This is a genomic window from Alteromonas sp. RW2A1, assembly GCF_001886475.1.
In the GTDB taxonomy this organism is placed as follows: Bacteria; Pseudomonadota; Gammaproteobacteria; order Enterobacterales; family Alteromonadaceae; genus Alteromonas; species Alteromonas hispanica.
This window is the reverse complement of the sequence record NZ_CP018031.1, coordinates 1,306,272-1,363,942: the sequence shown is the minus strand read 5'-3', so window position 1 is coordinate 1,363,942 and position 57,671 is coordinate 1,306,272. Positions and strand designations below refer to the sequence as shown.

The 57,671-nt window shown below is 43.4% G+C and carries 47 protein-coding genes and 1 pseudogene (1 of these 48 only partly in view); 29 read left to right on the top strand and 19 right to left on the bottom strand.

The annotated features are described in order from the left end of the window. Positions 1-431: 431 nt before the first annotated feature. The 4 genes and pseudogenes from putP to BM528_RS06105 all read left to right on the top strand — a co-directional run bounded on the left by putP (position 432) and on the right by BM528_RS06105 (position 5,431). A complete protein-coding gene (gene putP, locus BM528_RS06120; protein WP_071979125.1) occupies positions 432-1,931 on the top strand; it encodes a sodium/proline symporter PutP in 1,500 nt (499 codons plus the stop codon). Positions 1,932-1,946: 15 nt separating this feature from the next. Continuing rightward, positions 1,947-3,056 carry a glutamate 5-kinase gene (proB, locus tag BM528_RS06115; protein WP_071979124.1) on the top strand — a complete coding sequence of 370 codons (1,110 nt, stop codon included), beginning with the start codon at positions 1,947-1,949 and terminating at the stop codon, positions 3,054-3,056. Then, complete coding sequence (locus BM528_RS06110) at positions 3,053-4,300, top strand: glutamate-5-semialdehyde dehydrogenase (protein WP_071979123.1); 1,248 nt, start codon at positions 3,053-3,055, stop codon at positions 4,298-4,300. The genes proB and BM528_RS06110 overlap by 4 nt, the downstream gene beginning before the upstream one ends. Before the next feature lie 184 nt (positions 4,301-4,484). Next, a pseudogene (locus tag BM528_RS06105) lies at positions 4,485-5,431 on the top strand (mechanosensitive ion channel family protein). Here BM528_RS06105 and BM528_RS06100 read toward each other — a convergent pair. After that, on the bottom strand, positions 5,428-5,979 hold the full coding sequence (locus BM528_RS06100; protein WP_071979122.1) for an HNH endonuclease: 552 nt from the start codon (positions 5,977-5,979) through the stop codon (positions 5,428-5,430). The pseudogene BM528_RS06105 and the gene BM528_RS06100 sit on opposite strands and share 4 nt — an antisense overlap. Positions 5,980-6,277: 298 nt before the next feature. Here BM528_RS06100 and pnp point away from each other — a divergent pair, with 298 nt between their 5' ends. From pnp to BM528_RS06080, 4 genes are all read left to right on the top strand, one after another. Continuing rightward, positions 6,278-8,389 carry a polyribonucleotide nucleotidyltransferase gene (gene pnp, locus BM528_RS06095; protein ID WP_071979121.1) on the top strand — a complete coding sequence of 704 codons (2,112 nt, stop codon included), beginning with the start codon at positions 6,278-6,280 and terminating at the stop codon, positions 8,387-8,389. A 148-nt stretch (positions 8,390-8,537) separates the two neighbouring features. After that, the gene (locus BM528_RS06090; protein WP_071979120.1) at positions 8,538-8,831 is read left to right on the top strand and encodes a DUF1244 domain-containing protein; all 294 of its coding nucleotides are present in this window, start codon (positions 8,538-8,540) and stop codon (positions 8,829-8,831) included. A gap of 360 nt (positions 8,832-9,191) precedes the next feature. Continuing rightward, positions 9,192-10,526: an MATE family efflux transporter gene (locus tag BM528_RS06085; protein ID WP_071979119.1), complete on the top strand. Its 1,335-nt coding sequence runs from the start codon at positions 9,192-9,194 to the stop codon at positions 10,524-10,526. A gap of 243 nt (positions 10,527-10,769) precedes the next feature. Continuing rightward, positions 10,770-13,514 carry a M16 family metallopeptidase gene (locus BM528_RS06080; protein WP_071979118.1) on the top strand — a complete coding sequence of 915 codons (2,745 nt, stop codon included), beginning with the start codon at positions 10,770-10,772 and terminating at the stop codon, positions 13,512-13,514. Between the two features lie 251 nt (positions 13,515-13,765). Here the strand turns inward: BM528_RS06080 and BM528_RS06075 are convergent, their stop codons facing one another. After that, positions 13,766-14,659 carry an AraC family transcriptional regulator gene (locus tag BM528_RS06075; protein ID WP_071979117.1) on the bottom strand — a complete coding sequence of 298 codons (894 nt, stop codon included), beginning with the start codon at positions 14,657-14,659 and terminating at the stop codon, positions 13,766-13,768. 181 nt (positions 14,660-14,840) lie between these two features. On the opposite strand from BM528_RS06075, the gene exaC reads away from it, so the two are divergent. Beyond that, positions 14,841-16,361, top strand: coding sequence for an acetaldehyde dehydrogenase ExaC (exaC, locus tag BM528_RS06070; protein WP_071979116.1), 1,521 nt, complete (start codon positions 14,841-14,843; stop codon positions 16,359-16,361). A gap of 336 nt (positions 16,362-16,697) precedes the next feature. Here the strand turns inward: exaC and BM528_RS06065 are convergent, their stop codons facing one another. From BM528_RS06065 to rne, 4 genes are all read right to left on the bottom strand, one after another. Then, the gene (locus BM528_RS06065; protein WP_071979115.1) at positions 16,698-17,378 is read right to left on the bottom strand and encodes a response regulator transcription factor; all 681 of its coding nucleotides are present in this window, start codon (positions 17,376-17,378) and stop codon (positions 16,698-16,700) included. Continuing rightward, the gene (locus BM528_RS06060) at positions 17,378-19,006 is read right to left on the bottom strand and encodes a sensor histidine kinase (RefSeq protein WP_083595222.1); all 1,629 of its coding nucleotides are present in this window, start codon (positions 19,004-19,006) and stop codon (positions 17,378-17,380) included. The genes BM528_RS06065 and BM528_RS06060 overlap by 1 nt, the downstream gene beginning before the upstream one ends. 281 nt (positions 19,007-19,287) lie before the next feature. Then, positions 19,288-20,361 carry a phosphotransferase gene (locus BM528_RS06055; RefSeq protein WP_071979114.1) on the bottom strand — a complete coding sequence of 358 codons (1,074 nt, stop codon included), beginning with the start codon at positions 20,359-20,361 and terminating at the stop codon, positions 19,288-19,290. 209 nt (positions 20,362-20,570) lie between these two features. After that, on the bottom strand, positions 20,571-23,975 hold the full coding sequence (gene rne, locus BM528_RS06050; RefSeq protein WP_198033597.1) for a ribonuclease E: 3,405 nt from the start codon (positions 23,973-23,975) through the stop codon (positions 20,571-20,573). 789 nt (positions 23,976-24,764) lie between these two features. Between rne and rluC the strand changes: the two genes are divergently transcribed. Together rluC and BM528_RS06040 are read left to right on the top strand one after the other, a co-directional pair. Next, positions 24,765-25,706, top strand: coding sequence for a 23S rRNA pseudouridine(955/2504/2580) synthase RluC (gene rluC / locus BM528_RS06045; RefSeq protein ID WP_071979113.1), 942 nt, complete (start codon positions 24,765-24,767; stop codon positions 25,704-25,706). Between the two features lie 67 nt (positions 25,707-25,773). Further along, complete coding sequence (locus BM528_RS06040) at positions 25,774-26,460, top strand: HAD family hydrolase (protein WP_071979112.1); 687 nt, start codon at positions 25,774-25,776, stop codon at positions 26,458-26,460. A 37-nt stretch (positions 26,461-26,497) separates the two neighbouring features. Here the strand turns inward: BM528_RS06040 and BM528_RS06035 are convergent, their stop codons facing one another. Continuing rightward, positions 26,498-27,145, bottom strand: coding sequence for a Maf family protein (locus BM528_RS06035; protein ID WP_071979111.1), 648 nt, complete (start codon positions 27,143-27,145; stop codon positions 26,498-26,500). A gap of 269 nt (positions 27,146-27,414) precedes the next feature. On the opposite strand from BM528_RS06035, the gene yceD reads away from it, so the two are divergent. The 14 genes from yceD to BM528_RS05965 all read left to right on the top strand — a co-directional run bounded on the left by yceD (position 27,415) and on the right by BM528_RS05965 (position 38,829). Further along, positions 27,415-27,948 (top strand): 23S rRNA accumulation protein YceD, encoded by a 534-nt coding sequence (gene yceD, locus BM528_RS06030; RefSeq protein WP_071979110.1) that lies wholly within the window; start codon positions 27,415-27,417, stop codon positions 27,946-27,948. 3 nt (positions 27,949-27,951) lie between these two features. After that, positions 27,952-28,122 carry a 50S ribosomal protein L32 gene (gene rpmF / locus BM528_RS06025; protein ID WP_071979109.1) on the top strand — a complete coding sequence of 57 codons (171 nt, stop codon included), beginning with the start codon at positions 27,952-27,954 and terminating at the stop codon, positions 28,120-28,122. Between the two features lie 15 nt (positions 28,123-28,137). Continuing rightward, positions 28,138-29,163, top strand: a complete 1,026-nt coding sequence (gene plsX, locus BM528_RS06020; RefSeq protein ID WP_071979108.1) for a phosphate acyltransferase PlsX — start codon at positions 28,138-28,140, stop codon at positions 29,161-29,163. Further along, complete coding sequence (locus BM528_RS06015; protein ID WP_071979107.1) at positions 29,160-30,125, top strand: beta-ketoacyl-ACP synthase III; 966 nt, start codon at positions 29,160-29,162, stop codon at positions 30,123-30,125. Before plsX ends, BM528_RS06015 begins: the two co-directional genes overlap by 4 nt. A gap of 102 nt (positions 30,126-30,227) precedes the next feature. Beyond that, positions 30,228-31,157 carry an ACP S-malonyltransferase gene (gene fabD / locus BM528_RS06010; protein WP_071979106.1) on the top strand — a complete coding sequence of 310 codons (930 nt, stop codon included), beginning with the start codon at positions 30,228-30,230 and terminating at the stop codon, positions 31,155-31,157. Between the two features lie 9 nt (positions 31,158-31,166). Continuing rightward, positions 31,167-31,907: a 3-oxoacyl-ACP reductase FabG gene (fabG, locus tag BM528_RS06005; protein ID WP_071979105.1), complete on the top strand. Its 741-nt coding sequence runs from the start codon at positions 31,167-31,169 to the stop codon at positions 31,905-31,907. Positions 31,908-32,106: 199 nt separating this feature from the next. Then, positions 32,107-32,346 (top strand): acyl carrier protein, encoded by a 240-nt coding sequence (gene acpP / locus BM528_RS06000; RefSeq protein ID WP_032095800.1) that lies wholly within the window; start codon positions 32,107-32,109, stop codon positions 32,344-32,346. Between the two features lie 81 nt (positions 32,347-32,427). After that, positions 32,428-33,666: a beta-ketoacyl-ACP synthase II gene (gene fabF / locus BM528_RS05995; protein ID WP_071979104.1), complete on the top strand. Its 1,239-nt coding sequence runs from the start codon at positions 32,428-32,430 to the stop codon at positions 33,664-33,666. A gap of 131 nt (positions 33,667-33,797) precedes the next feature. Further along, positions 33,798-34,718 (top strand): aminodeoxychorismate lyase, encoded by a 921-nt coding sequence (gene pabC, locus BM528_RS05990; RefSeq protein ID WP_083595221.1) that lies wholly within the window; start codon positions 33,798-33,800, stop codon positions 34,716-34,718. After that, entirely contained in the window at positions 34,718-35,791 is a 1,074-nt protein-coding gene (gene mltG, locus BM528_RS05985) for an endolytic transglycosylase MltG (protein WP_071979102.1), read from the top strand. The genes pabC and mltG overlap by 1 nt, the downstream gene beginning before the upstream one ends. 61 nt (positions 35,792-35,852) lie before the next feature. After that, on the top strand, positions 35,853-36,476 hold the full coding sequence (gene tmk, locus BM528_RS05980; RefSeq protein WP_071979101.1) for a dTMP kinase: 624 nt from the start codon (positions 35,853-35,855) through the stop codon (positions 36,474-36,476). Positions 36,477-36,479: 3 nt separating this feature from the next. Beyond that, a complete protein-coding gene (locus BM528_RS05975) occupies positions 36,480-37,361 on the top strand; it encodes a DNA polymerase III subunit delta' (RefSeq protein WP_071979100.1) in 882 nt (293 codons plus the stop codon). Positions 37,362-37,482: 121 nt separating this feature from the next. Continuing rightward, positions 37,483-38,262 (top strand): TatD family hydrolase, encoded by a 780-nt coding sequence (locus tag BM528_RS05970; RefSeq protein WP_071979099.1) that lies wholly within the window; start codon positions 37,483-37,485, stop codon positions 38,260-38,262. A gap of 9 nt (positions 38,263-38,271) precedes the next feature. Continuing rightward, complete coding sequence (locus tag BM528_RS05965; protein WP_071979098.1) at positions 38,272-38,829, top strand: pyridoxamine 5'-phosphate oxidase family protein; 558 nt, start codon at positions 38,272-38,274, stop codon at positions 38,827-38,829. Positions 38,830-38,948: 119 nt separating this feature from the next. Here the strand turns inward: BM528_RS05965 and BM528_RS05960 are convergent, their stop codons facing one another. Together BM528_RS05960 and BM528_RS05955 are read right to left on the bottom strand one after the other, a co-directional pair. Next, positions 38,949-39,584, bottom strand: coding sequence for an SDR family oxidoreductase (locus tag BM528_RS05960; protein WP_071979097.1), 636 nt, complete (start codon positions 39,582-39,584; stop codon positions 38,949-38,951). Positions 39,585-39,686: 102 nt separating this feature from the next. Next, positions 39,687-42,635 (bottom strand): ligand-binding sensor domain-containing diguanylate cyclase, encoded by a 2,949-nt coding sequence (locus tag BM528_RS05955; protein ID WP_071981186.1) that lies wholly within the window; start codon positions 42,633-42,635, stop codon positions 39,687-39,689. Between the two features lie 214 nt (positions 42,636-42,849). Between BM528_RS05955 and BM528_RS05950 the strand changes: the two genes are divergently transcribed. Both BM528_RS05950 and BM528_RS05945 read left to right on the top strand, forming a co-directional pair. Beyond that, a complete protein-coding gene (locus BM528_RS05950) occupies positions 42,850-43,758 on the top strand; it encodes a substrate-binding periplasmic protein (protein WP_083595220.1) in 909 nt (302 codons plus the stop codon). A gap of 35 nt (positions 43,759-43,793) precedes the next feature. Next, positions 43,794-44,159, top strand: a complete 366-nt coding sequence (locus BM528_RS05945) for a DUF4870 domain-containing protein (protein ID WP_071979095.1) — start codon at positions 43,794-43,796, stop codon at positions 44,157-44,159. A gap of 62 nt (positions 44,160-44,221) precedes the next feature. On the opposite strand, the gene BM528_RS18945 is transcribed toward BM528_RS05945, so the two are convergent. From BM528_RS18945 to BM528_RS05905, 8 genes are all read right to left on the bottom strand, one after another. Then, positions 44,222-44,350, bottom strand: a complete 129-nt coding sequence (locus BM528_RS18945; protein ID WP_269529746.1) for a hypothetical protein — start codon at positions 44,348-44,350, stop codon at positions 44,222-44,224. Beyond that, positions 44,326-44,802, bottom strand: coding sequence for a YchJ family protein (locus BM528_RS05940; protein WP_071979094.1), 477 nt, complete (start codon positions 44,800-44,802; stop codon positions 44,326-44,328). Before BM528_RS05940 ends, BM528_RS18945 begins: the two co-directional genes overlap by 25 nt. A gap of 126 nt (positions 44,803-44,928) precedes the next feature. Further along, the gene (locus BM528_RS05935) at positions 44,929-45,366 is read right to left on the bottom strand and encodes a deoxyguanosinetriphosphate triphosphohydrolase (protein WP_071979093.1); all 438 of its coding nucleotides are present in this window, start codon (positions 45,364-45,366) and stop codon (positions 44,929-44,931) included. Between the two features lie 648 nt (positions 45,367-46,014). Further along, positions 46,015-46,686: a sulfite oxidase heme-binding subunit YedZ gene (locus BM528_RS05925; protein WP_071981184.1), complete on the bottom strand. Its 672-nt coding sequence runs from the start codon at positions 46,684-46,686 to the stop codon at positions 46,015-46,017. An 8-nt stretch (positions 46,687-46,694) separates the two neighbouring features. Then, on the bottom strand, positions 46,695-47,702 hold the full coding sequence (msrP, locus tag BM528_RS05920) for a protein-methionine-sulfoxide reductase catalytic subunit MsrP (RefSeq protein WP_071979092.1): 1,008 nt from the start codon (positions 47,700-47,702) through the stop codon (positions 46,695-46,697). Positions 47,703-48,378: 676 nt separating this feature from the next. Beyond that, the gene (locus BM528_RS05915; protein ID WP_083595219.1) at positions 48,379-49,722 is read right to left on the bottom strand and encodes an anti-phage deoxyguanosine triphosphatase; all 1,344 of its coding nucleotides are present in this window, start codon (positions 49,720-49,722) and stop codon (positions 48,379-48,381) included. A gap of 19 nt (positions 49,723-49,741) precedes the next feature. Further along, a complete protein-coding gene (yfbR, locus tag BM528_RS05910; RefSeq protein WP_071979091.1) occupies positions 49,742-50,341 on the bottom strand; it encodes a 5'-deoxynucleotidase in 600 nt (199 codons plus the stop codon). A gap of 1 nt (position 50,342) precedes the next feature. Continuing rightward, complete coding sequence (locus BM528_RS05905; RefSeq protein WP_071979090.1) at positions 50,343-51,563, bottom strand: pyridoxal phosphate-dependent aminotransferase; 1,221 nt, start codon at positions 51,561-51,563, stop codon at positions 50,343-50,345. A gap of 269 nt (positions 51,564-51,832) precedes the next feature. On the opposite strand from BM528_RS05905, the gene BM528_RS05900 reads away from it, so the two are divergent. Beyond that, the gene (locus BM528_RS05900) at positions 51,833-52,627 is read left to right on the top strand and encodes a DUF2189 domain-containing protein (RefSeq protein ID WP_071979089.1); all 795 of its coding nucleotides are present in this window, start codon (positions 51,833-51,835) and stop codon (positions 52,625-52,627) included. 363 nt (positions 52,628-52,990) lie between these two features. Next, entirely contained in the window at positions 52,991-53,311 is a 321-nt protein-coding gene (locus tag BM528_RS05895; RefSeq protein ID WP_083595218.1) for a DUF3718 domain-containing protein, read from the top strand. A 92-nt stretch (positions 53,312-53,403) separates the two neighbouring features. Here BM528_RS05895 and BM528_RS05890 read toward each other — a convergent pair whose 3' ends face one another. Further along, the gene (locus BM528_RS05890; protein ID WP_071979088.1) at positions 53,404-56,499 is read right to left on the bottom strand and encodes an efflux RND transporter permease subunit; all 3,096 of its coding nucleotides are present in this window, start codon (positions 56,497-56,499) and stop codon (positions 53,404-53,406) included. Next, positions 56,496-57,671: the end of an efflux RND transporter permease subunit gene (locus BM528_RS05885; protein WP_071979087.1), read on the bottom strand. 2,217 nt of this gene lie beyond the right edge of the window; the window shows 1,176 of its 3,393 coding nt (coding positions 2,218-3,393); its start codon lies off the right edge, out of view — the gene reads right to left on this strand; it ends in the stop codon at positions 56,496-56,498. The genes BM528_RS05890 and BM528_RS05885 overlap by 4 nt, the downstream gene beginning before the upstream one ends.

Sequence of the window (57,671 nt, the reverse complement as noted above, 5' to 3'; positions counted from 1 at the left end):
AGTACCCAGGTTTAGTTAAATACGCCGTAATTTGATATTGTTTCATGAAAATTTATAAAAAGTTAACCTTCTGATATTTAAGGTTTAAGTGTTTAAACTTCTGGTGTTGTTGCTTGTGAAACATCATTGGTGTGAAAGTCATGACAAATTGCTCTGAAATTAAGTTGTGCATAATTTGCGCTTGATATTTTCTCGCAAATCTATATATTGTTTGAACTCTAATGATTATTGCTCGATGCAATTGATGGGGTTTGGTCATAATTCCAAAAGCCTACAAGTCGATTGGCACAGTGCTCGCTCCATTGACGAAGCGTTAACGAAGCCAAGGTTAACGAAGCCAAGGTTAACGAAGAATGTGCAGTTTAAGCTATCAAGTTGTTAAATCGTCAAATTATTAGATTTTCGAGGCAGCAGAGGATTTTTCGCAATACATGGCATTTGAAAGTTACATATCGCTGGCAGTGTATTTTATTGCAATGCTAGGTATAGGCGTGTTTGCCTATCGCCAATCTACAAGCGATATTTCAGGTTATATCCTTGGTGGACGTCAAGTAAGTCCCCACGTAACAGCGCTTTCAGCCGGCGCTTCAGACATGTCCGGTTGGATGCTCATGGGTTTGCCTGGAGCTATGTACATATCAGGCTTCGATGCAGTTTATATAGCGATCGGTCTTTTGACCGGGGCGCTTTTAAACTATATTTTCGTTGCACCTAAGTTACGCGTATACACCGAGGTAGCAGATGACTCGCTTACGGTTCCAGAGTTTTTTGCTAAGCGCTTTAATTCGCCAAAGTCGAGTTTGCGCATTGTTTCGGCAACAATCATCGTACTGTTTTTCACCCTGTATACATCCGCTGGTTTAGTAGCAGGCGGCAAGCTTTTTGAGAGTGCATTTTCTCTCGATTACCAAGTTGGTTTGTTCATAACTCTTGGCGTAGTGGTGTCATACACTTTGTTAGGCGGTTTTTTGGCAGTTAGCCTAACCGACTTTGTTCAAGGTAGTATTATGTTTCTAGCGTTAGTGCTAGTTCCTGTTGTGGCCTTCAGTCAATTTGATAGCGCGTCGCAAATGACGAGCGCAGCGTATGAATCTGTACCGAATTTTTCCGACTCTTTGGAAGCGTTAACATTGGTCGGCTTGCTATCGAGTCTTGGATGGGGGCTTGGTTATTTTGGTCAACCTCACATCATTGTTAGATTTATGGCAATTAGATCGGTGAAAGCCATCTCCACGGCTCGAACAATTGGCATGTCGTGGATGACAGTAACTATCATAGGCTCTTTGGGTACAGGACTTGTAGGTGTTGCCTATGCAAACCAGTTTGGTCTTCGTGTAGATGCTCCGGAAACTATTTTTATTATTTTCTCGCAAATTTTGTTTCACCCATACATTAGCGGGTTTTTGATGGCGGCTATACTCGCTGCGATCATGAGTACAATTTCGTCACAACTACTGGTTTCTGCGAGTTCGCTGACCGAAGATATTTATCGAGTCATTACAAAGAAAGAAGTGTCTGATAAACAAACAGTCACAATTGGACGTTATGGTGTAGCAGGGGTTGCTGTAGTGGCTCTGATTTTGGCCCTAGATTCATCAAACACTATTTTGTCATTAGTGAGTAACGCATGGGCAGGATTTGGTGCTGCTTTTGGTCCTTTAGTGCTGTTTTGTCTGTATAAAAAGGACCTAACTGCGAAGGCTGCGCTTGCCGGTATGGTTTCGGGGGCAGTGACAGTACTGTTCTGGATATACGCGCCTATACTTGAAGGTGGTCAGGCATTGAGCAGCGTCATTTACGAAATTATTCCAGGGTTTGCAATAAGTGCAATTACTCTGTGGGCGGTAACTAGATGGGGCGAAAATCCGTCACCGAATGTAGAAGCTACATTTGAACAAGCCGGCCAAGAATTAGCGAATCAACAATCTTAAGGTTAGATATATATTATGAGTCATCCAAATTGGAATCGCGTCGTCATTAAAGTAGGTAGTGCACTTATTGCGCCGAATCAACAGGGGTGTAGTAGCCACTATTTGCTGAGTATCGCACAATTTATAGTTCGCTGTAGAGCGAACGGTACGCAAGTTGTTCTTGTGTCATCAGGGTCAGTTGCCGCAGGGTCACACATGTTCGCAGATCAGGAAAAGACCAACATTGCGGTGAAAAAAGCGATGGCGGCCGCGGGTCAAACCGAAATGATCGCAACGTGGGATCGACTGTTTGATTTCCCATCGGCACAAATGTTGTTAACACATGCAGACCTTCGCGACAGAGAGCGTTACGTGAGTATTCGTGAAACAATTTTCAGCCTGCTGGACAACAATATTCTGCCGATTGTTAACGAGAACGACACCGTAACTACTGATAAACTCAAAGTAGGCGACAATGATAATTTGTCAGCGATGGTAGCGGCAGCGGCCGATGCCGATGCGCTTATCATTTGTTCTGACATCGATGGGTTGTATGACAAGAACCCGCATGAGCACGACGATGCAAAAATGCTGAAATCGGTGGATACTATCGACGAAAGTATTTATGCCATGGCCGGCGGCGCAGTGAAAGGCGGTGTTGGAACCGGCGGAATGCGCACCAAAATTGAAGCGGCCGAAAAAGCGGTATCTCACGGTATAGATACCTACATTATTAATGGCTTTACCGAACTGTCTTTTAATATGCTGTTAGCAGGTGAAAATCCTGGAACGCATTTCAGACCGTTCAAGAAGCCAATGAAAGAAAACGAGCACTGGATGCGTCATACATCAAATGCGCAGGGCGAAGTGATTATTGAAGGTAATTTCGATGGCACTTTAGGTACCGACAGTGACCAGTTAACGAGTAGCGAAATAATCGGCGTAAAAGGCGAGTTTTCCGTAGGCGATACTATTTTAGTACGCAAGGAAGACGGCACTAAACTGGTGAAGGCCAAGTCGAATTACAGTAGCTGTTTATTGAATTTTATTGCGAATCAGGACAGTGATGAATTTGCCCACGAGTTCGAAGAGAAAACGGGGCCAATTATTTCTGATCAGCACGTAGCAAACCTGGAGAAAGAATGAGTATTATTACTGAGTTAGCACAACAAGCAAAACAAGCTGCACGTAAATTGGCTGTTTTAGACGAAAGCCAAAAAAACGCGGTGTTAACTGACATGGCTGCAGCTATTAGAGCCAACAAAGACAAGATAATTGCGGTTAACGAAAAAGAAGTAGCTCGCGCCAAAGAAAATAACCTTGATGAAGCTATGATCGATCGTCTCATCCTAGATGATGAGCGTATAGAAGCGATGGCAGAGGGAATTGAGGTTATTGTTGAGCTTGACGATCCCGTGGGTAAAGAACGTGTTTTCGGTACTCGACCGAACGGCATCGAAATTAAGAAAATGCGCATCCCACTAGGGGTAGTTTGCATGATTTATGAAGCACGCCCAAATGTAACTGCTGATGCAGGTGCTCTATGCTTCAAATCAGGTAATGCAGTTATTTTGCGTGGTGGTAAAGAAGCGCTAGATACTAGTCTTGCCATTGCAGAGTTAATGCAAGATACACTTGAAAAGCATAATTTGCCGAAGGCATTAGTCACGGTTGTTCCTAACCCTGACCGCGCCCTTATGCAAGAGTTGATGGAACAAAGAGATTATATTGACGTGATCATACCTCGCGGCGGTGAAGGTCTAATCAATTACGTTACCGATAACTCTAAAGTTCCAGTAATTCAGCATTTTAAAGGCGTTTGTCACTTATACGTAGACAGTGATGCTGATTTGGACAATGCACTAGAAATTTTGCTTAATGGTAAAACCCAGAGAACAGGTGTGTGTAATGCACTTGAAGGTTTAGTTGTTCACCAAGCAATTGCTGGCGACTTTTTACCTCGTGTTGCGCAAGCATTTAAAGAGCATAATGTTAAGGTTCACGTTGACAGCAAAGGCAGTGAGTACTTTGAGGGTGCTGACGTTATTGATGAATCTGGGTACGGTGAAGAATACTTAGGTCTTGAAATAGCAATTCGTGTTGTTGATGACTTCGACGGTGCAATCGATCACATAGCGCAGTTTGGTAGTAACCACACCGAAGTTATTTGTACAAAAGACAAAGAAAAAGCGAAATTATTCCAACGCGCAGTTGATGCCAGTGTTGTTATGGTAAACGCTTCTTCACGTTTTTCTGACGGAAGTCAGCTAGGTTTAGGCGCAGAAATAGGTATAGCGACAACAAAACTGCATGCCTATGGCCCAATGGGATTAGAGTCTTTAACCTCAGAAAAGTATTTAGTGAATGGCGAAGGTCAAATTCGCCAATAAGCCAAATATGAGAGCTTTTTTGCTAAGGGTGTTTTTACTAAATAGTTTTCGGTAATAAAAGCTCACAAAAAGCACATAGTGACTGGTCGGCATTGTGCCTGCTCGTTGAGTGCTTCATAATACAAAGCGCTGACATTCGTCAGCGTTTTTTTTTGCTTTCAATAAATTAGCGTGGAGTGACTTGATGGAGAATGTGATGGAACCAGCACAAATATGGCAAACATTCATTGCGTATGCGCATGAATACAAGCTATTGGCTTCTGTCTTACTGCTTATTTCTCTGCATTACACCAAAAAGGGCATGTTGCGCCTTATTAAACTCAGAAGTTCTCGCAAAGGTGAGGATAGACGAAATCAGATCAACATTTTAGAGCAGCTGGGTAATGCGTTAACATCATATTGCTGATGGTGCTTTGGTCTGCTGAAATTCAAACCCTCGCTATATCAATTGCTGCCTTCATGGTGGCCATTGTGCTGGCCACCCGCGAATTTATTCAATGCTTCATGGGCTTTATTTACTATTTGGGTGCTCGGCCTTTTCGGGTGGGCGACTGGATACAGATGAATAACAATATAGGTGAAGTGGTAGAAATGGACTGGGCCAAAACCACCATGTTGGAAGTGGATAGGGAGAGCTTTAACTATACGGGTAAGCACGTATACGTACCTAATAGCCAACTGGTTACTCAAACGGTACGCAACCTCAACTTTATGCGTCGATATCGCTTGCATTCTTTCAGTATTGTTAACGAGCCTACCGTAAACGCCTATAGTCTTTTACCCGCTTTTCACGCGAGAGCGCAGGCTCACTGTGAGTATTTTCGCGATGTCGCAGAACGATACAAGGGTTTAATCGAAAGACATCTCGAGCAAGAATTTATTCGAATCGATCCGGAAATTGAAATCAAAACCAACGAGCTTGCAAAGGTGGTGGTGCAGGTTAACCTTTTTTGTCCTACGGACGAGGCACAAGAACTTGAGCACAAGATGTGTTCAGATTGGTTGAGTCTTTGGTTTAGAGCGTTGAAAGAGGAAAGTCAGATGCTGGCAACGCTTCAAGAGCAAAGTCAAACATCCATGCAGGCCCACAATGCAATAAGTACACAATCGTCTTCAGGTGGCGCACTCTAGCTGCATTTCCATTGCCTATATCGAGTAAAATGACTTTCCAAAAAAGCCATTTGGTCCGATAGAATTTTTCTGTTCATCAAATAAAAACGCTCATATACGTTTGGCCTGAACGGAACAGCAAGTAATGGCATATTTGCCTCTTCGGGGGTCTTTGCTCCTTTTGCGTGATTGCATCGCTGACAGGCAGAGGCCACGTTGGTCCAGCTGTCTTTTCCGCCCCTTGAACGAGGTATAATATGGTCCCGCGTAAGCTGTTTTGGCGAAAACTGCGCACCGCAATAAAGGCACATATAACTATCTCGACGAAAAAGGTATTTATTGGTTAATGCAATTTTTCCACTCATATCATTGACCTTGCCATCGCAAGCGATAATACTCGACAACGACAGCTCACTTTGAATACCTGCGTGATTCCATCCACCTTTAAGCGTTATGGCATCTGTGCCAAGCTCGAACAATACCTTGTCTTGGCAATATAGTTTGGCGGCGTGTTCTATGTCTATCCACTCTTGTGGCATTCCAGCCTTATTCAGTCTTAGCACAAGCATAAATTCCCCTTAACGCACATTTGTTTTATACAGTTGTTTTATATGGTTGTTAGTTTTGACCTTTGCTTTTTTCTATCGTACTCGATTTTGTGACATCAGTTTATTGCATTGTGATGAAAATATAGCCATGTAATCTTTTTTAATCGAGTGATGAAGCTGCGGTGGGAAATGCAGGAGATAAATACATAATAATTTCAATCTTCTCCTTCATTTGGCGATGGCAAAATTCTGTGTTCATCGCTATACTGAGCACCGCAATTAAAAGCGATAAATAAAGATTGGAATTAAAGGACAAATAGTGACTCCTATTACTAAATCATTTCAGTATGGTCAGCATACTGTAACTCTAGAGACGGGCGTAATTGCTCGTCAGGCAACAGCTGCGGTTTTGGCAAGTATGGACGACACGTCTGTATTGGTATCGGTAGTTGGTAAGAAAGAAGCGAACGCAGGTCAAGATTTCTTCCCACTAACGGTAAACTACCAAGAAAAAGCGTATGCTGCGGGTAAAATCCCTGGTGGATTCTTCAAGCGTGAAGGCCGTCCATCTGAAGGTGAAACGTTAATTGCACGTCTTATTGACCGTCCAATTCGTCCACTTTTCCCTGAAGGCTTCAAAAATGAAGTTCAGATTATCATCACTGTAATGTCTGCTAACCCAGATATTCCTACTGACATCATCTCACTTATTGGTACCTCTGCAGCACTAGCCATTTCTGGTATGCCGTTTAACGGTCCAGTCGGTGCAGCTCGTGTGGGATACAGCAATGGTGAATATATTCTTAATACACGTGCTGAAGAGCAAGAATCAAGCGAACTTGACTTGGTTGTTGCTGGTACAGAAGGTGCGGTATTAATGGTTGAATCTGAAGCCAATGTGCTTTCAGAAGACACTATGCTTGGTGCCGTTATGTACGGTCACGAGCAAATGCAAACTGTTGTTAATGCGGTAAATGAATTCGCGGCTGAAGTTGGTACTGAAAAGTGGGACTGGAAACCAGAAGCGGAAAATACATCGCTAAAAGACAAAGTAAAAGCGTTAGCTGAAGCAGAAATGACGGCTGCTTACCAGATTTCTGACAAGCTAGAGCGTAAAGACGCAGTTGTTGCTGCGACAGAAAAAGCGCTTGCAGCCATTGTTGCAGAAGACGAAGAGCAAGACCAAAAAGAAGTACTTGACCTTCTTCACGAGCTTGAGTCTGACGTAGTACGTTCACGTATTCTTTCTGGCGAGCCACGCATCGACGGTCGCGACCCTAAAATGATTCGCGCCATTGATGTGGCTACAGGCATTTTACCGCGTACTCATGGTTCGTCATTGTTTACTCGTGGTGAAACGCAAGCCATCGTTGCAGCAACGCTTGGTACAGAGCGTGATGCACAGATGATTGACGAGCTTCAGGGTAAGCGCGATAGTCGCTTCATGCTTCACTACAACTTCCCTCCATACTGTGTGGGTGAAACTGGTTTTGTTGGTTCGCCAAAGCGTCGCGAAATTGGCCACGGCCGTTTAGCAAAGCGCGGTATTCAAGCAGTTATGCCAAGTGAAGAAGAATTCCCGTACGTAGTACGTGTAGTATCTGAAATCACTGAGTCTAACGGTTCATCATCTATGGCGTCAGTATGTGGTACTTCACTTGCGCTTATGGATGCAGGTGTTCCTATCAAGGCATCTGTTGCTGGTATCGCAATGGGTCTTGTGAAAAGTGATGACAACTTTGTTGTACTCTCAGACATCCTTGGTGACGAAGATCACCTTGGCGATATGGACTTTAAAGTAGCGGGTACTACCGATGGTATTACTGCACTTCAAATGGACATAAAGATTGAAGGTATTACTAAAGAGATCATGCAGATCGCACTTAAGCAGGCTAAAGAAGCACGTTTGCATATCTTAAAAGTGATGGATGAAGCCATTGGCGGACATCGCGAAGAACTAAGTGAATTTGCACCTCGCATCTACACCATGAAGGTAGACCAGGATAAGATCCGTGATGTGATTGGTAAAGGCGGCGCAATGATCCGTCAAATCACTGAAGAGTCTGATACCAACATCGAAATTGAAGATGACGGCACTATCAAAATCTTCGCAACAGAGCGTGCGAAAGCAGAAATCGCTATTGCTAAGATTGAGCAGGTTACTGCCGAAATCGAAGTGGGTAAAACCTATAACGGTAAAATTACCCGCATCGTTGACTTCGGTGCGTTCGTGGAAGTACTTCCAGGTAAAGAAGGTCTTGTACACATTTCACAAATCGCTCACGAGCGTGTGAATAAAGTAACTGACTATCTTAAAGAAGGTGAGATGGTTGATGTTAAGGTTATGGAAATTGATCGCCAAAACCGCGTACGTCTAAGCATTAAAGAACTTCTAGAAAAGCCTGCGCCTAAGTCTGACGACGCAGAGTAATAGTGTGGAAAAAGCGCAAAAACGCTTTCGTACATTCATTAAAGTATGTGCCCATTAAGAAGTAAGAAAGACTGAAAAAGGGAGCCTAGCTCCCTTTTTTGTTTTGGTTGACCCGTCCTAAATAGCGTTAAGGTAAAAAAGGATAAAAATGGATAAGCAAACTCAAACTGAAATAGAAGCTGCCGTATTTCGTCGTTTAGTAGAGCACCTAGACGAAAATAAAGACGTTCAGAATATCGATTTGATGATTTTGGCTGATTTTTGTCGTAACTGTTTAGCTAAATGGTATTCGTCTGCGGCTAGCGAGAAAGGCGTTGATGTAGATTACGAGGCTGCTAGAGAGGTTGTTTACAAAATGCCTTATTCAGAATGGAAAGAAAAACACCAGCTTCCTGCTACAGATGAACAACTAGAGAAGTTAGCCGCTAGACAGCAGAAGTAATGCAGTACGTCACTGCTATTTGCCTCCAATTATACAGGCAGCACCGTCAAGTTTAGGCGTGCTGCCTTTAAACTCTTTTATCGCCTGCTCAAAATTCAGCCTCAATTTCTGCTATGACGTCATCATATTGATATCTTATCTTTACTATATAACTAAACTTAAAACTCCCGCCTGCGTAAAAACGTCCATGAAAGAAATCGCGCTTTGGTAAGTGCTTTTTATTATCGCATTTGCTCCTATAAACGAGCAGATGCGTCTTTATTATTGTTCGATTTTTGTTGTTTTTATGGAGTGTATTTTTCTTTGGGGCTTAAAAATCGGTATGTCACTAGCGTTATCCGACATAGCTGGAGTAGCTAAATGGAAGCAAAGAAGTCAGACCCATCTTTAACCGAAGGCTCAATTGTGGGCCACATGATTCGGTTATCTATACCTGCATCCACAGGCATGATTTTCAATACTCTCTACAACCTTACCGACATTTGGTTTGCGGGCTATCTTTCAGACAATGCGTTGGCCGGGCTGTCTATTGCCTCTAGCGTTTTCTTTTTGCTGCTGTCTATTGGTATAGGCATTCAAACTGGTGCTTCAGCTATGATAGCGCCTGGTGCTGGCCGTGGCGAAACACATGAGGTTAAAGGTTGGCTTGATAATGTCAGTGGTTTAGCGATTGCGTTTAGTGCATTGTCTTGTGTAATTGGCTTCTTTGCTGCTCGCCCTCTAGTGGTTTTACTTGGCGCCGAACCTAATATAGAACCTCTGGCTATGGACTATCTATGGGTAACTTTAGCTGGCTCTCTTGGTTTTACTTTGTCTTTTGGTGCCGCAGGTGCACTCATGGCATTAGGTGATACAAAATCTAACCGCAACGCCTTAATGGTGGGCTTTGTCGCTAATTTCGGGCTCAATCCTCTATTCACGTTTGTATTAGATTTAGGCGTAAGTGGCATTGCCCTCGCAACTGTTGTTATCAAGTTTGCAACCGCATTTTATTTGTTTCGAGTGCTGATGAAACGGTTGAATATCTCTGTGAAACCCACCTTTGATAAAGCACGATGGCGTGATTTATTACGGCAGATACTGCCAGCCAGTTTTAATATGCTCACCATCATTTTGGGCGGGTTTATTACGGTGGCTCTTATAGGGCAGTTCGGTAGTGAGCATGTTGCTGGCTACACTGTAGGACTTCGCCTCGAGCAAGTGTTGCTGTTACCGGCTTTGGGTTTAAACAGTGCAGTTATGGCTATTGCTGGGCAAAACATGGGGTTGAACTATTTCGACAGAGTATCGGAGACTTATCGCAAAGGGCTACTAATAGGTTTGTTTATGGCCTTTGTATCAATACCTGTAATGTATTTTCTTTCGCCCTTGGCCATGAGCTTATTTACTGATGATACAACCATACAAAGCACAGGTATTACTTATTTAAGGATAGACACATTAGCTTTCTATGCTTATGTAATCTTGTTCCAAAGCGTGGCGGTATTGCAGGCGATGCAAAAGCCCATGTTCCCCATGTATTTGGGTATAGCACGCCAACTTGTAGTGCCAGCAGCAATTAACTATACGCTCATTATTGTATTGGACTACCCTATGGTATCGATGTTCTACACTATAGTGGGTGTTGTTATTCTCAGTGCCGTGATTGCCTTTTTCTATACCACAAGAGAAATAAGCCGACTAAGCAGCGCTTAAAAACTAGTTGAAATGTACAGTGGCTTCTTCCGTTTTTTAACGTTTTGTAACGATTCTTATTGCGTCTGATCATTGCGTTAGTGTCATCACAACGCTAACTTAATTGTGGGGAGCTTCTGCTTTCTTAGCATTGAAGAGGAAACGCCTCTAATTAATGGGAGTTAGGTTTCGGTGCTAACGAAAATAGATGACAAAATAGTACAAATATAAATAGAACGTTCATAAAAATAAGGACAATATTTTATGCGGGTGTTTAAAAATTTAACGAGGCGATGTTTTAGCGTTGTAGCCATCACCTTGGTGGGAATGTCACCGGTCGTTGCTGATGACGATATTGATATTAGCTACGAAAAGTTCACCATGGACAACGGCCTTACCGTTATTGTTCATGAAGATCGAAAGGCGCCGGTTGTGGCCGTGGCGGTATGGTATAAGGTTGGTTCGAAAGATGAGCCTGAAGGTAAATCAGGGTTTGCTCATCTTTTCGAGCACCTTATGTTCAATGGCACTGAAAACTATGATGACGAGTGGTTTGGTGCGCTACAAGAAGCCGGTGCTACGGGTCTAAATGGCACCACCAGTTTCGACCGCACTAACTACTTTCAAACCGTTCCGACACCTGCTCTTGACCGTATATTATGGATGGAATCAGACCGCATGGGTCACCTCCTAGGCGCAGTGACGCAAGAGAAACTGGATGAGCAGCGCGGCGTTGTTCAAAATGAGAAACGTCAACGTGGAGACCAGCCCTATGGTGCGTTTTTAGATCATGCCGTTAAAGCACTGTTTCCCAACGAACATCCGTATTCACATAACGTTATCGGCTCTATGGAAGATTTGAACTCCGCTTCACTAGACGATGTGAAGTCGTGGTTCAATAAATACTATGGCCCGAACAACGCGATTTTGGTGCTTAGTGGTGATATTAATGCTGACGAAGCCAAGCCTCTGGTCAATAAGTATTTTGGTGATATTGAACCTGGCCCATCTTTGTCTAAATGGCAATCTTGGATCCCAACGCGTACCGCGAACACCAGAGAAATTATTCAGGACAAAGTACCGCAAACTCGAATCTCACGCCTTTGGGTTTCGCCTGAAAACATGAGCCCAGAAGCCACAGATCTGCTTATTGCAGCAAGTGTGCTAGGTGATGGCAAAAACTCTCGCATGTACAAAGAGCTTGTTTACGACCAACAAATCGCAACAAATGCATCGGTGTTTAATTACGAGCTACAAATTGCGTCCATTTTCGGTCTTAGCGTAGATGTAGCACCAGGCGCAGATGTTAAGAAAGTAGAGCGTGAAATGGATAAAATTATCCAAGAGTTTTTGCGTAAAGGCCCTACCAAAGATGAAGTAAAGCTGGTATCAACAAAGCGCCGTGCTTCAATTATTCGTGGGCTTGAAGAAGTAGGAGGCTTCGGTGGTAAAGCTGATAGACTGGCATCAGGTGAATTCATTGCTGGCGACCCTACGTATTTTAAAACCGAGTTGAAAGAACTTGCTAGCGCCACACCTAAAAAGGTTAAAGCTGCGGCTAACGAATGGTTGGGCGATGGATGGCATCAAATTACCTTTGTGCCTTTTGCCGAGCATACTGCGAGCACTGAAGGGGTAGACAGAAGCTCTGGGCTTCCTGCCATATCTGCGGAAACTCAATTGTCTTTTCCTGATGTGGAGAAAACCACCTTATCAAATGGTATTGAAGTGGTGTTTGCAAAGCGCTCTACTGTACCCATTGTGAATGTTGCCGTTCAGTTTGACGCTGGTTATTCTGCCGATGCGGGTGGAAAACTCGGATTGGCAAATTTTGCCACTGTCATGTTAGATGAAGGCGCTGGCCGTTATGATGCACTAGAGCTGGCGGCGGAGCTTGAAAAGCTAGGTACTAGGCTAAACAGTGGTTCTAACCTTGATACCACCACTGTCAGTATGTCTATGTTAAAAGAAAATATGGACGATTCTTTGTCGTTGTTTGGTGATATTTTGAAAAAGCCGACCTTTGATAAAGAAGAGATTGAACGTCAGCGCGCGCTTATTCTAAGCGAAATTGCGCAGCAGAAAACACGTCCAGTGAGCATTGCCCTTACCTTGCTACCACCGCTTATTTACGGCGATGATCACGCTTATGGGATCCCTTTTACCGGTTCTGGAACTGCTGAAGGTGTTCAGTCGGTCACTCGCAGCGACCTGGTCGACTTTAAAAACACCTGGTTACGTCCAGATAATGCCACGGTATTCGTAGTGGGCGACACCACGCTCGACGAAATTAAACCCGTGCTTGAAAAAGAGTTTGGTAAATGGAAGGCATCGGGTGAAAAGGGCACTAAGCAAATTGCCCAGGCAAGCATGCCAGAAAAGGGAAGAGCGATTATTATTGACCGTCCTGGGTCTCAACAATCGCTTATTCTTGCTGCACATTTAGCACCGCCTACCGGTGTAGATAATAACATTGCCATTATGGCGATGAATGAGACCTTGGGTGGAGCCTTTACTGCGCGTGTGAACATGAATTTGCGTGAAGACAAGGGTTGGGCCTATGGCGCCTACACTTTCTTACAAGAAGCAAGAGGTCAAAGGCCGTATATGGTTTATGCACCTGTACAAACCGATAAAACCGGTGCATCTCTACTGGAATTAAAGAAAGAGCTTAATGGCTACTTAGGCGACAAACCGCCCACAGAGTTAGAGTTAGAGCGCGCACGATTAGACCAAGTACGTTCGTTGCCAGGACAGTTTGAAACGGCTGGCTCTGTGCTTAGCAGTTTGCTATCGAGCAGTCGCTTTAATCGCGACTACGACTACCCTGAAAGTTTAGTGGAGAAGTATAATAGCTTGTCGCTAGACGACTTAAACGATGCTGCAAAGCAGGTGGTTCAGCCTGATAAATTAACATGGTTGATTATTGGCGATGCAGAGAAAATTAAAGCAGAAGTGGAAGCTGCTAATATTGGGCCTGTTTCTGTTCAGAGTATGAGTAGCCTTTAATAGCGTTATAACCCAAGACAAAGCCGAAGCCAAATAGCTTCGGCTTTTTTTGTTTGCCCAGCGAAGCTGGCAAACCCGTCAGGTTGAAAGAAACCTGAATCACCCTGACTGAGGGGAAGATAATCCGAATGGCAAGGGCGGTCACTTAGCAAGTGATATGAAGTATGCAGGAGCCGTATACGAGGCCCGTACGTACGGTTCTGTGAGAGGGATGAGGCGCAAGCCTCACCCTACTCGATCTGTTTGGTGCATTAGTGCCGGCACTCTTTTGGCGCAATGCCAAAAGCTTGTTTAAATACTCGACTAAAATGACTTGCACTATTAAACCCTAAATCGAAACACACGGCGCTGATAGATTGACCGCTGAGCAGTTGGGCCCGTGCGCGCTTTAAACGCAATTGCTGTTGAAATAAAGCCGGTGTAGTACCAAAGGCAAGCTTAAACTGCTGATAGAATTTGCTTCTACTCATGCATGCTATCTTACACAGCTTGTTAATGTCTAAGTCTTGCGAAACATTCTCTTCTATATACCTAATTGCTTCGCTTATTTTGTTATCTAGTTTCAGCTCTTCTGAATTTGCCAAAAGAAGCTCACGACTTTGCTGCTGCAATAACCGAGTAATTAGCTCGTTCAACGATAAATCAATTAAATAGTGACGTTCGGCACCTTGTTCGCTGAATAAATGAACCATACGCTCTAGTAATTGCTGTGTTTGTACATTGTGCTGGGTATGCACGACATTTGGAACGTACTCAAACAAGGCATCGTGGGCTATCCGCTGCTTCATATTTAGCGCCTTGGAGACATCATTGATCTTGTCTCGGCTTATCTCTATAGCAAGACACGTTGTGGGCCGATTGAGAGAAGCCTGAGGAAAGTCAATAAGCACCTTATTTTGCGGAGCAACCACAAACGATTCATGTGGTAAAAATGCTTTGTGATATTGGCTGCTTTCTACGTGCATTATTTTCTTACCAGTTAGCATAGCGCAGAAAAGTAGCTCGTTTGAGTGAAGTGCAACCTTTTGAGCACTTTCGTAGGTGTCGTAAATACTCAACTCACTGCTGTCAGCAGAAAATGTAACCTTGTTTTCAATTAAGACATCAAGCTGTTGACGTTTTTTGTCTAAATTCGGAGTATGCATAGTTAGCCTTTACTGATTGTTTGGACTCTCAGGCAAATTTCTTGGACAGCAAATCAAGTTACCTTCCTATTGTTATATTAATGTAAATCAATAGTGAATATAAAGCATGGTGTTTTATCTATATTTACGACCAATAGCTATATGAATTTTTACCGCTAGACAACAAGAAGAGAGCACAAATATGATTTATGCAAATCCCGGAAGTGAAGGCGCACTTGTAAATTTTAAAGCTCAATATGGTAACTATATTGGCGGGCAGTGGGTTGAGCCTGTTAATGGTAACTATTTTGACAATATTAGCCCGGTTAACGGAAAAGTGTTTTGTAAGATACCGCGTTCAGACGCTGATGATATTAATCTTGCCCTTGATAAAGCACACGAGGCGAGGGAAGGATGGGGAACAACATCTGTCACTGAGCGTAGTAATATTCTGCTTAAAATTGCCGATCTTATAGAAGAGAATTTAGAGCTGCTGGCTGTAGCAGATACGTGGGACAATGGCAAAGCAGTACGCGAAACCTTAGCGGCTGATATTCCTCTCGCCGCCGATCATTTCAGGTATTTCGCAGGTTGCCTGCGTTCTCAAGATGGTTCTATTGGTGAAATAGACGAAACAACCGTTGCTTACCATTTTCACGAGCCACTGGGAGTTGTTGGTCAAATTATTCCGTGGAACTTCCCCATTCTTATGGCTGCATGGAAGCTTGCACCTGCATTAGCCGCAGGCAATTGTGTGGTGCTCAAACCAGCAGAACAAACGCCGGCTTCTATTCTAGTGCTTACTGAAATTATTGGCGACTTGCTACCACCTGGTGTACTAAACATTGTTAACGGTTTTGGTAAAGAGGCGGGGGAAGCGCTAGCTACGAGCAAGCGAATTGCCAAAATTGCTTTTACTGGCTCAACGCCAGTGGGCTCTCATATCCTAAAGTGTGCGGCTGATAATATCATTCCCTCGACGGTCGAATTAGGAGGTAAATCACCAAATATCTTCTTTAATGACGTTATGGATAAAGACGACGCGTTTTTATCGAAAGCGATTGAAGGTGCCGTACTTGCATACTTTAACCAAGGCGAGGTGTGTACCTGTCCGTCGAGATTGTTTATTCAAGAAGACATTTACGATCAGTTTATGGAAAAAATTCTTGAGCGCACCGCGAAAATTTTAAGAGGTAACCCCCTTGATACTGAGACCATGGTGGGGGCACAAGCATCAAAAGAACAGTTCGACAAAATACTCAACTATATTGAAATTGGTAAAAGTGAAGGTGCTGAAGTACTCACAGGGGGAAATGTTGAGCAGTTGACAGATGAACTGAATAGCGGCTTTTATATTCAGCCAACGTTGCTGAAAGGAACCAACGATATGCGTGTCTTTCAGGAGGAAATTTTCGGCCCAGTTATCTCAATGTCGACCTTTAAGGACGAAGCCGAAGCACTCAAACTTGCCAACAGTTCCGAGTTTGGACTTGGCGCAGGTGTATGGAGCCGAAATATGAATTTGGCTTATCGCATGGGACGGAAAATTGAAGCGGGCAGGGTGTGGACCAACTGTTATCACATGTACCCAGCGCATGCTGCGTTTGGCGGTTATAAAAAGTCAGGGATTGGTAGAGAAACCCATAAGCTAGCGTTGAGCCACTATCAACAAACCAAAAATTTATTAGTCAGTTACAGCGAAGATCCACTCGGGTTCTTTTAAATATACGCAGCTATAATTAGGTGAAATTAAGGCTGACAACAAGCCGAATTTTTAAAAGTGAATGTGTAAAGCCACTGCTGAAAAATATGGCAGTGACTTTTTAATCTTCCGTTCATCTTTTTTTAATGGAGCGTAAAAGGTTTAGTTACGTTCTTTCTCTACCATATAAAGGGTAGCAAATACTGTTGCCCTGCTGCTGAGAAAGTGGCAGGAACGTTCGCGGTGCATCTGGGTTGAGGATTTGATGTGTGTGCCATAGATAGCCCGTGTTAAACGATACAGTAATAATCGTTACAATTATGCCCAACGCGTCCCTTCGTTGGGCTTTTTTTTCTTTTACGGAGTTAATTTTACCGTTAGCCGGTAACCATTTCCCCGTAAAGTTTCTATCGAAATTGAGCTGTTCACACTGAGCTTTTGTCGCAAGCGACTGATGTATACATCGACAACGTTGGTCAAAGGGTCGCTATGACTTCTCCAAACTCGACTGAGTATTCGTTCTCTAGACAGCACCTTGCCTGCATTTTCTGCAAAATAGAATAAGGTGTCATACTCTAGCTTTGTAAGTGAGAGCTCTTCGCCGCAGAGAGTGACAATTCGAGAGTCTTTATCAATTTGCAAAGGGCCTACTGTAAAACTGTCGTTCACAGCCGTTGTGCCAGCTCTGCGTTTAAGTGCTGTGATACGTGCCAATAACTCGTCAAAGTCGAAGGGCTTACACAAATAGTCATCAGCACCCAGCGTTAAACCATTCACTCTTTCCTTCACATCGTCAACGGCTGTTAAAAGCAGAACCATGGGTGCATTTGGCATTGATTTTATGGTTGGAAGCAGTTCCACACTGTCCTCATCCCCAAACATTCTGTCGAGTACGGCTATAGCGGGAGACTCTTGCTTAATACGAGTGATCAAATTATGAAGCGTGCTTTCTTCAACACAATGGTAACCCTCAGCGCTCAATCCGCGAGATAGAAATCGTAGAAGTGGCGCTTCATCATCTGCAACTAAAATTTTCATTATGGCTGTCTCTCATTATTTGGAACTTCGCTGAAAGTTGTTTCTTCAAAAGTTGCGAGCGGCTTATTGTTGTTTGCTTTTTTAATCGATAGAGTAAATGTTGAGCCTTTGCCCAGTGTTGATGTAGCCACCAGCTTTCCGCCGTGAGCCTCGGCAATTGCCTTCGCAATAGATAGCCCTAAACCCATGCCATCGCCTTTTCTTTTTAAACGCACAAAGCGCTCAAAAATGTGCTCTAAATCCGATGAGGAAATTCCCTCACTAATATCGATAACATGAATGTTTACCCAATGGTCGTTTTCATCTACGGCGAGAGTAATAGGGGCATATTCAGTTGAATACTTACTGGCGTTCTCGATAAGTATAGTAAGCGCCTGAATAATTCTGTCTTTATCGATAATTACGGTTTGATTTTTGTCCACGCTATCAATGTTCCACTTCAACGAAATTACACGTGGTTTCACAATTTTTTGCCATAATGCTATCTGTTCGTTAAGCAAAGACTTCAGTGAATATTCTGCAACATCTAAGGTGAACTCATGCATTTCTGCTCTAGCCAAAAGCAAAAGGTCGTCCACTAGTTTACTTAACTTCACAGACTGCTGTAAGATTGTATGAAGCGTTTCTTGGTATATCTCATTTGTCGCAGATTTTTGACGTAGTGTTACTTGGGCCTCACCCCGAATAATAGTGAGAGGCGTGCGCAATTCGTGGCTCACATCAGCCATAAACTGCCGACGCTTGGCGTCTAACTGAGTGAGTTTATTATTCACTTCTTGCAGGGCGCGAGTGCGGGTCTCAACATCATATTCTAGCTGCTTGCGGTAGGCTGATGCTTTGTCTTCGTGCTCAGCGAGTCTTGCAATCATTGAGTTCAACGCTTTAACCAAGTCAGTAAACTCATCATCCAGTGTTTCAGGTAGGCGATAATGATAGTTGCCAGATGCAATAGCATCGGTGCCTGTGCGAATAACGGTTAATGGGTGATACAAAGCATTAAACAGCCAGTAGCAGCCTAATAAAATAAAAGGACAGGTAATAGCGCCTAAAATAATGGTAAACCAAACAATACTGGTGTTCAGCGTGTCTATACTTGCATTTATTCTAGATACGACTTTGCCTTGACGCACTACTGCTGCGTTTATAGCTTCTCTAAACTGATTATCAATGGTGCTTTCAAGAAGGGTGTGTAATCGCTCTTGTTCATGTAAAGGCGTGCTGTCGTTTAACTGGGCGATGTCGCGAAACTCTGAAACAATATAGGCAATCAACGCCTCAAGTTCGTCAGTATCTTCAACGCTGCCTTGAGTAGCATCAAGTCCTAATGCCTCTCGCTGGGCTAGTTCGAACTTCTTAATTCGCGTAATAGATTGATCAATTTTTTCTTGTTTGTTTCTGACATTCGCCTGATTAGCGCCCTTGCCAAAAATGAGTTCGTCAGTGAGTTGTTTAAACAATCGATAGGAAGTGCTCGAAAGCTCTTGATGCTCAGACAGAAGAGATTGAGCTAGTTGGCTTTGCTCTAAGTTTGCACGGGTAAGGTGAGCCGTAACAGCCGCACTTGCTAACGCGATAATAAGAATAAAGGTAGAGAGAAGGCCAAATAGATAGAGTTTGCGTTTATACATAATAATTTGAAATCGCGTTTATATATTTAAGTTTGTCGTCAACTTCGTCATTAATGATTCGGCATCAGTGGTGCAGGTCAACGATGCCAATAACTATCATCGCAATTATATTTGAACTCGTAACCACGAAATCTTATACGTTAGGTAATTGATATTCGGTCACTAAACTCAATACATCGCAAAGTAACTTATAAAAAGCAAATCGAATATGGATAAAAATGCTATTTCATCAACTCGGGCAACGGCTAATAACCATTTATATGAGGGGACGTGTGGGAATACTAGCCTAGTCTGTTCAGCGCTAATGACGTTTGATACTGAAGTTCGATATTAATCTTTTTATGGCTTGGGCTCCACCCCGCTAGAAAACGATGGAAATCGGCGCAGGCGAGAGAGTAAAGGCTTCTCCACTCGCTCACAATGAACGGAATGTCTTGTTCTGTGATGCTTGTTTTAGAGTTCGCACATTGGCGCTCTAAGGCACGTTCAAGCGCGGTAAAGTAAACATTTAAGCAACGGTCGCGGAACAGACGTTGATCGTTGTCGCTCAAAGCACTTCCCAAAAAATAGGCAACATCTTTAACCCCGGCGCCAAAGCCCACATATTGGAAATCTACTGCAGCACACTGCATATAGTGCGGTGTAAAACAAAAATTCGCCACTTTTGCGTCACCGTGAAGCAGGGTTTGGTATTTTGAGTTGGCGAGTAGGGTGCTTATCTCTTGCGCTCGCGTTTTCAACTCTGAAGAGGGCATGGCATTGTATTCATCACGTCGGGTGTTCAGATGCCAGTAGGTGCCTTCTTGCCAAACTTCAACGTTTTCGCCGTTAGGCTTTTTAAGGTTTAAAGATGGTTTCGTATCTATAAATGCGGCATGAAATTCCGCCAGCCAATGCAGTACAACCTGAGCTTGAGTAACACTAAGAGAAAGTGTAGTTTCAGAATAGCCCGCTGCTCCAAGGTCTTCCATAACTAACAGTGTTTTGTCTTCCTTGGTTTCAACAGCGATCCCCCGAGGCGTTTTGCAAAACTCATTCGTGAATGGTTGAATGTGATTGTAAAAGTTATTTTCAATAGCAAATGACTTAAGCTTTCTTTGGTGGCCCGTTACTGAACTCCACCCCCTCGGATGTTGAGCAACGTCAGTAGGCGAAGCGCACTTTACCACAACAGGTAGCGGGCCTTCGGTTGTATTGGCATCGTGCTGCTCTAGAATAGCGCGGAAACAAGCGCCGTAGCCACTCCACAGTGTTTGAATAAGAGATGCGCGGCTTATCGAGGCCGAGCAGACTTGCTCTACCCATGATAAAAATTGGGGATCTATTGCGCTATCAATGTTTGTATCTGCCGTCATTGTTGTTACCAATGGTCAATGTTTGAATACTTTCTAGTAGGTAATTATCTATACGGACTAATGGTATAAAATGCCATGCAATTAATACAAGTAGCGTCCACTTAACATAAAAAAGCCGCTTCATAATGAAACGGCTTTTATACGGCTGCTACTGTGCTCATTCCTTAATAAGACAGGAAGAGCCAGTAGGATAAGAGTGGATTAACTCATTAATCTACACTCTCAGGCAAGGTTGCAGGAGCAGAAGCTCGTGCTGATGCTTGCGATACCAGCGCAGTTTTGCCACAAACTGCCAAAGAAGGCCGCGCATCATCAGATTTTGAGACTAACTCAACATCGACAAACGCATCGTCAACAGAGTCAGGCGACGTCATTGGATGAGACGCTCTGCGCTTACCTAATCCGCTTGCGCCTAGAGGTGATACTACCGCCGACGCTTTCTCAGCTGCTGGTTTATCCTCTACCTTTTTATCTTCCTTAGCGTTTATATCAGCGTCTATATCAGCATCTATGTTACGCGCTTCCGTAGCAGCCTCGTTAGAAGGAGTTGCAGTTGGCTCTTTAGAATCATCTGCAGGCGTCTCTGAAGATGGCACCGCTTCAGCAGTCGCCTCTTCTGAGTGCTTATCAGTATGAGTATCTTCTTCTAAGTTAATCTCAACTTGCTTAGGCTCAACTGCAGCTGACTGAGGTGCTTCAGCAGCTTTTGAAGAAGTGTTTTGCTTAACTTCGTCTTCAGGTTGTGCTTCTTCAAACTGTAACTCATCTTGTGATGGACTTGCTTCTGCTACTTTTTCAGAAGTCTCATCGGCTACCTTTTCAACAGCCTCTTCAGCTTGCTGAGCAGGGGCTTCGGTCTCTTGTGTTTTTACAGGAGCTGGCGAAGGTGCCGCCTCTGATTGAGCTTCTGCGCTTTCTACCTTTGCTGCAGTTTCCGCGCTTGTGGCGCTGTCGACTTTAGCGTCGGTATTAGCTTCAACGTCTGGTGATAAGTTACCTGGCTGTTTGGCTTGAGTTTCATCAACGCTTACTTGTGAAGCATTATTTTGACTCTCTTTATCGACAGCATTGTTTCCTTCATCATTTTGCTGGGCTTCTTTCTTACGACGTTGACCGGCAGCACGAACATGACGCGGAGAACGACGTGAGCGTCCTCGGCTTTCACGCTTCTGGCCATTTTCGTCATTTGTTGATTCTGAAATTACCGCTGCTTCTTGAGTTTCTTCAGTAGACTCAGACGTTTCTGATGGCGAACCGATCACTGTTTTTTCTTTAGCGTGATGCTTCTCTAAGGGCTTTCCTGCCGCATCTTCTGTTACGGGAGCAGAAGTTACTACTTGCTCTTCAGGTTGCTTATCAGCTTGGCTATCTGCTTGTTGTCTCTCTACTTGTCTTTCTACTTGATTCTGAGCGCTCTCTGGCTTTTTCGGGGCAGCTGGATTGCTTTCCGCGTTTGGTGCGCTCTGTGCGTTAGTGTTTACTGAATCACCTTTGTTCACTCGAACACTGCGACGCTTATCACGACGTTTTCTGCGCTCGGCAACTTCGCGTTTCTTCTCAACTTGATTATCCTGCTGTTCAACATTGTCTTTAACAGACTTATCTTGTTTAGGCGTGTCGTGCTTTGGCTTTTGCTGCTCGTCGCGAGGCTGCTGCGCTCTGCGCGGTTTGCGGCCTTTGTTATTGTTGCGTTTATCGTCCTGCTCTGAACGAGGAGTGCGCTGCTGATCTTGCTCACCATCTTTTGCCCCCGCAGGGCCATTACGGCGCGTATTTTTACGAGGTTTACGACGGCGGTCATCACTATTGCGATTATTACGCGGGTTTTTACCTTTGTAATTAGACGACGTTTTCTCTTCTTGTTTTTGCGTGTCTTTCGACGATGAGTCTGACTTATCATCAGAACCGAACATGTCGTTAATCCACTTACCTATGCGAGCAAATAAAGAAGGAACATCGCTAGATTGCGCTGGTTTTGCTTGTGTCTGCGGCTTTGGCTGAGACACAGGTGCTGCCGTAGTTGGCGCAACAAGCCCTTTAAGCGCGGGCTCTTCTCGTTTTACAGGTGCTGTTGTAGTAGATACTTTTTCAGTTTCCACTGCTGGCATTAACTCTACTTCGTAGCTTGCATCTTGCAGCGCATCATCTGGACGACGGCGCTCTACCTGATAATGAGGAGTCTCAAGGTTTGCATTTGGAATAAGTAACAAATCAACACCATGACGCTTCTCAAGTAGCTGGATAGATTTTCGTTTCTCATTCAATAGATAAGTGGCTACAGAAACAGGAAGCTGTGCCTCTATTTGCCCTGTATTTTCCTTTATGCTCTCTTCTTCAAGTATGCGAAGGATAGACAGCGCAAGCGATTCTGTTCCACGAATGGTGCCGTGGCCTGAGCAGCGCGGGCAAACATGGTGTGCAGATTCGCCTAGAGAAGGACGTAAGCGCTGACGAGACATTTCTAATAAGCCAAAACGAGAAATGCGTCCAAGCTGAACGCGTGCGCGATCACTTCTAACCGCGTCTTTCATGCGGTTTTCGACTTCGCGTTGATGTCTAACCGGCGTCATGTCGATAAAGTCGATAACTACCAAGCCACCTAGGTCGCGTAAACGCAATTGACGGGCAATTTCATCTGCGGCTTCAAGATTGGTGTTAAGCGCAGTTTCTTCAATGTCTCCGCCTTTTGTTGCTCGCGCAGAGTTAATATCAATTGACGTTAACGCTTCAGTAGGGTCGATGACAATCGAGCCACCTGAAGGCAGACGAACTTCTCGTTGAAAAGCAGATTCGATCTGGCTCTCAATTTGATAATGGCTGAATAAAGGCACTTCACCACGATATAGTTTTACGCGGCTTGCAAAGTCTGGGCGAACAAGCTCAATATGCTGCAAAGCCTGCTCATAAATACTCGTTTTATCGATCAGAATTTCGCCAATGTCGCGGCGTAAGTAATCGCGTATAGCACGCACAATTACGTTGCTTTCTTGGTGAATTAGGAAAGGTGCTTCCCTCTCTTCTGCAACTTCGGAAATAGCTTCCCAGTGCTTAAGCAGAACTTTCAAATCCCACTCTAATTCTTCGTAAGACTTACCAACGCCCGCAGTACGAACAATTAAGCCCATACCGTCAGGAAGTTCTAATTTGCTTAACGACGCTTTTAACTCTGTGCGTTCATCGCCTTCTATACGACGAGAAATACCACCTGCACGAGGGTTGTTGGGCATCAATACTAAATAGCTTCCTGCCAAAGACAAAAACGTAGTAAGCGCAGCACCTTTTTGGCCGCGTTCTTCTTTGTCAATTTGGATGATAACTTCTTGGCCTTCCTTGATAACATCTTTGATGTTAGGGCGACCTTCAAATTTATAGCCTTTAGGAAAGTACGTGCGGGCAATTTCTTTTAGAGGAAGGAATCCGTGGCGGTCGGCACCATAATCGACAAATGCGGCTTCTAGGCTAGGTTCTACGCGGGTTATCTTACCCTTATATATATTTGCCTTTTTTTGTTCATGCCCTGGACTTTCGATGTCTAGGTCGTACAAGCGTTGCCCATCTACCAGTGCAACACGCAACTCTTCTTGTTGAGTTGCATTTATTAACATTCTTTTCATTGTATCTAACTCTGTTTTTGTACAGCCGTTAAGACACAAAATTAAAGTGACATGTGCAAACCCTCACCGCGCAACCTCTCGGCTGGACGGGGACTTTGTTGTTGCATCGCATTATCTCTAGTGGGTAGCTTTTGCGTAAAATACGTGTCATACGCGGTTTCTGTCAGAATTTCGGCTGCAAACGTTTTTGTTGTTTGCCTATATTACCGCACTGATTAACCTTCAGAGGCTACACTGCTTTTGAGATGTCGGGAGCGACTCACCCTTATTTCTTTCTTCATTTTAACAAGCGATATCATGTGCATCGCTCGTTTGTCATTTAATTCTGTTAGCAAAACGGCAAACTTATTTTATGTTCGCAAGCATGGTTTCGCTTATGTACGGCAGTGTTGTCGTTGCCTCTTAGCGAGTTCGGTATGAAATGTCTTGTTATGTTAATAACATTACCGAAACCTAACCTATGCTTTTTCGTTTGCGACTTGAACCTACGACCGAATACATCGTCGTTTTTAATTCAATATCGTCTTTATGAATTTTAGGCAGGTTGTTACGCGAAGAGTACGGATTGGCGTACGATTAAGATTCGCGATTTTAATGCCTAAAAAGCATAGTGAATTATCGCACCAAAAACTGAAATTAAGCAAGGTAAGTCGGTGAATAAATGTAACTATTAAATAGATACCTTAAAAAAACAGGCCACTCAGAATAAAAAAGACACAAATGCAATAAATTAGAGCAAATAGAAAGTTTCATAATGTTGATGGCAAAACATTGCGTTATAATACCTGAATGAAAGAACAAGCCCCCCAAAAAGTCCGTTTTTTAACGGTCGATGCCGATCTAGCCGGTCAACGTATTGATAATTTTTTGCGTACCCAGTTAAAAGGTGTACCGAAAAGTATGATTTATCGCATTTTGCGCAAAGGCGAAGTGCGTGTAAACAAAGGCAGGGTAAAGCCTGAGTATAAGTTGCAAACAGACGACATAGTTCGCGTACCTCCTGTACGTGTGTCTGAGGGTGCACCGGCACCGTCGCCCAAGTTAGATAAAATTGCCGCTCTTGAATCACATATTTTGTTTGAAGACGATCGCCTTATCGTTATGAATAAGCCATCAGGAATGGCAGTTCACGGTGGAAGTGGATTAAGCTTTGGTCTCATTGAAGGGCTTCGAGCTTTGCGCCCCGATGCAAAGTTTATGGAGTTAGTGCATCGTTTAGACAGAGATACATCTGGCTGTATGCTGATTGCAAAAAAACGCTCGGCACTGCGCCATATGCACGAGCAACTGCGCAATGGCAAAATGGACAAGCGTTATCACGCGCTTGTAGCGGGAGAGTGGCCGGTTAATCGATTTAAAGTAAAAGCGCCACTTAAAAAGAATACCCTCCAATCTGGCGAGAGAATGGTAAATGTAAGTGAAGATGGAAAACCGTCCGAAACTCGCTATCGAATTTTAACCCAATTTGAGGGGGCGACCTTAGTTGAGGCGTCGCCGATAACCGGGCGAACTCATCAAATACGCGTTCACTGCTTACATGCAGGGCATCCTATTGCCTGTGACCCTAAGTACGGCGACAACGATTTCGATGCCAGTATGAGGTCAAAAGGATTAGATCGCTTGTTTCTTCATGCATACAGCATTGCTTTTATTCACCCTGGCACTGAAGAGAGAATGACTTTTAACGCGCCGTTAGATAGCCATTTGAATGCGGCACTAGGTGCTCTTTAACGCCATTTTTACATCAATACCGAAGAGTAATGCAGTAGAAAGTATCAACACACGGATAAAAATATAAATGCAGAGCACGTCAAAGACATCAAATAAACCGCGCTACAAGCTTGTCATTTTTGATTGGGACGGCACCGTCATGGATTCCGCCGACAAAATTATAAACTGCATGCAATTTGCCGCTCAGCAATGCGGTATGCCAATTCCAACAAGCGACGAAGTTGGGCATATTATCGGTATTAGCCTTAAGCCTGCCATTAAGCAACTATTCGATATTGATGATGATGCATTGGCAGAGAAATTAGTACTGGCATATAAAGAGGCGTTTTTGGCAAAAGATACCACTCCTTGTCCTCTTTTTGAGGGGGCTCAGGAAATGTTTGAAGCACTTAAATCTTCTGGTTGCACGCTGGCTGTTGCAACGGGCAAGGCAAGAAGAGGCTTAGATAGAGCGTGGAAGCAAACTAACACCGGTCATTTTTTCTCTGCTTCTCGCACAGCAGATGAAGCAGAGTCAAAGCCTTCGCCAGATATGCTACTTCAACTTGTTGATGAACTGTCGATGTCGATAGACGACGCGGTAATGATTGGTGATACCACATACGATATGAAAATGGCGCAAGCGATAGGAATGGATAGAGTGGGGGTTTCTTATGGCGTGCACGCTCAAGTCCATTTAGAAACACTAAAGCCTAAAATAATTGTTCACTCTATCGAAGAGCTTAAGCGTTTTTTACTAAACGAGCCCGTTTAGATTAGAGTTGCTTCAAACGGGGAATATCTCTTCAACGTCAAGCGGTAGCTAATTCCAATAGGTTGACGTTGAAGTGGTTAGACAAGATGTCGTTTAACAACATGATGGGAAGCCCAATGAGGCTGTTGGCATCTCTGCATTCTATTCGTTCAAATAAAAGTACGCCCATTCCCTCACTTTTAAAACTGCCCGCACAATCAAGGGGGCGCTCTTTTTCTACGTAGCTTTTAAGAAGAGAGACAGGATTGTGGCGAAAGTACACGCGAGTTTCTTCTACTTCAACAACGGTTGTATTGCTGCTCGCCTGGTGGACGCATACTGATGTAAAAAACGACACCACTTTTCCTTGGCAGCGAGAAAGCTGATCTACTGCGTTATCTGCATCTAAGGGCTTTCCTAGTAATAGTGACGTTGCATCTGTTTCGAGGTAAGCAACCTGATCACTACCAATAATGATAGGGCTTTGATTTTTGCCAACACTAAAAGTATTAGAGTTGTTAGCGTTAAGCTGAGCACTCACTGCGCGTGCTTTTTCTTCAGCTAAGCGTTTGCTTAGCTCGAGTGCGCTTTCGCTTGGCATAGGTGTTTCATCAATATCAGGGCTGACGGCGTCTACCTTAATACCGATATCGGCCAAAAGCTTTTTTCTGTACTGAGAAGATGACGCTAGTATTAATGTAGTCACTTAATTTGGCTCCTTTTTTCAATAAAAAAGCAATATTTGGTTAATCGGCCCTGAGGATTTATTCGCCCGCGCAGCATTAAGTTTAAATGCAGTGTAGTCTGACTCTCGTTTTCTCTGGAGCATTGAAAGAAGCTTAGCGACGAAAGCTAGGCCGAAAGAAGCTAAGCGGTGAAGTCGCAACAGAAGCCCCATTTTACAGTGTTTTATACCAAGTTAAATCGCATTTTTGCTTTGACACAGGCGGGGTGAGGCTATATCATGCGCGCCCTATGCAGAAAGTGAAATTACCCCATTCGGTTGAACCGACCAAAAGTGCCACGAAACGTTCCGATTATCGGGGCGTAATTCTGGCTAAAGACATGGAACGATTGAGCGGGGCAGTTGTCCGATGCAGTGAATATGTGGACGCAGAAGTACAGTTCGAAAAAGACGCGCAGGGTCTTACTGTTTTTCACGGCCATTTATCTACTGACGTCACACTTATCTGTCAGAGGTGTAATGGTGAACTCGATTTATCCGTGAATGCGGATTTCTGCTTTACTCCAGTGCAGGGAGAAGAGCAAGAAAGTGATGACATCATTCCCGAGGCTTACGAACCGGTAGAGGTCGACGACCACGGAGAAGTTAGTCTGCTTCAGATATTTGAAGACGAATTACTATTATCATTGCCCATAGTGCCCCTTCATGCAGAGTCGGAGTGTGCTGTGAAGCGTGATGAGATGTCATTCGGAAAGATTGAACCGGAACAAGAGCGACAAAACCCTTTCGCGGTTTTGAAAGAACTTAAGCGAGACCAGGAGTAAGTTATGGCAGTACAACAAAATCGTAAAACGCGTTCAAAGCGCGGCATGCGTCGCTCACACGATGCATTGACAGGCGCGACTTTGTCTGTCGATCAAACGTCAGGCGAAACGCACCGTCGTCACCACGTGACTGCTGACGGTTACTATAAAGGCAAGAAAGTAATCGGCGCCTAAGTCGGATACTACATTTTGTCTAAGCTAACCATCGCGTTAGATATCATGGGGGGCGATCATGGTCCCCCTGTTATCCTTGCTGCAGCCGTCAAGGCCATTCAGCTACATCCCAATGTTCGCTTCACGCTTTGCGGCGACGACTCCACAATTGAAAACGGCATAAGTTCGCTTACACCCAGCGAGCGAGAGCGTGTAGATATTGTACACTGCTCACAAACTGTCGAAATGGGCGAGGCACCCACATCAGCCTTACGAAATAAAAAAGATTCCTCCATGCGGCGCGCTGTAGAACTCGTTGAAAGCGGTGATGCTAATGCATGCGTTAGTGCCGGAAATACGGGCGCTTTGCTTACCCTGTCGTTCTACTTGCTTAAAACCTTATCGGGGATCGACAGGCCTGCTTTAATTAACATGTTACCCACCACGAGCAATCACAAGGTGTTTTTGCTAGATCTTGGTGCGAACGTAAACTGTACCCCCGAAATTCTTTTTCAATACGGTGTGATGGGCTCTGTCCTTGCACAAGAAGTTTCTGGTATTGCATCGCCTAGAGTTGCTTTGCTGAATGTGGGCGAAGAAGACATAAAAGGTAACGCACAAGTAAAGTCTGCCGACCAATTATTTAAAGACGCACCAGGGATAAACTACATCGGATTTGTGGAGGGGGATGATATATTTACCGACTATGCTGACGTTGTCGTTACCGATGGATTCACTGGTAACATTGCTTTAAAGTCCAGCGAAGGTTTAGCCAAGCTGGTGATTAATGAAGTAAAACGCCAGTCGCAGAAAAACCTCTACACTCGATTACTAGCCAAAATTGCCTTTCCATTACTGAAATCTATCTACAATAGCGTGAACCCCGACCAGTATAACGGTGCGAGTCTGATAGGATTGCGCGGCATTGTTATCAAGAGTCACGGAAATGCGCAAAAAGACGCTTTTTACTACGCCATTGTGCAAGCAATGAAAGAAGCAGAAATGCATTTGCCGGATAAGATAAAAACAAAGATAGAAACGGTATTGTTGGAGCAGCTTTGAGCAAATATTCTCGCTTTATAGGAACAGGCAGTTATTACCCCAGTGACGTGCGTACAAACGCCGATTTAGAAGTCATGGTAGACACCAGTGACGAGTGGATCACTGACAGAACGGGTATTAAAGAACGTCGAATTATTGGTGCGGATGAAACTGCCGCAACTATGGGGGCAGAGGCCAGTAAGAAAGCCATAGAAATGGCTGGCATCGACCCAAAATCCATCGACATGATTGTATGTGCCACAACAAGTGGTCGTTACGCACTTCCAAGTACCGCGTGTGAAATACAGCGTATGCTTGATTTAGACGGTATTCCCGCATTCGATGTTGCAGCGGCATGTGCTGGCTATTGCTATGCGCTTAGCGTTGCCGATCAATATATTAAGTCTGGTATGGCCAAGCGTATTTTGGTGATTGGTACCGACTGTTTAAGCCGTCTTATCGACCCAGCAGACAGAACTATGGTGATTTTATTTGGTGATGCTGCAGGTGCAACCATAATTGAAGCCAGCGAAGAGCCAGGAATATTATCAACGCATATTCACGCTGCAGGCTCATATGGTGATTTGCTTTATGTAGGTAACCCTACGCGAGGTGACGAACAGTCAGTTCATGAAAACTGGGGCGTGATGCGTGGCAACGAGGTGTTTAAAGTAGCGGTTAACAAGCTGTCGCAAGTTGTTGAACAAACCCTAGCCGCTAACGATATGCAAAAAACCGATTTAGATTGGTTAGTGCCACACCAGGCGAATTTCAGAATTATTAAAGCGACGGCGAAAAAGCTAAACATGTCGTTAGATCAGGTAGTATTGACGCTAGAACAATACGGCAATACATCGGCAGCGACAGTACCTACCGCGTTAGATACCGCTATACGCGATGGTCGAATTCAGCGTGGACAACACTTGTTGTTGGAAGCGTTTGGCGGCGGCTTTGCCTGGGCGTCTGCGTTAGTACGCTACTAATTGTTGAAAAGTGCCACAGGGCATCTTTTTGATATTAGTAGGGTAGAACACAAGATGCGCCATTTTTACTTCTAGAGGTTTATAAAATAATAAGGAAGCAGAATGACAAAAACAGCCTGTGTATTTCCAGGGCAAGGCTCACAAAGCGTGGGCATGCTAAAAGAATTGGCTGCTGATTACCCCGTTGTAGAGGCAACATTTAAAGAAGCGTCTGAGGTGTTAGGTTACGACCTCTGGAAGCTTGTTCAAAACGATGCCGATGGCCAATTAAACGAAACCCACATCACGCAGCCAGCATTGCTTACAGCAAGTGTTGCAACGTGGCGCGTTATTCGTGAACAAGGCTTAAATGTAGATTATTTAGCAGGTCATAGCTTGGGTGAATATTCAGCCCTTGTGTGTGGTGGGGCAATGAAATTCGCTGATGCGGTAAAGCTGGTTGAAGCACGAGGCAAATATATGCAAGAAGCCGTACCAGCAGGTGCGGGCGCTATGTTTGCTATTATTGGGTTAGACGATGCTTCTATTGCCAATTTATGTCAGCAAACCGCCATTGCTACTGGAGATGTTGTTGCACCGGTTAACTTTAATTCGCCAGGGCAGGTTGTTATAGCGGGCGAAAAAAGTGCCGCAGAACAAGCCGCTCAGGCGTGTAAAGAGGCGGGTGCTAAACGTGCGCTGCCACTAGCCGTAAGTGTACCGTCGCATTGCGAATTAATGCGCCCAGCCGCTGATAAGCTTGAAGATGCTCTTGCATCTCTTTCGGTCTCAGAGCCCACTATAAATATTGTTAATAATGTTGATGTGACTATTGAGACTCAAGGAGAAGCAATTAAAAACGCGCTAGTGCGCCAATTATTTTGTCCTGTGCAATGGACTCGAACCGTTGAGTATTTGGCTGCTGCAGACGTAGAGCGTGTTATCGAAGTTGGTCCAGGAAAAGTACTGACCGGCTTGAACAAACGAATTAACAAGAGTCTTGAGTCTCTTGCTGTGAATACACCTGAGGGTGTGGAAGCATTAAAACAATAAGGAAATGCGATGAGTCAATTAGACGGTAAAGTTGCCCTTGTTACTGGTGCAAGCAGAGGTATTGGGAAAGCCATTGCTACTGCTCTTGCAAATCAGGGGGCTACGGTCATTGGTACCGCAACAAGTGACAGTGGTGCTGAAGCTATATCGGCCTACCTCGGCGCTTTTGGTGGCAGAGGCCTGGCGCTAAATGTTACTGACAAAGACAGCGTTGATAGTGTGTTAAAAGATATCACCGCTGCCGAGGGCGGCATTGATATTTTAATTAATAACGCAGGCATTACTCGCGATAATCTTTTATTGCGCATGAAAGATGATGAGTGGCAAGATATTATCGACACCAACCTGACATCGATATTTACGCTATCTAAAGCCGTGCTTCGCGGTATGATGAAGAAACGATGCGGGCGAATTGTAAACGTAGGTTCGGTGGTAGGTAGTGCTGGAAATGCGGGGCAAGCGAATTATGCCGCTGCAAAAGCAGGGGTGATTGGGTTTTCGAAATCAATGGCAAGAGAAGTTGCTTCTCGCGGGATCACTGTTAATGTTGTAGCCCCTGGTTTCATCGACACAGATATGACAAAGTCATTGTCTGATGACCAAAAAGAAGCCATTTTTAAAGATATTCCAGCAAACCGTTTGGGCTCTCCTGATGAAATTGCCGCCACTGTTGCCTTTTTAGTGAGCGACGGTGCAGCGTATATTACAGGCGAGACCATCCATGTAAACGGTGGGATGTACATGGGTTAAATTCGCAAAAATTGCGAATTTTGTTGAGTTTAGGGTGGTATTTACCCAAACTTGGATGTAAAAATAGTATTTAAATAATTTCGAATGTCGCTGGTTTGACCAGAAAATTAGTTTACACTGGTGCTTGCAAGGAACGACCTAGCAAAATAAACTAGCGACACTTTTGTTATCTAGTGACGTTTAAGGGAAACCTAGAATTATGAGTAACATTGAAGAACGCGTTAAGAAAATCATCATTGAACAGCTTGGCGTTAAAGAAGAAGAAGTAAAAGCAGAAGCTTCATTCGTTGACGATTTAGGCGCTGATTCACTTGACACTGTTGAGTTGGTAATGGCTTTGGAAGAAGAATTCGATACTGAAATTCCTGACGAAGAAGCTGAAAAAATCACTACTGTACAATCAGCAGTTGATTATATTAATGCTAATAAAGACGCATAAGTCTTAATTTAGTTACGAAACGGCTCTTTTTTAGAGCCGTTTTTGTTTCTCCTACTTTTAGTTCCAAAGCGAGGACTTTTTGTGACAAAACGTCGCGTAGTGGTTACCGGAATTGGGATGCTTTCACCCTTGGGTCTTAACAGTGAAGACACATGGCGCAAACTGCTCGCAGGCGAGAGCGGCATAGGTGAAATCACTCACTTCGACTGTAGTAACTATTCAACCCGTTTCGCAGGTCAAATTAACGATTTTGATCCTTTGGATTATATCGATAAAAAAGAAACCAAGAAAATGGACCGTTTTATCCAGCTGGGTGTTGCAGCGGGTAAACAAGCACTAGCCGATTCCGGATTGCCTATTAACGATGATAACGCTCACCGCGTAGGTGTCGCGATTGGTTCAGGTATTGGCGGTCTTGAGCAAATAGAGCAAAATCATAGTAAGTTGCTTAACAGCGGGCCAAAGCGAGTATCTCCTTTCTTTGTGCCTTCAACCATAACGAATATGATCTCTGGCTTCCTTTCCATTATGGAAGGATTAAAAGGGCCAAATATCAATGTTGTTACCGCGTGCACAACCGGCGTTCATAATATCGGTATTGCAGCAAGAACCATTGCTTATAACGATGCAGACGCCATGTTAGCAGGAGGGGCGGAGGCAACTATTACGCCGCTAGGTATTGCAGGTTTCGCTGCTGCTCGCGCGTTGTCGTCTCGTAACGACGATCCTAAAGCAGCTAGCCGCCCGTGGGACAAAGATCGCGATGGGTTTGTCATGGGCGAAGGCGCTGGTGTAGTGATGCTTGAAGAGTACGAATCAGCAAAAGCACGTGGTGCTACTATTTATGCTGAACTTGTCGGCTTCGGCATGAGCGGTGATGCTTATCATATGACGTCACCACCTGAGGACGGTGAGGGTGCTGCAACGTCAATGCAAAACGCATTGTTGGATGCGAAGATTGATCCAACCGAAATTGGCTACATAAACGCTCACGGTACGTCCACACCGGCAGGTGATGTCGCTGAAGTTGCAGCAGTAAAACGCGTATTCAACGAGCATGCTTACGATCTTTTAGTTAGCTCAACAAAATCTATGACGGGTCACTTACTTGGGGCTGCAGGCTCTGTAGAAGCCATATTCACGATATTGGCATTACGAGACAAGATGGCACCACCGACTATTAATTTAGACGAGCCTGGTGAGGGATGCGACCTCGATTTTGTCGCCAATAAGGCGAAAATGTTTACTGCCGACCACGCGTTGTGCAATTCATTTGGTTTTGGTGGAACCAACGGTTCACTTGTATTCAAGCGCCTTTAATACCGCGTAAAACCATATACTTGCTAAAAATACAAAGGGTGATACATGCTATGTGTCACCCTTTCTTGTTTGCCTTTGGCAACTTGGTATACTGCACCCATCCCCAATGTATTTAAGATGTTTAACAGGCAGTGAAAATAATACCTCCAAATATGCCTATACCCGCTAGTGATAGGGCGTTTAATTACGGTGACGGTGTCTTCACAACAATGTGTATCTGTAACGGACGAGCCGAATTGTTATCGTTTCACCTGTCTCGTCTGCTGCACGATGCTACAGCGATTGGTCTTGTTATCGACACTAGCGCCATTAAAAACGCAATATTGAAAGAGATAGCGAATAATTCACCTGAATCAGGCAGTGTGGATGAAAAATATGTTCTTAAAATTCACGTCTCCGGCGGTGAGGGCGGGCGTGGGTACAGTCGTAACGAGCAGAACCCACCTGTAGTAAGACTTACAAAGCATGAATATCCCTCCCATTATAACGTTCTCTACAGTACGGGGTTGAAGCTAATTTGTGCACAAACCGCACTGGCAATTCAACCAATTCTCGCGGGGGTTAAGCATGTTAACCGTCTCGAACAGGTACTGATAAAGCGTGAAGTCAGCCTTGCGAATGTAGATGATGCAATAGTGTGCGATACGCAAGGTAACGTGATTGAAAGCAGCGCCGGAAATATATTCTTTTTTACAAACAATATGTGGTGCACTCCATCGCTTCACGGTAGTGGAGTCAATGGGGTCGTACGGCAATGCTTACTTGATGCTTTTGAAAAAAATAACATTCCCCATGAAATTGGCCAATTTACTACCGATGAAATTAAGTGCGCCGAGTGCGTGGTGGTAACCAATGCGCTGATGAAAGTGATGCCGGTAAAATCTGTTAGATTCGATAACGACCAATCTACGTCTTTTCCCGTAATGGGCGAGCAAATCCAATCCATTTCAGACTTATTATCATCGCACCTTCAACAGCTATCTTATGACTTAGGTGAGGTGGAGTCAGCAAGGCAGGGCTTTGCAACGTCGCTAGAAAAGGAAATAAGGTAGTGAAACGTTTTTTAATTCTTACTATTACGTTCGTCATACTACTTTGCCTATCTGGCGTGGCAGGCGTGTTTTATGTGATTGATAAAGTGCAAGCACCGCTTCGTATTGAGCAAAATACGCTGTTTTCCATTGAAAGGGGAGGCAATGCATATCGCACGGTCAAGCGTTTGAGAAACGAAGAAGTGACGACTATTTCTCCGCTTATCGCCAAAGTATGGCTTAGATTTTTTGCCCAAAGCACTGACATAAAGTCTGGAACTTATATGCTGCAACCTGGGCAATCGTTGGCGGATGCTTTTGCTACATTTACCAATGGCGACGAATATCTTTTTTCCGTCAGTCTTGTTGAAGGGCTAACCCTTGCTCAGTGGCAAGATACCTTAAAAGGTAATGGCGAAATACAATTTGATTTGACAGAGAGAACGCTGGCGCAAACCGTTTCGCATTCAATGCTTCTCGCTGGCAATACCAGTGTTACTGCCACAACTACGAGTGGTTCAGAAAATAGCGAAGGCTGTTGTGATAGTATCAAAAACCCGGAAGGACTTTATCTGGCAGACACCTATTTTTTCACCAAAGGAACCAAAGCCAGTGAGATTTTGACGCGCGCTAATAAGGCCTTGTTTGAATTTCTAATGATAGAATGGAAAAATCGAGATATTGACTTGCCGCTTTCTACACCTTACGAGGCATTGATTTTAGCGAGCATTATCGAAAAAGAGACCGCCGTACCCGAAGAGCGTGATTTAATTGCGGGAGTATTTGTAAACAGGCTGAATAAAAAAATGCGTCTGCAAACAGACCCTACAGTGATATACGGTATCGGTCCTACGTTTGATGGGAACATTACCCGCAAGCATTTGCGCACAGCAACGCCATACAATACCTATGTTATTAAAGGGTTGCCACCAACGCCTATAGCGATGGCCGGTAAAGCAGCAATAAAAGCTGCACTATCACCAAGAACAACCGATGCGCTATATTTCGTTGCTAAAGGTGACGGAAGTCATCAATTCTCAAATACCCTCGAGGAGCACAATGCCGCCGTACGACAATTTCAATTAAAACGTTAGAAACATAGCGTGGCGTATTGCAGCTTCAAGCAATCATCAAAACAGAGATCGTAATAAAATAATGAATGGAAAATTTATAGTCGTTGAAGGACTTGAGGGCGCTGGAAAAAGCTCGGTGATAAGTCGTATAGTTGATGAACTTAAAAGTGCCGGTAAAACTGTTGAGCAAACCCGCGAGCCTGGCGGTACCCCTATGGCAGAAGCTATTCGAGATTGCGTTAAACACGATTGGGATGAGCAGGTTGCCGAAGAAACAGAGTTATTATTAATGTACGCGGCAAGAGTGCAGCTTTTGACCAACCGTATTCGTCCCGCATTAAAAAAGGGGTATTGGGTAGTAGGCGATAGACACGATCTTTCATCGCAAGCCTATCAGGGCGGTGGAAGAGGGGTTTTAGAATCGACCATGCGATCTGTGAGCGAGATCGCACTGAAAGGCTTTAAGCCACACCTTACTGTATATCTAGACGTAGATCCCGCTGTTGGATTAGAGCGTGCTCGCGGTCGTGGTGAGCTTGATAGAATAGAGCAATCTGGACTGGCTTTTTTTGAGCGTACTCGTGAGAAGTATTTAGCGCTGGCAAAGTCTGACGACAGTATTGTGACCATAGATGCAATGCAGCCAATGGAGAAAGTTCACAGTGCTGTTTCTGCATTAATCAAGCAATATGTTATGGGTAAATAATTCATGTTTCCGTGGTTTTCTGACATTTTTCGTTCATTTAACTCCCGTTATCTTGCGAATAAGCTTCACCACGCAGTATTGCTTAGTGGTGCCAGTGGTATTGGAAAATATCAATTGGCCCAAGAGCTTGGTAATACCTTGCTATGTAAAGCGCCCTCGTTAGAAGGAGCCTGTAATCAATGTCAGAGCTGTTATTTGCGGATTGCGGGTAATCATCCAGATTTGTATGTATTGGAAAGCGAAAAGCAGCTAGGTGTTGATAAAATTCGTGAAGGGATTGCAAAGTTAAGTGGCACCGCTCAAATGAGTGGTAATAAAGTGTTACTTATTCCCAATGCAGATACCATGACAGAAGCGGCTGCCAATGCATTGCTCAAGACTCTTGAAGAACCAACTGCAAACACCTACTTACTTCTCATAACTAATAGTGTGACTAAATTAATGCCCACTATTTTAAGCCGCTGCGAAAAACATGCTTTAGGTTTACCTAGCGTAGAACTAAGTTTGAACTACCTCAAAGATAACGGCGTAGAAGATGCTAGCGAGGCGCTGCTTGCCGCTTATGGTCATGCTCCTCTGCGAGTAGAAGCTGCTTTAAAAGGCGAAGAGGAGTTTAGCTATAGAACGTTTAATGATGACTTTCAGGCTTTGTTGGCAGGGGATGCAAACAGCCAAGCCCATAGACTGGCAAAGAAATGGCAGGATAACGCGGTTTTAGCCGCTCAGTGGTGTATGCAAAAAGCCCGTGGAGATTATATGAATAGTCAAAACTCTTCAGATTACACTCGCTATGTTAAATGTGTTGAGGTAACGAAAACATTGCAACATCCGGGAGTGAACAAATCCATGGTATTATTTGGGTTACTTAAGCAGTTTCAGCGATAGACATATGTTGTAACTAAGTGTGCCAAGAGTGCGAGGCGCGCTTTCAATTCATTATTTTTATTCACGAGCTAGGGAATACATGCTGGCTCTAAATCATGATTAACAGTATTAAAGGTTTATTTTGTTTGTAGATTCTCACTGTCATTTGGACAGATTAAAACAAGGTCCTGAAGAATTAAAAGAAACACTCAACTTTGCCCGCACTCGAGGGGTAGAGCATTTCTTATGTGTGTGTGTCTCGGTGAGTGACTATGACAGCATGCGTGATGCAGTAAGTGAATTTGATGACGTGTCTGTGTCTTGTGGTGTGCACCCTTTACATCAAGATGAGGCGTGTAGCTACGATGAGTTATTAGAAAAGGCACAACACGGCGATGTCGTTGCTATTGGAGAGACGGGGCTCGACTATTTTTATAGCCCAGAGAGTAAAGATGTTCAATTAACGTCATTTGTAGACCACATCAAGGTTGCCAATGAAACCAAAAAGCCGCTTATTATTCACACTCGTGATGCCCGAGAAGACACCATTAATTTGCTAAAAGAGCATAAAGCACCAGATACTATTGGTGTGCTGCATTGCTTTACAGAATCGTTAGAGATGGCCGAGGCGGCAATAGATATGGGCTTCTACATATCCATTTCGGGCATTGTAACGTTTAATTCGGCAGATGAATTACGAGAAGTGGTGAAGTCTATTCCTATTGAGCGGTTGCTAATTGAAACTGACTCTCCTTGGTTGGCACCCGTTCCTCATCGAGGGAAACAAAACCAACCCGGTTACGTTGTTGAGGTAGCAGAGTTTATTGCCGAGCTAAAAGGTATTTCAGTAAAAGAACTCGCACGGATTACAACGGAAAACTTTTACACGCTTTTTGCCTTAGCGAAAGATAAGGCTGCTTAGGGAGTTGTTATGCCATTATGGCGTCAGAATTTAGTTAAAAGCTTACATAAAACGCGAAGTGTCCCTGAAAGCCGGTATTTTCAGCTGGCAACGGCAAACCAAGAAGGTATTCCGTTTTGTAGAACTGTTGTGCATCGTGGGTTAACTGACGATAACAGCTTAATCGTGATATCTGATACCCGTACCGAAAAGTATCAACAGTTGGTTCAAAACAATCGATGCCATGTTGCCTGGTATTTTGCCAAAACTCGTGAGCAGTATCGCTTTCATTGTTTGGCGGATATATTCACCAAGGAAGAGTCTCCTGACCTGGTTGAAGCGCAATGGGATAAGCTGTCAGACGCAGGGAAAAAGCAATTTCTGTGGGGAACACCTGGCACGCCGAGAAACGGCGAGTCTGCGCTGCATGTTGAGGGCGATTACAACACTATTCCAGCGCACTTTTGTGTTTTAACCTTAAATATCGAAACCGTAGATTATCTGAATTTGCGTGGTAACCCTCAAAATCGCGAATGGCATGAAAAGAACGAACGTGGCGATTGGGTCAGTCAGTCATTAATTCCTTAAATCACTGTGAAAATACAATTATAAAATAACCCACGTTGCCGCTTAACGAGCTGACGTGGAGGTCGAAACGCGGGTTATTTTTAATCTGAAGAAAATACGTTTTATTTTATATAGCGTATTTACTCAAATATTTGAGATATCGGCTCTTCACCCTTAAACAGATAAGTGATCATGTTGTCTTCATTTGTGCGGCCAACACTTTCAACAATTGCAGTTGCCACATCTTCACGTGGGATCACTGCATCACTTTTGTTATTGGGCATATCGGTGCGCACCAGATGTGTACCTGGCTCATTTAACAAGGTACCGGGGCGTAAAATGATATGTTGAATACCACTGTTAATTAAGTAGTCATCAGCAACGTGTTTTGCTACCAAGTAAGGTTTTATTGTGCCGTCTACTGAATCTGGATCGCCAGCGCCTATAGAGCTGACCATTACAAACTTGGGCGTTTGGGCTTCTTTGGCATAGTTTACCGCTTTTATCGCAGCCCACAGGTCAATCATAATAGTTTTATCAGCACCGGTGTTTCCACCAGAACCTGCTGTGAAAACGACAACATCAACATTTTTAAAATGCGATGAAGAGTCTTTTTCAAGATCTTGCTCAATCACCTGTAAGTTGTCATTTTCAATGTCCGATAGTTTGTCAGGGCTTCGGACAGGGGCGAGAACATGATGGCCCCGTTTGAGAAGTTTGCCGGTTGCTTGTTTTCCAATTTGGCCCGACGCGCCAAGTACGAGTACTTTCGCCATTATTTTACCTCCATGAATTAAATGTCATTATTAATAGCCTTCACACAGATAACAGATCAGTTATTGAGACAAACAACATTTATGTAGGTTAAATAAAATGCCCTAGTTTACGACAGTGTTTCTTCCAAGGGCTTTGCCCTCGTAAAGCTTTTTATCAACGGCTTGTATGCAAGCTTCAACACTTTCATAATGTTTTATTTCTGCTACACCGCAGGTAATACTGACTGGAACTTGCTTTCCTTGAACTTTGATGGGGTGTTCGGCCACTTTTTTTCTGAGCTTATCGGCTACCCAATAGGCTTCCTGCACATTAAGTGCCGGCAAGAGGATCAAAAACTCTTCGCCGCCCCATCGCGCAACAATGTCATTAACTCTCACGTTTTCTGTCAATATTTTCGCAACATCAATAAGCACCGTGTCTCCAACGCCGTGACCATGCGTATCATTGATGGTTTTGAAAAGGTCTATATCTATAAGAATCAATGAAAAAGTATGCTTATAACGAAAAAACTGATTCCACGCTTCAGTGGCACGCTGTGAAAAATAGCGCCTATTCTTAAGGCCTGTTAACGCATCTTCGGTTGATAGCAGCGTGAGTTTTTCAACGGCGCGATTAAGATCTTCGGTCCGCTTATCTACTAACACAGACAACTCTTGCGAGCGCAATTGTAGCGTTCTGAAGCGCAACCAAAGCATTGTAGAAATAAGAGCTACTATAGTGAGTAGTATGAGCGCACGCCAAATAGGCATATCCCACCAAGGCGGAATAATGACAATTTCAATTTGAGCCTCATTGCTGCTCCATTTATTCTCTTTGTTGATTGCTTTTACGGTAAATCGATACCTGCCTGGATCTAAATTAGTATAGGTGGCAAGCTTTGATTTACTGTCTGTATAGCGCCAACCCGATTCAAAATCTGACAGTCGGTATGCATATCGGAGAGTGTCTGCATTGATAAAATCTAAAGCAGAGAAGGCGAGAGTAAAGGATATATCCTCAGGGTATAGTTCTATGCGATCGCCAACTTGATTAATTGACCGCATTTCACTGCCATTCGTCTGGTTGTTGCTAATGACTTCCATGCGAGTAATGTGTATGAGTGGCGACCAGGGTTTATCTTGAACGTCACTGGGGTTAAATCGTGTTATACCTTTTGCTCCGCCAAGAATAATGGTGTTGTCACGAGTTTGTGTGGCTGCTCCAATATAATATCCGGTATCAATGGCACCGCTTTCTGAGCCATAAAAGGAGAGCGTTTGTAAATCAGAAGCAAGGTGGGCAATCCCTTTGTCCGTGGTGATCCAAAGACCATTTTGCTCATCTTCAACAATTGCACCAATAGATAAACCTGTTATTACGCTGTCTGGCTTAATACGAGTAAGCTGTAATGTGGAAAAGTCCTGCTCAGAGATTGTCATAAAGTAAAAGCCATTGGCTTGAGTTGCCAACCAATAGCCGCCGCGACTAGATTTAGAAATCCATGTAACAACAGACACGTCTTTCAATAGAGGTGAAAAATCTCTTACGTTGATGAGTTCTCCGCTGAATTTGTTCGCGAAATACAAACCACCTACTGTGGTCAACCAAGCATTTCCATCCTGTTCATGCAAAACTCTGGTGGTTAAGGGGAGGGGCCATTGTCTTACTACCTTATCGTCTGAAGGACGATAAACAAAAACACCATCGCTGTATCCTCCATACCAAACGTCTCCGTCAGAATCTACATTCAGGCTATATCCCGACTTACCTTCAAGCGCAACGGCATTAAGGTTTTTAGTGTCGGGATTAAACTTAGACAGTCCAGAGCGTGTAGCTACCCACACATCATTTCTCACCGAGTCATAATGGACAGCCAACATTTTCTCATTAGCATTACTCGTCGTTGCATCCGTCGAATTGACTAAATAGGGGCCTTTGGAAAGGTCGTTGTTGTAATCGTAATTCCACAACCCTTTTTCGTTAACTAGCCAAACGCTATCATTGTTGGAGGAGACAGAGGTGACAATTCTTCCGCCGCCCACTTCTGTTGAGTAAAAATTAGCTAGTATTGGGTCGCTCACGGCAAAACCATCGTCCTTCATGGCAGCGATAACTAAACCTTCTGAGGTTTCAAAAAGTGCTGAAAAGCGCTCGTCTTTGGTCGACCTAGCCGTTACCGGAGTAGTAATAACAGAAATGGGGCTATGGCTTGGAAGTAGGTTTAAGCCACGCTCTGTCGCTACCCATACATCTCCATTATTTTGTACTAATATGTCGGTAACGTAATCGTCTGACAGACCTTGTTCTGTGGTGATGCAGTGCTCACTGAGGTCATACTCGCGATTAAGAGGATTAAAGATGCAAGCACCGTGATTAGTTGTTGCTATCCAAATTCTTTCGTCTTCTGTAGCGACAATTCGTGTCAGATTTTGCTTTTCTAACGCCACCAGCTGCAGTTTTTTATTCAGTGAATCTAATTTATATAAGCCCGAGGTGGAGGTAACGTAGAGCACACCGTCTACCAGCTCCACATCTGTAAGTGTGCTTGTAGGGTTAGGCAGATAAGCCATAAGCAGAACTTCGCCTAAATCGTCAGAATACTTATACAAATTTCTATCTGATATTATCCAAGTGGTATTATCTGCAGTGTTTTTTATGCGGTTAATAATAGCGTTATTGATTGCTTCTGATGCGGGTAACGTAAAGTGGGTAAACTTCTCATTATCCACATTGAGCCGACTTAAGCCGCCAAATGTCCCAACCCAGATAAATTTTCCATCAGGACTTGCCTCAACCTGAAGAGCGGTGATCGATTGAAGGCCAGAATTACTTTCGCCCTCTATCAGGCCAAAATTTCTAAAAGAATACCCATCAAATCTATCAATGCCGGCTTGTGTCGCCAACCATAAAAAGCCATCCTTATCTTGAGTTGCATCGGCTAGAGAGATATGGGCGAGACCGTCGTTGACGGTGTACTGCGAAAAGATTGGCGCTATGGGTTTAGACCAAGATAGCTGTGCGCAAGAGGCCGCAAACCAAATAAGTGAAGTTAACGCGAAAAAACGCCTCATTGAAATAACCACAAAATTCCATCTACATAATCATACATTTAACTTACGCTAAATTCATAAACAAGCAACAATACGTTAGTAGCAAAATACTGATTGATAGGAAAAAGCCGGAAAAAGTTTTGTTATTTTTGAGGTCTGCGTATTTTTATCGCCTATGTTTCACGTTTTTTCGCGCTCACTAAAAATTTGCTAAAACTCGCTAAATTTACAACAAATGTTGAATAACAAAACGGTGATGACTGCTTTATTATTAAAATCTCTTAACAATAAAGGGATGGATATGTTCAGAAATTTGTTTTCATCAATAATGCTGTGTTCAATTTCTCTTCTATTTGCTGGCTATCTTTATGCCGCTGAATCTATAAAACTCTTAACAGCTAATACACCACTATTCAGTGAGTTTGACGATGAAGGCAATGTTCGAGGGTACTCAATTGACTTCGCATCCTCTTTGCTGGATTTGGCAGGCATTAAAGCAGACATAACACCTCTGCCTTTCGCACGATTAGTGAGAGAGTTGCAACGTGGGCAATTAATGATGGCGACAGGCATTGGGCGAATAAAACAAAGAGAAGATCATTACTTTTGGATAGCGCCACTAACCGCAACCGATATAAACCTCTACGGGAAAACCTTAAAAATACCCAACTCACAACAACGCTCAGGTACTTCAAAGACTTCAGTAGCTGTAATGAGAGGAGACTACAGAGCAGAATTGGTAAAAGAAAATCCGCAGTTTGCTTTGCATGAATACAATTCTTGGGCGCAGGCTATTAATGCAGTAATAAAAGAACGAGTTGATGCGGTTTTCTTTTCAGACACAGGTATACGAATATACTGTCAAAGAAATAAGCTGGACTGCTCTCAAATTCGTAAATTGGTTCACGCTGACACAGTCTATAGTTATCTAGTAATGCCGAAAACAGAAGACAATCAAGAGCTTGCTATGACTTTAAAGGAATCGTTGAGTACCTTTTTGCAAAGCTCTAGGTATTTGGCTATTAAACAGAGATGGCAGCCAATGTTAGAAAATCATTTATCGGGAGTATGGCTAAGCAATGGTGTAATTAAATTTGGCGAAATATCAAATGAGCATTATCATTTAGCAGGCTCTTCTCAGTAGAGCCTACTCAATTATAATTACAAGAGGGAATACATATGACAACGGAAGAAAACATGTATTGGGGACTTACAGTAAGAACCTACTGTACGCTAATTCACGTGAGTCAGCTCACCAGCATAATTGTTCCAGGCTTGGGGCTTATATTACCTATTATTATGTGGATAGCTCATAAAGATCAGAATGAAGATATTGATAAACATGGAAGAGTCACTGCGAATTGGTTAATTAGCCTAGTAATATACACGGTTATATGCGGTATTTTGCTTTTGATTATAATAGGCGGCTTCGGGTTATTAATATTGGGGATTCTAAATTTGATCTTCGCGATCGTTGCGGCACTCAAGGCTAACAATGGCGAACTCTGGCATTACCCACTAAGTATCAAATTTTTTAAAGTTTAAAAACGTTTAGGCTTTCCGCTTGAGCTGACTTCTCAAGTTATGCATCTACGGCAGGGAGTTACTTAAACGCCTGGTAAGCGCCTGCCGCCCTCTATACTCTTATCGATAACCACCTTACCGATAACCGCCTTATCGATAACCACGTATTTTTCGCTAACCTGTCCGCCTATCTCACTTTTGTTGCACAACACTGCTTGAATTTTTTATTGTTTCCGCAAAGACACGGCAAGTTTCTACCATATTTTATTTTACCGCAGTCATCATGAAGGGTACCGTCGTGATAACGCCACAGTCCGCCCTCGATGATAAAGCGCGATGTCTCGTGTAACTGAAAGAGGTGCTTATTTTCAAAGTAGTAGGCAGTAAACTCGACGGTATCTGAACTAGGTTTACTGTGTGTTGAAGTATGGACTTTAAGAGCGAACCAATGAGCACCGCTAGCGCTACTTTCAAGGTTTTCTGATGTTATCCCTTGACGCTTTTCCTCTGAATACGTGTCGCGAACATAGTCGTATCGCTTGATTGCATATGCAGTAAAACGGGAGCGCATCAATTGTTCTGCCGTTTGAGGGCTATCTGTACCGCTGATGAAGGGAGCACAGCAATGCTCATATGAGCTTGTGGAGCAGCAAAAGCAACGCATAAAACTAGTTGGTATCCAAGATTAATTCAATCGTTCATGTTACACCGCTCATAGTACAATACACGAGTGTACTAGCCAAAAACTTTGCTGTTATTGACTCAACTTTCTCGCTTTGTATTTCTGTTTTTACCAAGGCCCTACAGCAACATTTCTGTTTTGGGTATTACTGTCCACTTTTACGTTCACTAAACTCACCGAGTAAAGCTCACAAAGCTTACGGATCATATCACTGTCAGTAGGCTGTAAATCTAAATCTATATTTTCTACATACAGTGTTTTGCACTGGCCGCCTGTAATTAGCTTACTTATCCATTCAGGCACTTTCTCCTTTTCAGGCTTTTGAATACGAATAGCGTTCATCACGTCTTTAGAAAACGAAACTGAACTAGAGAGTAAATAATTCCACCCTTTGTCGTTATTTACTCTGTTACCTTCTCTGTTACTTTCTCTTCCTTCGCCAGGAAAACCTTCAATAGGCAACGGGAGTTGCACAACATTTTGGACTCCAGAACCGAGAAGGGAAGTACGAAGTGCATTAAGTCGACAAACTGGTGAATTACTCATAGGACATACCTTATTTTTATAAAACCACGTTAACTGTTTAAGTATACAGTGTGTATGTGTATACAGTAGTTTTATCCAGTGTGATTTGCAAGTTATACATTGTGCTTTTTTCGAACAAAATCGAACAAATATGGTAAGTGCTTTTAAAATAAAGCATTTTTTATTAGTCAAATAATGGCTATCTGATATCGTTAGTAGAATCAAAAGCACTGTGTATGCTTTGGTCTATCACGAGAAAAATGGGATTATGAGCGTATTAGTCGATTGGGGTTATATAGGCATGTTTGTCTGTGCTTTTTTGGCAGCAACTATTTTGCCTTTTAGCTCTGAGGTTGTACTCACTGCTTTATATAGTAGTGGCTTTTCTACGGTGCTTCTCTTGGTCGCTGCATCAAGTGGCAACGTGCTAGGGGCTCTTTTTAACTATTTTCTTGGCCTTAAATACGGAAAAGTGATAGCTACAAAGGTATTGAGAGTCAGCGACAGCTCATTTACTCGCGCTAGTATTCTTTTTACTCGATGGGGCAAGTGGAGTTTATTACTTTGCTGGGTGCCCATAATCGGAGATCCTATTACGTTAGTTGCAGGAGTGCTGCGTAGTAACCTTTTATTTTTTATATGTATTGTAACTGTGGCAAAAACGGCGCGTTACGCCGCATTACTCAGTTTTTTCTCTTGCAGTTTTTTCTGACGTAATTGCTTTCGCCGAAAAGTGGATAGCCCATGCTTGACTCGGGGAATTAAAATGATAATTCCGACTAGCCAATACCAAATAGGCTCTTGCCAAAAGGTTTTTTGCGACCAACTAAAATGCAATAAAGCCAGAGGCAAAATAGCGTAAATAGTATTGTGAAGCTGCTGCCAGCGCTTGCCCATTTTCCTTCTTATAAGGTTAAAAGAGGTTGCAGTTAGTGCCATTAGCAGCAAAATCGCTAGCATTCCCACAATAATATACGGCCGACTTATAATCTCACTCAGTACCAGCGTCATATCGAGCTGCAGCTCAAAAAGAACGTAGGTACTGAAATGGGCCAATGCATATACAAATACATAAATGCCTAACATGCGCCTAAACTGAATAGGCGCTGGACTTTTCAACCACTTTGCAAGGGGGCTAAGCAATAACGTAATAAACAGCAGGTGAATAGCCCAAATACCGGTTTCATTCAAAAGTGTATTTACCGGGTCTGCACCTAATGAATCTGTAATGCCTGCATAAAATAGCCACACAATATACCCTAAGGCCACACTGTGAATAATCGATTTTATACAACGTCTGGCAAACGGCGAGAGTCGTAGAAGTTTTTTATTGGCAATCATGGATACCATTAATAATATCTAGTTAAATCCATACCGGAGTAAAGTGGCGCAACTTCGTCATACCCATTGAACATCTTTGTTTCTATTCTATTGCGAGAAAGCAGGCCGCCTGTAGTGATTCTGCGTTCACTAGCTTGGCTCCAGCGTGGATGAGATACCTTTGGATTAACATTCGCATAGAAGCCATATTCGTTTGATGCGAGGCGATTCCACGTTGTGGGTGGCTGCTTATCGGTCAGGCGAATGCGTACGATGGATTTAATGCTTTTGAATCCATATTTCCAAGGTACAACTAAGCGAATAGGCGCCCCGTTTTGCGGGGGCAGAGTTTTTCCATATAAGCCAACCGACAATAACGTTAATGGGTGCATCGCTTCATCAAGGCGCAAACCTTCCACATAAGGATATTCAATACCGCCACCTAAAAATCGATTGCTTTGCCCTGGCATCTGCTCTGGATCATAGAGCGTCTCAAACGCCACGTATTTTGCTGACATTAGCGGGTCAGCTTGCTTGATAAGAGCCGCTAGTTCAAAGCCTATCCACGGTACTACCATAGACCAGGCTTCTACACAGCGAAGGCGATAAATGCGTTCTTCAAGGGGAAACCGCTTTGTTAGCGAGTCGTGATCGAGCACCAGTGGATTTTTCACTAAACCATCAATTTTTAACGTCCATGGGTCGGTATTGAACTCAGTGGCGTTTTCCGCTGGCGCGTCTTTTGATGTACCAAACTCATAGAAGTTGTTATACGACGTTATTTTCTTTTCTGGAGTTCGAGTTTCATTGATTTGAAATTTACTCGGTTGCGAAAAGTCCAGTGGTTTGCCTTGAAAAGGTGTATCTTCCTTCTCATCTTCCCAGAACCAATCAGCAGCGCTAGCAGACTTTGCGAGCAAGGTAGAGGCCCCTACAAATCCAAGTGACTTTAAAAGCGATCTCCGGTTCATGTAAACATGTTCATCAGTCACATCACTATCATTTAATTTAACTGACGGCTTGTAAGGTTTAGACATTATTCTACCTTCTTAACACAATATTTTTCACTCAGGTTGAAAGAGCCAAGTTTGCTCTTTCATATTCTGTCATTCGTTATTCACATCGACTCTTGCTAGCTCATTAACGCTTAACGTAAGCCCTAACTAAAACCTAATTTAAGCGGTTTCAGCATTCCGCATGTATTTGTTTAGGCAGAATTTGTCATAGGCTTATAGTGTGAATACGTTGAAGCAGCAAGATAGTTTCATAAATCGTCTTTACTCATTAAAGCTTATCTATTACACACTTAACTATTTCGCAATAAATGTATGCTGTTACCGCAATTGACGTAAAGCGCTTGCCACAAATATTCATGACTCGACAGATATACATGACCAGACAGGCCTTGAGATAATTTCAAAAAGTCACCTAAAGGACTTTGTTGAGTAGATGGCTGACAAATAGTAATGAAGGAAATCACTAAGATACTTGCACAGGTTGTTGAATAGATAGCTAGCTAGAACGCTATGTAAATAGCTAAATAAATAGCTAAATAAATAGCTAAATAAATAGCTAAATAAATAGCTAAATAAATAGCTGAGTAAACAGCTAGATAAACAAGTAGCCAAATGAATAAGGCGAACCCGCAGACGGCTGTCTTCTGAGAGATATCTAACACACAAGCAGCGCTATCCTGTGCCGCATAGTAATCAACTACATATGAAAGCTGTCTTGAATACCACCTTGTTTTGGAGAGAAAATACTGCTGTAGAGACGAGAGGCAAATTCGTCAGTCATTCCCGATATGTAGTCAGCGAGAACCCGCATACCTTTTCCGTTGTCTTGTGCTTTACGCCAGCGTTCTTGGGTATTTTCGGGCAATAGTCTGGTAGGGTCCGACGCAAAAGCTTCAAAAAGCTCCATTACAACGAGCTGTCCTTTGTATTCCAAAAGCTGAACATCGGGGCGACGTATTACCTTTCTAAAGACAAAACGCTTAAACAGCCCAAGCGCTTCGCCGAAATTATTGGGCATAGTAGCGTTATAAGCGAGAAGAGGATGAGAAAAACCTTGGATTTTGTGTATTTCAATTGCAGTAATAAAGCTGTTTACCAATGCGCCAATAGCGTTTTTGCGTTCATGGTGGGCCTGGCTAAAGAGCTTTGTAGTTAATGTCTCGATGTTTTCAGAAAGCCACGGAATAGAGAGGCCTTTCAATGGACTGGTGACTTCTTCTACAAAATGCTGCTTATTTACCATATCCATTACAATGGCATCTTCTAAATCGTGAATGCCATACGCAATGTCATCGGCTAACTCCATTATTGAACAATCAAATGATTTGTAGTTTGTTTTACCGTGTCCATTAGCGTTTTCAGAAAACTGCATAAAACGCTGTTTATCTTCACTGCAAAGGGGCGCAAGCAACCAGTCAAATAATGCTTTATCACATGCAAAAAGCCCTTTAGGAGGGTGCCATTCGTCTGCTTTTACCTGCCTTAATGAAAGCGGACGCGCAGCGGTATGTGATTTAAAGTGGAGTGTATTAATGAAATTAGGATATTTGACTAACCCTAAAATACTGCGTCTGCATAAATTCATACCATGCTCGGCAGTGTAAGGTTCGAGCTGAGTGACAATGCGAAACGTTTGACCATTGCCTTCAAACCCACCGTGCTCATGCATCATATAATTGAGGGCTATCTCTCCGCCGTGGCCAAAAGGAGGGTGTCCAATATCATGTGCTAAACAGATTGTTTCAATGAGCGTAGGATCAAGCACTAGTTCCTGCGCTATTTCGGGAAACTTATTCCACAGTTGCGCTGTAATTCCTGTTCCTATTTGTGCCGCCTCTAAAGAATGGGTAAGGCGAGTGCGATAAAAATCACTTAATCCAACGCCTAATACTTGCGTTTTCGCCTGCAGCCTGCGAAACGCCGCGCTGTGAAGCACTCGCGCTTTATCTCTTTGATATGGGTTTCTGTGGTCTCCGTCCCTCGACTCGGTGCGTGGAAGACGACGTGCATGTAGGTCAAGTTCCCATTGAGATATTGTCACAGTAGAGTCCTTATCGGTTTTACATTTCGTCTTGGGTTATTTCATCAAGGCTCAAGGAAAAGCTAGGAACGTATTGTGTAAGAAAGTAGTCCACTTCTTCGGAGTGGTATTCTTTTAAAATTTTATCAAGCCGCTTTTTCGCTAACGTAAACTCTCTATTACCGGCTGCCAACTCTTCCAATGTCTTTAGGTACGCGCACAGCACATCAGCGGCTTTCACTATAAAGGCATCTTCGGGGTCGTGGTATTGTGAATCAATAAGCGCAGCGTAGTCGTCTCGAAATGACTCTGGCGCCATTTCAATAAGCTTGTTTTCAGCAATCTTTTCAATCTTTTTATATTCTTCTTTAATGGCGGGATTAAAGTATTTAACTGGGGTAGGTAAGTCGCCAGTGAGCACTTCAGACACATCGTGGAACAATGCCATCGTTGCAATGCGCTCAGGGTTCACATTACCTCCAAAGAACTTATTTTTAATTAACGCAAGTGCATGGGCAACCATGGCTACTTGTAAACTGTGCTCTTGCACGTTTTCTGTACGCACATTGTGCATAAGAGGCCAGCGATTGATGAGTTTCAATCGAGATAAATGTGCAAAAAAATGACTTCTGTCTGACACACTAAGCCCCTTGCTTATAAGTTCTGAAAAAGTTTCCTATTCTGTGAAGTGCCGGTACAAGAACATCACTGTGAGGTAAAAATACTAACCTGAAATAAATACCGTCATTTAAGTTAAATGCTCTGCCATGCACCAGCAGAATTTTTTCAGAGCTTAAAAGATCAAGGATCATTTGTTCATCATTGTGGATATTGAATTTTTTCTCATCGACTCGCGCGAAGCAATACATAGCACCTTTAGGTTTTACACAATGCAAGCCGTCAATACCGTTGAGCATATCTGTAGTGACATCTCTTTGAATGCGGAGCCTGCCGTTTTCTTTTACCAAATCATCTATGCTTTGATAGCCCCCAAGCGCGGTTTGAATAGCGCTTTGACATGGGACGTTCGCGCACATTCGCATAGACGAGAGGATATTAAGCCCTTCTATATAATCAGATGCTAATCGTTTATTGCCGCTAACAAGTAGCCACCCAGAGCGAAAGCCCGCTACGCGATAGTTTTTACTTAGCCCGCTAAACGTAACAAAGAAAACATCGTCAGCTAGTGAGGCAATACTGGTGTGTTTTGCATCGTCATAGAGAATTTTGTCATAAATTTCATCGCTAAATACCACCAACCCATGCTGTCTGGCTATTTCGACAACTTCTTGTAGTAATGCTTCATCGTACACCGCACCTGTGGGGTTGTTGGGGTTGATAAGCACAATAGCGCGAGTTTTACTGGTGATTTTACTCTTAATATCATCCAGGTCTGGAAACCAGCCTGCTTGTTCGTCACATCGATAGTGGACAGGGGAACCAGAAGAAAGACTGACCGCTGCGGTCCACAATGGATAATCGGGGCTGGGAATGAGTACTTCGTCTCCCTGATTCAGCAAAGCTTGCATTGCCATCATTATCAATTCGCTAACCCCATTACCGATGTATACATCGTCAACGCGAATATCTTTAATGTTTCGCTGCTGATAGTACTGCATCACTGCTACTCTCGCCGCATAAATTCCCGTGGAGTCTGAATATCCTTGAGCCGTGGGAAGGTTATGAATAACGTCTTTTACAATATCGTCCGGGGCTTCAAAACCAAATGGCGCGGGGTTACCGATATTAAGTTTTAATATGCGGTGACCTTCATCTTCCATTTTTCTTGCTTGTGCTGCTATTGGGCCTCGAATGTCATAACAAACGTTATCTAATTTATGTGAGCGAGATACAGTTTTCATGGTCTATCTGGTTGATTTACATACCCTGAGATTATCGCAAACCACAGTGATATGCGACGGCAAAATAGGAGATTAAGGCACAATATGACTATTTTTATGCGCACTTGTCCAAATTACGAACAAAAAAGATGACAACTATCCTTAAAAGTATAAGTTTATAAAAAATATGTTAATAACTTGTGAACTTTTCAATATAAGCCTATCGTAGTAATGAGGTGTTCGTAAAAACGCCAATAAAAGACAAGTTTACCATCAGAGGTGATTTCAATATGTCGCACCATTTTAAAGAAACCCCAGAAAATGCGATTACACAAAGTGGCATTGCGCGTGTCATTCCCTGTAAAGAATTAGATGTTGGCGATCCGATAAAATGGCTTTCGCTAGGAATAAGAGACGCTATGCGGGCCCCAGGTCTTACCGCGTTTTATGGCGTACTATTTGCCGTTATACCTTGGGTAATTATGTATTTGGTGGCGATGACAGGTTGGCACCTAGTAATTCTACCCGCAATTGTCTGCTTTATGCTGGTCGGCCCGTTTTTGGCAGCAGGACTTTACGATGTGAGCTGGGAAATGGAGAAGGGGCATAAACCTACACTTCGACATTCCCTCAGAGCCATGCGTAGAAATGCAACTAATGAATGGGGTTTTGCAGTTTTACTCATGTTCATGATGATATTTTGGTTGCGGGTAGCCTCTATTATTCACGCGCTTTACCCTCCTTATATAGAAAATACATTAGAGAGTTTATTGCCATTCCTAGTGTTAGGTAGCTTAGTGGGTGCGGTATTTACGGTGGCGATGTTGTTTTTAACGGCATTCACACAACCAATCCTAATGGAGCGTAAAGTCGACTTGGCAACCGCAGTACTAACAAGCGTTAATGCTGTATGGGTGAACAAATTACCTATGCTGATATGGGGAGCGATAATTTTCTCTGCCGTCGCAATTGGCTTTGTAACCGGTTTTGTTGGGTTTATTGTTCTAATGCCTCTTGTTGCCTATGGCTCTTGGCATGCTTACATTGATGCTATCGAGACAAAGCGAGCAAGAAAATACGAGTAAAATGTAGTTTTATTACAACAAAAAATGGCATTTCAGTATGATTATTAATCTGTGATGTCATTTTTTTTGTTAAAACTTCACTTTAAATGAAAAAAATGGCTTTGATTAAGACTTTAGTATTAGAGTTTTTGGCGATGTTTTACTGCTTACCTATATTATTTCGGAATAAAGAAATTTATAAATCTCAACATTTTCAGTGGCTTAACTATTTAAATAAACGTTAACATACTGATTTACCGCAAATTTACCTGCCTTACACAATAAAACAACAGAAAAAAATATTTTCTTGGTGCATAACTAATGGGCACTCAGCGATAACTGGGTTGCAACTTACATCATTAAATATGTCCAAAGGAAACTATTATGAAACTGTTTAAAACGCTTATCGCAACAGCAGCTCTGTCTTTTGCAGTTAATGCAAACGCAGCAGAGACACAAAAAGAAGTACGTTTTATTGGAGAAACTGAGTTCGCAGGCTTTTGTAAAGCCATCGTCAACGATGATATCAGAACACTCCGCTCAAGCCTTTCACGCAGTGTAGGTCGCATTGGCGATAGTCAGCGTCAAGTGCTACGTGTTATTACTTCTGACACAGGTTTAACCTGCAATGGAAGCAATTTAATCGACTTTTCCGTTGAGCGCGGCGCTGATTCGGTTCACGAATTCCTTATCTCGCGTAGTTAATTATGACTAGTGTAAAGAGGCGGGTGGTGAAGTTCCTGCAAAGAACACCACACACCCAACCAGGAACTCATAACTGGTTAATGATGCTCGGCTCAAACCCTTACCCAACGAGACACTCTGTGTCGACCGTTGATAAAGAGTCGCTGAGTGTGGAATCTCAACTTGAGGAGTAGAACATATGCTAATGGCACAAGGAACAAGCTTGTTAGCGTAGAAAATATCAAACCTCCAATAATGGCGATGGCCATTGGGGAATAGGGTGGACCATCGCCGCCTATCCGTGTAGTGCCAATTGCTAGCGGAATTAGCCCCAAGACAGTGGTAGCAACTGTCATCAAGATAGGTCGAATACGGGTTACACACCCCTCAACAACGGCTTCGTATAAAGAAAGTCCTTCATTGACCAGTTGATTTATTCTGTCTACTAAGACAATGCCATTATTCACAACAATGCCCATTAAAATAAGCATACCGATCATACCCATTACAGACATTGAGGTGCCAGTTATCATAAAGGCCCAAAATACGCCGGTAAATGAAAACAACAGCGAGGTGATAACCGAGGTAGGCAGAATTAATGATTCAAACAGAGCAGCCATAACCACATAAATCATGCATAGCGCCAAAAGCATATTCATTTGCATCACAGCATTTGCCTCGCTTTGACGAGAAAAGCTTCCATCTAACGTCCATCTGTATCCCGTGGGCAAAGCAATATTCTCAAGAGCTTTTTCTATCTTCATTCGAGCTTCTTCAACGGTAGTCTCACCCTCAAGGTTAGCGCCAATGGCCAGTGAGGTTTGGCGATAGCTGCGGTTAATTTGAGACAGCTGTGGCTTAATTTCAAAATCGGCAATCATATTAAGGGTGACAGATTGGTTTTGTGAAAAGCCGATGTGGATATTTTTAAGCTCGCTCAACGAGGACTGAATATCATTTCCGTACTTTAGCTGCACATTTACTTCACCCGTATCCCCGTATCTAAAAGTTCTTAGATTGTTGCCGCGCAATGCGGTAGCCACTACGTTTGCAACGTCATTAACGCCAATGCCAAAACGGTTTGCTTTTTCCCTATTAATACGAATTTGTACTTCGTCTCGGGTAGACCCCGTATCTGCTTTTACGTCTTTTAATCCCTCAATTTTTGCGATTATCGGCACAAGCTCTTTTGAAATAGTCATAAGCTGCTCTGACGATTCACCTAAAAGCGTAACCTGAATACCCCCCCCGCTGCCGCTGTCCCACTGAAATGTAGGTCTGGCTCTTACAAATGACGGCATAGATTCTCTTATGTCCTGTTTTATTGCGCTCACAGGCACAGGAAGTTCGTCATTCAATGTTAAGCCGCTTATTGCGTAGCCCGGTGTGAAATAGGTATACACCTGCTTAATATGAAAGCGCTCTTGATTGTCATATAAATAGGCTTCCATTTTTTCTACTGTGCTCTCAACTTCAGATAGCGTGTAGTTTTGGGTCATGTGGTAGTTGAGCCAAATGCGCTCTTGGTTGTTATTACCGTCGTCGTCTGAGGTAACGGCCTGCATGGGAATAACTGTTGAGGCGAGGATCGCGATGGCAATAAGCGATGTTTTTCCCTGATTGTTTAACACCCACGATAATACTTTACCGTAGCGTCTAATATACCCTGCGGGCGCCGAATGCCTTACAACTGGAATTTTTACCTTGGTCGTTAAGAGAGGAATAAGCGTTTTTGCGATAAACAAAGAAGCGAATAGTGATATACAGATCGCAACAGCCACGTGCTCTAAAAATATAGTGACATCAATTTTAACGCCAATTATATTCGGCAAAAAGACAATGGCCGTTGTCGCGGTACCTGCAATAACGGCTAAACTCACTTTGTTTACGCCTGTTTGGGTGGCATAGGAAACATCACTGCTTTGCTGACGTTCTTGAAAGATACTCTCGGTAATCACTACCGCATTGTCAACTAACATGCCTACGGCTAACATCAGGCCCATCAGAGAAAGAATGTTAAGTGTGTAACCTAATAGATACATCACACCTAGCGCTATGCAGATAGAAAAAGGCACAGACATCACCACTATGATAGTGGTGACAAACTGCCGTAAAAACATAAACAGAACAATTACCGAGAGCAGGGCACCTAATAATCCCGCACTTAGCAAGTCACTCAAAGATGACGTCACGCTTTTAGCCGTATCATCCATAACAAAAAGGTTGATTCCCGCAAACTCTGGGTCACTTTTTGCCAGTTCTATCACCTTCATTACAGCATTAGATACTTCAACGAGGTTACTACCTGATTCTCTAAAAACGTTGAAACCTACGGCAAAGCTTCTATCTAAATGACGACCTTCGTTTCGCAGGGGCAATTCGTAGCGCACCTCTGCAACATCCGATAAGCGAATATTGGGTTGGATCCACATTTGTTCAAAGTCGCTGATGTCATCAAATTCACCCTTCGGGTTAACCAATATCTTTTCGCCCTCATTATTCATATAGCCAGCCGTGAGGGAAAAGTTTGCGCTTTGCAGCTTTTGCACTAATTCAGTATTGTTAATGCGATATGCGGCCAACTTTTTTGGGTCAAGCCTTATACTAATTTGGCGCTTCATAGTGCCATAAAGCTCAACCCTAGAAACCCCAGCCACTCGCTCCAAAGGTCGCTTTAGATTGCGTTCTAATAGGTCGTAGGCGTTTGACAGATCTCGATCGCTGGAGACGCGAAGCTGAAAAATGGGCATATCATTAGTATTGAATTTGTAAACCATGATGCGTTCGATATCAGCGGGAAGCTCATCTCTAATTGCATCCACTTTTTCTCTCGCTTCAATACTTTTCGCTTTGAGATTTTCATCCCAATCAAACTCAACCACGATTTCTGCTTTATTATCATAAGAGCGTGCCCGCAAACGTTTAATGCCAGACATGGTCGCTATGGCAGCTTCAACGGGGCGGGTGATCATGGTTTCTACCTCGATGGGCGTTGCATCGGGGTAGGGGATCTCAATCACCATCTCAGGAATATCAATGCCTGGGAACTTCTCAAGGGGTAAAAGCCTTGATGATACCAACCCAAAGAGAAGCATTGAGAAAAATAGCATACCTATAGTAACTGGCTTGTTAAGCGCAAATCGCGCCAGTGCGGCACCTAAACCCTGTACTTTATCTTGTTGGGCAGGATGTTGTTTGGAGTGCTTCATAGCGAACCTCCATCCAAGACTTCCTGAGTGTTTTGCGGTTCAGTTTTTACGCTAGAAAGTGTCTCTTTGTTATCGAACAAGCTGTAAAGCACGGGTAATAGAATTAAGGTCAGTAAACTGGCGAATAGTAAGCCAAAAATAACGGTAATTGCCATGGGTGTTCTTATTTCAGCACCCTCACCATAGCCTAAGGCCATAGGGAGCAAACCCAAAACGGTGGTGAGTGTGGTCATAACAATTGGACGTAATCGGGTTTTCGCTGCCTCAATAATTGCTGCGTGTTTGTCTATACCGTTGCGTCGAAGCTGATTAATACGGTCGACCAATACAATGGCGTTATTAACCACAATGCCACAAAGCATAATTAGCCCGATAAAGACCACCACACTCAAGGGCGTGTCGGTTAACCACAATCCGTAAACTGAACCTGCTCCTGCAAGGGGAACTGCAAACAAAATAAGCAGCGGGTGTAGCAAAGATTCAAACTGTGACGCCATAACCAAATACACCATGAAAACAGCGAGTGCGAGGGCAAATTGAAGCGAGCGGAAGCTGTTCTGCATATCCTCACTTTGACCAGCGATAGTAGCACTTAGCGATAAGGGCAATTGAGTATCGTTAAGCACAGATTCGGCTACTAACACTGCCTCATCCAATTTACCTTCGGCGACATTCGCTGTTACTAATGCCACTCGCTGTTGACCTACGCGAGTAATTTCGCTTGGTCCTACACTCATAAATACATCGGCAACCGCGCTGAGAGGTATCGGCTGAGTAGAGCGGGGATTAATCACTATGGCTCGTATTCCGGCGATATTATTGCGCTGGCTCTCTTTTGTTCTAACCAGAACATCTACTTTTCTGTCTTCAATACTGTATTGGGTAGCCACGCTGCCACCCACTTTCGCTGCAATTAATTGAGATACAGAAGCGGCATCTAAGTTGAGGCGGGCAAGTTTAGCGTGATCAAACTCTATTTTAAGCTCAGGATTACCATCGCGAATGCTAGTGGTGACATCTGCAAAATTGCTGAAGCTCGCCAGCTTAATAGCAATCGCATCGCCATACTCTTTAAGTTGATTTAAATCATAACCGGTTATTTCAATTTGAACGGGAGATGAAAAACTAAACAGTTCAGGCTCTGAAAATACAGACTCTATGTTAGGACGGGT

Bases quoted from the DNA above. Each gene is read 5' to 3' on its own strand.
- yceD (WP_071979110.1), top strand. From the start codon at position 27,415: ATGCAGAAAGTGAAATTACCCCATTCGGTTGAACCGACCAAAAGTGCC.
- BM528_RS05955 (WP_071981186.1), bottom strand. From the start codon at position 42,635: ATGAGGCGTTTTTTCGCGTTAACTTCACTTATTTGGTTTGCGGCCTCT.
- rluC (WP_071979113.1), top strand. From the start codon at position 24,765: ATGAAAGAACAAGCCCCCCAAAAAGTCCGTTTTTTAACGGTCGATGCC.
- BM528_RS06110 (WP_071979123.1), top strand. From the start codon at position 3,053: ATGAGTATTATTACTGAGTTAGCACAACAAGCAAAACAAGCTGCACGT.
- BM528_RS06060 (WP_083595222.1), bottom strand. From the start codon at position 19,006: ATGTATAAACGCAAACTCTATCTATTTGGCCTTCTCTCTACCTTTATT.
- BM528_RS06080 (WP_071979118.1), top strand. From the start codon at position 10,770: ATGCGGGTGTTTAAAAATTTAACGAGGCGATGTTTTAGCGTTGTAGCC.
- putP (WP_071979125.1), top strand. From the start codon at position 432: ATGGCATTTGAAAGTTACATATCGCTGGCAGTGTATTTTATTGCAATG.
- BM528_RS05905 (WP_071979090.1), bottom strand. From the start codon at position 51,563: ATGAAAACTGTATCTCGCTCACATAAATTAGATAACGTTTGTTATGAC.
- fabD (WP_071979106.1), top strand. From the start codon at position 30,228: ATGACAAAAACAGCCTGTGTATTTCCAGGGCAAGGCTCACAAAGCGTG.
- proB (WP_071979124.1), top strand. From the start codon at position 1,947: ATGAGTCATCCAAATTGGAATCGCGTCGTCATTAAAGTAGGTAGTGCA.
- BM528_RS06040 (WP_071979112.1), top strand. From the start codon at position 25,774: ATGCAGAGCACGTCAAAGACATCAAATAAACCGCGCTACAAGCTTGTC.
- exaC (WP_071979116.1), top strand. From the start codon at position 14,841: ATGATTTATGCAAATCCCGGAAGTGAAGGCGCACTTGTAAATTTTAAA.
- acpP (WP_032095800.1), top strand. From the start codon at position 32,107: ATGAGTAACATTGAAGAACGCGTTAAGAAAATCATCATTGAACAGCTT.
- BM528_RS05960 (WP_071979097.1), bottom strand. From the start codon at position 39,584: ATGGCGAAAGTACTCGTACTTGGCGCGTCGGGCCAAATTGGAAAACAA.
- BM528_RS05925 (WP_071981184.1), bottom strand. From the start codon at position 46,686: ATGATTGCCAATAAAAAACTTCTACGACTCTCGCCGTTTGCCAGACGT.
- BM528_RS06075 (WP_071979117.1), bottom strand. From the start codon at position 14,659: ATGCATACTCCGAATTTAGACAAAAAACGTCAACAGCTTGATGTCTTA.
- BM528_RS05945 (WP_071979095.1), top strand. From the start codon at position 43,794: ATGACAACGGAAGAAAACATGTATTGGGGACTTACAGTAAGAACCTAC.
- rpmF (WP_071979109.1), top strand. From the start codon at position 27,952: ATGGCAGTACAACAAAATCGTAAAACGCGTTCAAAGCGCGGCATGCGT.
- BM528_RS05950 (WP_083595220.1), top strand. From the start codon at position 42,850: ATGTTGAATAACAAAACGGTGATGACTGCTTTATTATTAAAATCTCTT.
- BM528_RS05895 (WP_083595218.1), top strand. From the start codon at position 52,991: ATGAAACTGTTTAAAACGCTTATCGCAACAGCAGCTCTGTCTTTTGCA.
- rne (WP_198033597.1), bottom strand. From the start codon at position 23,975: ATGAAAAGAATGTTAATAAATGCAACTCAACAAGAAGAGTTGCGTGTT.
- BM528_RS06085 (WP_071979119.1), top strand. From the start codon at position 9,192: ATGGAAGCAAAGAAGTCAGACCCATCTTTAACCGAAGGCTCAATTGTG.
- BM528_RS05890 (WP_071979088.1), bottom strand. From the start codon at position 56,499: ATGAAGCACTCCAAACAACATCCTGCCCAACAAGATAAAGTACAGGGT.
- msrP (WP_071979092.1), bottom strand. From the start codon at position 47,702: ATGTCTAAACCTTACAAGCCGTCAGTTAAATTAAATGATAGTGATGTG.
- BM528_RS06065 (WP_071979115.1), bottom strand. From the start codon at position 17,378: ATGAAAATTTTAGTTGCAGATGATGAAGCGCCACTTCTACGATTTCTA.
- tmk (WP_071979101.1), top strand. From the start codon at position 35,853: ATGAATGGAAAATTTATAGTCGTTGAAGGACTTGAGGGCGCTGGAAAA.
- BM528_RS05940 (WP_071979094.1), bottom strand. From the start codon at position 44,802: ATGCGTTGCTTTTGCTGCTCCACAAGCTCATATGAGCATTGCTGTGCT.
- BM528_RS05935 (WP_071979093.1), bottom strand. From the start codon at position 45,366: ATGAGTAATTCACCAGTTTGTCGACTTAATGCACTTCGTACTTCCCTT.
- BM528_RS05900 (WP_071979089.1), top strand. From the start codon at position 51,833: ATGTCGCACCATTTTAAAGAAACCCCAGAAAATGCGATTACACAAAGT.
- BM528_RS06090 (WP_071979120.1), top strand. From the start codon at position 8,538: ATGGATAAGCAAACTCAAACTGAAATAGAAGCTGCCGTATTTCGTCGT.
- BM528_RS06100 (WP_071979122.1), bottom strand. From the start codon at position 5,979: ATGCTTGTGCTAAGACTGAATAAGGCTGGAATGCCACAAGAGTGGATA.
- BM528_RS05975 (WP_071979100.1), top strand. From the start codon at position 36,480: ATGTTTCCGTGGTTTTCTGACATTTTTCGTTCATTTAACTCCCGTTAT.
- fabG (WP_071979105.1), top strand. From the start codon at position 31,167: ATGAGTCAATTAGACGGTAAAGTTGCCCTTGTTACTGGTGCAAGCAGA.
- BM528_RS05965 (WP_071979098.1), top strand. From the start codon at position 38,272: ATGCCATTATGGCGTCAGAATTTAGTTAAAAGCTTACATAAAACGCGA.
- BM528_RS06055 (WP_071979114.1), bottom strand. From the start codon at position 20,361: ATGACGGCAGATACAAACATTGATAGCGCAATAGATCCCCAATTTTTA.